This is a genomic window from Zavarzinia compransoris, from assembly GCF_003173055.1.
GTDB classification, from domain to species: domain Bacteria; phylum Pseudomonadota; class Alphaproteobacteria; order Zavarziniales; family Zavarziniaceae; genus Zavarzinia; species Zavarzinia compransoris.
On the sequence record NZ_QGLF01000002.1, the window covers coordinates 279,019 to 334,745 of the forward strand.

At 69.6% G+C, this 55,727-nt stretch carries 50 protein-coding genes (2 of these 50 only partly in view); 22 read left to right on the forward strand and 28 right to left on the reverse strand.

Features of this window, described 5'->3' with window-relative positions; all coding sequences use genetic code 11:
* Together DKG75_RS07135 and DKG75_RS07140 are read right to left on the reverse strand one after the other, a co-directional pair.
* On the reverse strand, positions 1-1,514 hold the 5' portion of the coding sequence (locus DKG75_RS07135; protein WP_109920403.1) for a potassium/proton antiporter. It extends 304 nt beyond the left edge of the window; only the first 1,514 of its 1,818 coding nucleotides appear in the window; it begins with the start codon at positions 1,512-1,514; the stop codon falls past the left edge of the window.
* A gap of 70 nt (positions 1,515-1,584) precedes the next feature.
* Positions 1,585-2,484, reverse strand: a complete 900-nt coding sequence (locus DKG75_RS07140; RefSeq protein ID WP_208112052.1) for a LysR family transcriptional regulator — start codon at positions 2,482-2,484, stop codon at positions 1,585-1,587.
* Positions 2,485-2,614: 130 nt separating this feature from the next.
* Between DKG75_RS07140 and DKG75_RS07145 the strand changes: the two genes are divergently transcribed.
* Positions 2,615-4,114: a CoA-acylating methylmalonate-semialdehyde dehydrogenase gene (locus DKG75_RS07145; protein ID WP_109920405.1), complete on the forward strand. Its 1,500-nt coding sequence runs from the start codon at positions 2,615-2,617 to the stop codon at positions 4,112-4,114.
* Between the two features lie 56 nt (positions 4,115-4,170).
* Here the strand turns inward: DKG75_RS07145 and DKG75_RS07150 are convergent, their stop codons facing one another.
* The 3 genes from DKG75_RS07150 to mutS all read right to left on the reverse strand — a co-directional run bounded on the left by DKG75_RS07150 (position 4,171) and on the right by mutS (position 9,254).
* Positions 4,171-5,415: an NAD(P)/FAD-dependent oxidoreductase gene (locus DKG75_RS07150; RefSeq protein WP_109920406.1), complete on the reverse strand. Its 1,245-nt coding sequence runs from the start codon at positions 5,413-5,415 to the stop codon at positions 4,171-4,173.
* 152 nt (positions 5,416-5,567) lie between these two features.
* Positions 5,568-6,458 carry a type 1 glutamine amidotransferase gene (locus DKG75_RS07155; RefSeq protein WP_243746519.1) on the reverse strand — a complete coding sequence of 297 codons (891 nt, stop codon included), beginning with the start codon at positions 6,456-6,458 and terminating at the stop codon, positions 5,568-5,570.
* Positions 6,459-6,545: 87 nt separating this feature from the next.
* Positions 6,546-9,254, reverse strand: coding sequence for a DNA mismatch repair protein MutS (gene mutS / locus DKG75_RS07160; RefSeq protein ID WP_109921053.1), 2,709 nt, complete (start codon positions 9,252-9,254; stop codon positions 6,546-6,548).
* A 115-nt stretch (positions 9,255-9,369) separates the two neighbouring features.
* On the opposite strand from mutS, the gene DKG75_RS07165 reads away from it, so the two are divergent.
* A complete protein-coding gene (locus DKG75_RS07165) occupies positions 9,370-9,834 on the forward strand; it encodes a carboxymuconolactone decarboxylase family protein (protein WP_109920407.1) in 465 nt (154 codons plus the stop codon).
* Positions 9,824-10,702: a sigma-70 family RNA polymerase sigma factor gene (locus DKG75_RS07170; protein WP_109920408.1), complete on the forward strand. Its 879-nt coding sequence runs from the start codon at positions 9,824-9,826 to the stop codon at positions 10,700-10,702. The genes DKG75_RS07165 and DKG75_RS07170 overlap by 11 nt, the downstream gene beginning before the upstream one ends.
* Here the strand turns inward: DKG75_RS07170 and DKG75_RS07175 are convergent.
* Positions 10,699-11,367, reverse strand: coding sequence for a GntR family transcriptional regulator (locus tag DKG75_RS07175; protein ID WP_109920409.1), 669 nt, complete (start codon positions 11,365-11,367; stop codon positions 10,699-10,701). The genes DKG75_RS07170 and DKG75_RS07175 overlap by 4 nt on opposite strands.
* A gap of 120 nt (positions 11,368-11,487) precedes the next feature.
* Here DKG75_RS07175 and DKG75_RS07180 point away from each other — a divergent pair, with 120 nt between their 5' ends.
* The 6 genes from DKG75_RS07180 to DKG75_RS07205 all read left to right on the forward strand — a co-directional run bounded on the left by DKG75_RS07180 (position 11,488) and on the right by DKG75_RS07205 (position 19,510).
* Positions 11,488-12,660 carry a benzoate/H(+) symporter BenE family transporter gene (locus tag DKG75_RS07180; RefSeq protein WP_109920410.1) on the forward strand — a complete coding sequence of 391 codons (1,173 nt, stop codon included), beginning with the start codon at positions 11,488-11,490 and terminating at the stop codon, positions 12,658-12,660.
* 133 nt (positions 12,661-12,793) lie between these two features.
* Positions 12,794-15,055: an NADP-dependent malic enzyme gene (locus DKG75_RS07185; RefSeq protein ID WP_109920411.1), complete on the forward strand. Its 2,262-nt coding sequence runs from the start codon at positions 12,794-12,796 to the stop codon at positions 15,053-15,055.
* A gap of 35 nt (positions 15,056-15,090) precedes the next feature.
* Positions 15,091-16,440, forward strand: coding sequence for an ATP-binding protein (locus DKG75_RS07190; RefSeq protein ID WP_425086484.1), 1,350 nt, complete (start codon positions 15,091-15,093; stop codon positions 16,438-16,440).
* A gap of 75 nt (positions 16,441-16,515) precedes the next feature.
* The gene (locus DKG75_RS07195) at positions 16,516-17,547 is read left to right on the forward strand and encodes a PstS family phosphate ABC transporter substrate-binding protein (protein ID WP_109920412.1); all 1,032 of its coding nucleotides are present in this window, start codon (positions 16,516-16,518) and stop codon (positions 17,545-17,547) included.
* Between the two features lie 492 nt (positions 17,548-18,039).
* Positions 18,040-18,549, forward strand: coding sequence for a hypothetical protein (locus tag DKG75_RS07200; protein ID WP_109920413.1), 510 nt, complete (start codon positions 18,040-18,042; stop codon positions 18,547-18,549).
* Between the two features lie 10 nt (positions 18,550-18,559).
* The gene (locus DKG75_RS07205) at positions 18,560-19,510 is read left to right on the forward strand and encodes a hypothetical protein (protein ID WP_133636923.1); all 951 of its coding nucleotides are present in this window, start codon (positions 18,560-18,562) and stop codon (positions 19,508-19,510) included.
* Between the two features lie 37 nt (positions 19,511-19,547).
* On the opposite strand, the gene htpG is transcribed toward DKG75_RS07205, so the two are convergent.
* The 7 genes from htpG to DKG75_RS23730 all read right to left on the reverse strand — a co-directional run bounded on the left by htpG (position 19,548) and on the right by DKG75_RS23730 (position 27,245).
* The gene (gene htpG, locus DKG75_RS07210) at positions 19,548-21,446 is read right to left on the reverse strand and encodes a molecular chaperone HtpG (protein ID WP_109920415.1); all 1,899 of its coding nucleotides are present in this window, start codon (positions 21,444-21,446) and stop codon (positions 19,548-19,550) included.
* 89 nt (positions 21,447-21,535) lie between these two features.
* Positions 21,536-22,708, reverse strand: coding sequence for a DUF4340 domain-containing protein (locus DKG75_RS07215; RefSeq protein ID WP_109920416.1), 1,173 nt, complete (start codon positions 22,706-22,708; stop codon positions 21,536-21,538).
* A 13-nt stretch (positions 22,709-22,721) separates the two neighbouring features.
* Positions 22,722-24,656: a Gldg family protein gene (locus DKG75_RS07220; RefSeq protein WP_109920417.1), complete on the reverse strand. Its 1,935-nt coding sequence runs from the start codon at positions 24,654-24,656 to the stop codon at positions 22,722-22,724.
* Position 24,657: 1 nt separating this feature from the next.
* A complete protein-coding gene (locus DKG75_RS07225; RefSeq protein ID WP_109920418.1) occupies positions 24,658-25,392 on the reverse strand; it encodes an ABC transporter permease subunit in 735 nt (244 codons plus the stop codon).
* Positions 25,389-26,360: an ABC transporter ATP-binding protein gene (locus DKG75_RS07230; protein WP_109920419.1), complete on the reverse strand. Its 972-nt coding sequence runs from the start codon at positions 26,358-26,360 to the stop codon at positions 25,389-25,391. The genes DKG75_RS07225 and DKG75_RS07230 overlap by 4 nt, the downstream gene beginning before the upstream one ends.
* Before the next feature lie 358 nt (positions 26,361-26,718).
* Positions 26,719-27,120: a hypothetical protein gene (locus DKG75_RS07235; protein WP_109920420.1), complete on the reverse strand. Its 402-nt coding sequence runs from the start codon at positions 27,118-27,120 to the stop codon at positions 26,719-26,721.
* Positions 27,117-27,245: a hypothetical protein gene (locus DKG75_RS23730; protein WP_280523243.1), complete on the reverse strand. Its 129-nt coding sequence runs from the start codon at positions 27,243-27,245 to the stop codon at positions 27,117-27,119. The genes DKG75_RS07235 and DKG75_RS23730 overlap by 4 nt, the downstream gene beginning before the upstream one ends.
* Positions 27,246-27,384: 139 nt before the next feature.
* Between DKG75_RS23730 and DKG75_RS07245 the strand changes: the two genes are divergently transcribed.
* The gene (locus DKG75_RS07245) at positions 27,385-28,554 is read left to right on the forward strand and encodes a DUF3616 domain-containing protein (protein WP_109920422.1); all 1,170 of its coding nucleotides are present in this window, start codon (positions 27,385-27,387) and stop codon (positions 28,552-28,554) included.
* On the opposite strand, the gene DKG75_RS07250 is transcribed toward DKG75_RS07245, so the two are convergent.
* The 3 genes from DKG75_RS07250 to DKG75_RS07260 all read right to left on the reverse strand — a co-directional run bounded on the left by DKG75_RS07250 (position 28,482) and on the right by DKG75_RS07260 (position 31,895).
* Positions 28,482-29,567 (reverse strand): strictosidine synthase family protein, encoded by a 1,086-nt coding sequence (locus DKG75_RS07250; RefSeq protein ID WP_109920423.1) that lies wholly within the window; start codon positions 29,565-29,567, stop codon positions 28,482-28,484. The genes DKG75_RS07245 and DKG75_RS07250 overlap by 73 nt on opposite strands.
* Before the next feature lie 82 nt (positions 29,568-29,649).
* Positions 29,650-31,461, reverse strand: coding sequence for an ABC transporter transmembrane domain-containing protein (locus DKG75_RS07255; RefSeq protein ID WP_109920424.1), 1,812 nt, complete (start codon positions 31,459-31,461; stop codon positions 29,650-29,652).
* Between the two features lie 110 nt (positions 31,462-31,571).
* Positions 31,572-31,895 carry a frataxin family protein gene (locus DKG75_RS07260; RefSeq protein ID WP_109920425.1) on the reverse strand — a complete coding sequence of 108 codons (324 nt, stop codon included), beginning with the start codon at positions 31,893-31,895 and terminating at the stop codon, positions 31,572-31,574.
* A gap of 196 nt (positions 31,896-32,091) precedes the next feature.
* On the opposite strand from DKG75_RS07260, the gene DKG75_RS07265 reads away from it, so the two are divergent.
* Positions 32,092-33,027: a histone deacetylase family protein gene (locus tag DKG75_RS07265; RefSeq protein WP_109920426.1), complete on the forward strand. Its 936-nt coding sequence runs from the start codon at positions 32,092-32,094 to the stop codon at positions 33,025-33,027.
* Between the two features lie 6 nt (positions 33,028-33,033).
* Here the strand turns inward: DKG75_RS07265 and DKG75_RS07270 are convergent, their stop codons facing one another.
* The 4 genes from DKG75_RS07270 to DKG75_RS07285 all read right to left on the reverse strand — a co-directional run bounded on the left by DKG75_RS07270 (position 33,034) and on the right by DKG75_RS07285 (position 34,651).
* On the reverse strand, positions 33,034-33,306 hold the full coding sequence (locus DKG75_RS07270; RefSeq protein ID WP_109920427.1) for a type II toxin-antitoxin system RelE/ParE family toxin: 273 nt from the start codon (positions 33,304-33,306) through the stop codon (positions 33,034-33,036).
* Entirely contained in the window at positions 33,303-33,593 is a 291-nt protein-coding gene (locus DKG75_RS07275; protein ID WP_109921055.1) for a hypothetical protein, read from the reverse strand. The genes DKG75_RS07270 and DKG75_RS07275 overlap by 4 nt, the downstream gene beginning before the upstream one ends.
* Before the next feature lie 83 nt (positions 33,594-33,676).
* Positions 33,677-34,189 (reverse strand): copper chaperone PCu(A)C, encoded by a 513-nt coding sequence (locus tag DKG75_RS07280; RefSeq protein WP_109920428.1) that lies wholly within the window; start codon positions 34,187-34,189, stop codon positions 33,677-33,679.
* 45 nt (positions 34,190-34,234) lie between these two features.
* The gene (locus DKG75_RS07285) at positions 34,235-34,651 is read right to left on the reverse strand and encodes a hypothetical protein (protein ID WP_109920429.1); all 417 of its coding nucleotides are present in this window, start codon (positions 34,649-34,651) and stop codon (positions 34,235-34,237) included.
* A gap of 180 nt (positions 34,652-34,831) precedes the next feature.
* Between DKG75_RS07285 and DKG75_RS07290 the strand changes: the two genes are divergently transcribed.
* From DKG75_RS07290 to dxs, 3 genes are read left to right on the forward strand one after another with little or no spacing between them, the layout of a single operon-like run.
* Positions 34,832-35,089, forward strand: coding sequence for an exodeoxyribonuclease VII small subunit (locus DKG75_RS07290; protein WP_109921056.1), 258 nt, complete (start codon positions 34,832-34,834; stop codon positions 35,087-35,089).
* Between the two features lie 6 nt (positions 35,090-35,095).
* Positions 35,096-36,013, forward strand: coding sequence for a polyprenyl synthetase family protein (locus tag DKG75_RS07295; RefSeq protein WP_109920430.1), 918 nt, complete (start codon positions 35,096-35,098; stop codon positions 36,011-36,013).
* Positions 36,014-36,031: 18 nt separating this feature from the next.
* Positions 36,032-37,966, forward strand: a complete 1,935-nt coding sequence (gene dxs / locus DKG75_RS07300; RefSeq protein ID WP_109920431.1) for a 1-deoxy-D-xylulose-5-phosphate synthase — start codon at positions 36,032-36,034, stop codon at positions 37,964-37,966.
* Positions 37,967-37,985: 19 nt separating this feature from the next.
* Here the strand turns inward: dxs and DKG75_RS07305 are convergent, their stop codons facing one another.
* A complete protein-coding gene (locus tag DKG75_RS07305) occupies positions 37,986-38,864 on the reverse strand; it encodes a hypothetical protein (protein ID WP_109920432.1) in 879 nt (292 codons plus the stop codon).
* A 132-nt stretch (positions 38,865-38,996) separates the two neighbouring features.
* Between DKG75_RS07305 and DKG75_RS07310 the strand changes: the two genes are divergently transcribed.
* Complete coding sequence (locus DKG75_RS07310; protein WP_166646460.1) at positions 38,997-40,067, forward strand: TAXI family TRAP transporter solute-binding subunit; 1,071 nt, start codon at positions 38,997-38,999, stop codon at positions 40,065-40,067.
* A gap of 6 nt (positions 40,068-40,073) precedes the next feature.
* Here DKG75_RS07310 and DKG75_RS07315 read toward each other — a convergent pair whose 3' ends face one another.
* The gene (locus DKG75_RS07315) at positions 40,074-40,724 is read right to left on the reverse strand and encodes a glutathione S-transferase family protein (protein WP_109920434.1); all 651 of its coding nucleotides are present in this window, start codon (positions 40,722-40,724) and stop codon (positions 40,074-40,076) included.
* Between the two features lie 158 nt (positions 40,725-40,882).
* Between DKG75_RS07315 and DKG75_RS07320 the strand changes: the two genes are divergently transcribed.
* The 7 genes from DKG75_RS07320 to DKG75_RS23735 all read left to right on the forward strand — a co-directional run bounded on the left by DKG75_RS07320 (position 40,883) and on the right by DKG75_RS23735 (position 48,153).
* Entirely contained in the window at positions 40,883-42,298 is a 1,416-nt protein-coding gene (locus DKG75_RS07320; RefSeq protein WP_109920435.1) for a leucyl aminopeptidase family protein, read from the forward strand.
* 1 nt (position 42,299) lies between these two features.
* Complete coding sequence (locus DKG75_RS07325) at positions 42,300-43,166, forward strand: C40 family peptidase (protein ID WP_109920436.1); 867 nt, start codon at positions 42,300-42,302, stop codon at positions 43,164-43,166.
* A gap of 38 nt (positions 43,167-43,204) precedes the next feature.
* Positions 43,205-44,194, forward strand: a complete 990-nt coding sequence (locus tag DKG75_RS07330) for a helix-turn-helix transcriptional regulator (RefSeq protein WP_109920437.1) — start codon at positions 43,205-43,207, stop codon at positions 44,192-44,194.
* A 95-nt stretch (positions 44,195-44,289) separates the two neighbouring features.
* The gene (locus DKG75_RS07335) at positions 44,290-46,563 is read left to right on the forward strand and encodes a TonB-dependent receptor (RefSeq protein WP_109920438.1); all 2,274 of its coding nucleotides are present in this window, start codon (positions 44,290-44,292) and stop codon (positions 46,561-46,563) included.
* Positions 46,469-47,413 (forward strand): alpha/beta hydrolase, encoded by a 945-nt coding sequence (locus DKG75_RS07340; protein ID WP_109920439.1) that lies wholly within the window; start codon positions 46,469-46,471, stop codon positions 47,411-47,413. Before DKG75_RS07335 ends, DKG75_RS07340 begins: the two co-directional genes overlap by 95 nt.
* Positions 47,410-47,658 carry a siderophore-interacting protein gene (locus tag DKG75_RS07345; RefSeq protein ID WP_109920440.1) on the forward strand — a complete coding sequence of 83 codons (249 nt, stop codon included), beginning with the start codon at positions 47,410-47,412 and terminating at the stop codon, positions 47,656-47,658. The genes DKG75_RS07340 and DKG75_RS07345 overlap by 4 nt, the downstream gene beginning before the upstream one ends.
* Positions 47,659-47,694: 36 nt before the next feature.
* Positions 47,695-48,153: a siderophore-interacting protein gene (locus DKG75_RS23735; protein WP_279573932.1), complete on the forward strand. Its 459-nt coding sequence runs from the start codon at positions 47,695-47,697 to the stop codon at positions 48,151-48,153.
* On the opposite strand, the gene DKG75_RS07355 is transcribed toward DKG75_RS23735, so the two are convergent.
* The 6 genes from DKG75_RS07355 to DKG75_RS07380 all read right to left on the reverse strand — a co-directional run.
* The gene (locus DKG75_RS07355) at positions 48,150-49,751 is read right to left on the reverse strand and encodes an ABC transporter ATP-binding protein (protein ID WP_109920442.1); all 1,602 of its coding nucleotides are present in this window, start codon (positions 49,749-49,751) and stop codon (positions 48,150-48,152) included. The two genes, DKG75_RS23735 and DKG75_RS07355, sit on opposite strands and share 4 nt — an antisense overlap.
* Entirely contained in the window at positions 49,748-50,782 is a 1,035-nt protein-coding gene (locus DKG75_RS07360) for an ABC transporter permease (protein ID WP_109920443.1), read from the reverse strand. The genes DKG75_RS07355 and DKG75_RS07360 overlap by 4 nt, the downstream gene beginning before the upstream one ends.
* A 4-nt stretch (positions 50,783-50,786) precedes the next feature.
* Positions 50,787-51,872: a microcin C ABC transporter permease YejB gene (locus DKG75_RS07365; RefSeq protein WP_109920444.1), complete on the reverse strand. Its 1,086-nt coding sequence runs from the start codon at positions 51,870-51,872 to the stop codon at positions 50,787-50,789.
* The gene (locus tag DKG75_RS07370) at positions 51,872-53,644 is read right to left on the reverse strand and encodes an extracellular solute-binding protein (protein WP_208112049.1); all 1,773 of its coding nucleotides are present in this window, start codon (positions 53,642-53,644) and stop codon (positions 51,872-51,874) included. Before DKG75_RS07370 ends, DKG75_RS07365 begins: the two co-directional genes overlap by 1 nt.
* Before the next feature lie 90 nt (positions 53,645-53,734).
* Positions 53,735-55,561, reverse strand: coding sequence for an extracellular solute-binding protein (locus DKG75_RS07375; RefSeq protein WP_109920446.1), 1,827 nt, complete (start codon positions 55,559-55,561; stop codon positions 53,735-53,737).
* Positions 55,562-55,586: 25 nt separating this feature from the next.
* A protein-coding gene (locus DKG75_RS07380) for a c-type cytochrome (RefSeq protein WP_109920447.1) crosses the window boundary here: on the reverse strand, positions 55,587-55,727 show its 3' end. The gene runs 405 nt beyond the window's last position; only the last 141 of its 546 coding nucleotides appear in the window; its start codon lies beyond the right edge, outside the window; it ends in the stop codon at positions 55,587-55,589.

Here is a 55,727-nt window from a genome sequence, read left to right on the forward strand (position 1 = left end):
TCGATCGCCTGATCGGCCTCGACCGGGAATTCGCCGGCGGCGGCGACCGCGCCCTCGTGCCGGCGCCGGCTGGCGAAGATGCGGTCGAGGGTCAGGATCTGTTCCGGGTCGGCGATGACCAGGACGTAATCCTTGGGCGCCAGCCGGTCCAGTGCCTCGGCCGTGACCACGGTGCCGGCGCGCAGCACGGTCAGCACCGTCGCCCCCTCGGGCAGGACGAGGCGGGCGAACGGCAGGTCGAGCACGCTGGAGCCCGGCAGCACCCGATAGCCGACGATGTCGCGCTGGGCGCCCAGGGGCACGTCGACGTCGCGCCGGTCGGCATGGGCCTTCGACGGCGGCAGGGCGAGGTTGAGGAAGCGGGCGGCGGGCGCCACCGTCCAGCCCTGAAGTGCCAGGGAGGTCAGGACGACGACGAAGGCGACGCCGAACAGCGCCTCCGCCCCCGGCATGTTCTCGATGATGGCGGGCAGGGCGAGATAGATCGGCACCGCCCCGCGCAGGCCCACCCAGGCGGCGAAGGCTCTCTCCCGCATCGAGAAGCGGAACGGCCAGAGGCAGAGGAAGACCGCCAGCGGCCGCGCCACCACCATCAGGACGCAGGCGACGCCGAGGGCGGGCAGCAGAACCGGCAGCAGCTTGGTCGGCGTCACCAGGAGGCCGAGGGTGAGCAGCATGGCGATCTGCGCCAGCCAGGCGATGCCGTCGTGGAAGCGGAGGATGAACTGGCTGGCCCGGTGCCGCTCGTTGCCGAGGACGAAGCCGGCGACATAGACGGCGAGGAAGCCCGAGGCTCCGATCAGCTGGGTCCCGGCGAAGACGGTCAGGGCCGACATGACGACCATCACCGGATAGAGGCCGGCGGCGACTTCCAGCCGGTTGACCAGGAACACCATGGCCCGCCCGCCGGCCCAGCCGATCAGCGCGCCGCCGCCGATCTCGAAGACGAAGGACAGCGCGCCGGAACCGAGCGAGACGCCGCTTCCCGCCACCATCTCGATCGCCAGCAGGGCGAGGAAGATCGCCATCGGGTCGTTCAGGCCCGATTCGACCTCGAGGGTGGAGGCGACGCGCCGGGCGATGTCGAGCTTCTGCAGGCGCAGCAGGAAGAAGACGGCGGCGGCATCGGTCGAGGCGACGATGGCGCCGATCAGCAGGGCGCCCGCCGGCGGCGTGCCGAACATGGCCCAGGCGGCCACGGCGACGATGCCGGCGGTGATCGCCACGCCCACGGTCGCCAGCACCAGGGACGGCAGGCCGGCGACGGCGATGGTGCTGCGCTGGGTGCGCAGGCCGCCGTCGAACAGGATGACGGCAAGCGAGACCGAGCAGACGAAATAGGCACCCGAGACATCGTTGTAGCGGATGCCGAGGCCGTCCTCGCCCGCCAGCATGCCGAGGCCGAGAAAGACGAGCAGGACCGGCGCCCCGAGACGGGAGGAGACGCGTCCGGCGACGATGGCGAAGACACCCATCAGGGCGCCGATGAGGATGATCTGATAGGTGAGACTCATGTCCGCACTCGGTAAGCGCCCCTACTGTAACGGACCGCAGGCATCCGATGCAGCGATTGGAGTCATCGGATTATGGCATGAAGAGGTCGCGCGCCTTGCGGGTCTCCTCGACCACGAAGCGGCTGACCGCGCGGATCCGCGGCAGGTCCTTGAGGTCGGAATGGGTCAGCAGGTACAGGGTGCGGACCAGGGCCACCACCCCGGGCAGCACCGGCACCAGGCCGGGCTCCGCCGCCGCCGCGAAATGGGGCAGGACGCAAAGCCCGAAGCCCGAGCGCGCGGCCTGCAACTGGGCGACCAGCCCCGCGCTGCGCAGGCCGGCCCGGATGCCGGGGTGGATCTCGGCCAGATAGTCGAGTTCGGGGGTATAGAGCAGGTCGTCGATATAGCCGATGAAACTGTGGTAGGGCAGGTCCTCCACCTGGGTCGGGGTGCCGCGCCGCGCCAGATAGGCGTCCGAGCCGTAAAGGCCCAGCCGGTAGTCCGTCAGCTTCGAGGCGACCAGCCGGCCGGAGCGGGGCGGCGACAGGCTGATGGCGAGATCGGCCTCGCGCTTGGACAGGCTGAAGACCCGGGGCATGGCCACCAGCTGGAGTTCCAGCCCCGGGTGCAGGCCGATCAGCCGGCCCAGGCGCCCGGCCAGGAACAGGGTGCCGAAACCGTCCGGCGCGCCGATCCGGACCGCGCCCGAGATCTGGGTATCGACCCCTGAAATCTGGTCGAGGGCGCCGAGCGCCGCCGTCTCCATCTGTTCCGCGGCCCCGACCAGGGTGACGCCCCGGTCCGTCAGGTCGTAGCCGGTCGGGCCGCGGTCGACGAGGCGGGCGCCCAGCGCCTCCTCGAGCACGCCGATGCGGCGGATCACGGTGGAGTGATCTACCCCCAGCCGTTTCGCCGCCAGCGAGACCCGGCCGGCGCGGGCGACGGCCAGGAGATAGCGCAGGTCGTCCCAATCCAGCCGTCCGGTCATCGACATGCCTGCATGAATGCGGCCTCCACCCCTCTGCGTTTCCGCACAATGATCCTGCGGCAACGCTTGTGGAAGTGGAAAGCGGCCTGTGCCAGTTTGCGCGGCGAAGAATTCACCTCGGGGAAACGCCATGGCGACGCATCTCACGCACCTCATCGACGGCCAGCACCTTCCGGGGCAGAGCGGTCGCTTCCAGGACGTCTACAACCCGACGCTCGGCGAAGTGATCCGCAAGGCCCCGCTGGCGACCAAGGAAGAAGTCGAGGCGGCGATCGCGTCGGCCGAAGCCGCCTTCCCGGCCTGGGCGGCGCAGAACCCGCAGAAGCGCGCCCGCGTCATGTTCAAGTTCAAGGAACTGGTCGAGCGCGAGATGGACAGCCTCGCCCGCCTGCTGTCCGAAGAACACGGCAAGGTGATCTCGGACGCCAAGGGCGACATCCAGCGCGGCCTTGAAGTGATCGAATTCGCCTGCGGCATCCCGCACCTCCTGAAGGGCGACTTCACCGAAGGCGCCGGCCCCGGCATCGACATGTATTCGATGCGCCAGCCGCTGGGCGTCGTTGCCGGCATCACGCCGTTCAACTTCCCGGCCATGATCCCGATGTGGATGTTCGGCGTCGCCATCGCCTGCGGCAATACCTTCGTCTGCAAGCCCTCGGAAAAGGACCCGTCGGTGCCGCTGCGCCTGGCCGAACTGTTCCTCGAGGCGGGCGGGCCCAAGGGCGTGCTGAACGTCGTGATCGGCGACAAGGTCGCGGTCGACACCATCCTGACCGACCCGCGGATCCAGGCCGTTTCCTTCGTCGGCTCGACCAATATCGCCTCCTACGTCTATGCGACGGGCACCGCCAACGGCAAGCGCGTGCAGGCCATGGGCGGCGCCAAGAACCACATGATCATCATGCCGGATGCCGACCTCGACCAGGTGGCGGACGCGCTGATCGGCGCCGGCTACGGCTCGGCCGGCGAGCGCTGCATGGCGATCTCGGTCGCGGTGCCGGTGGGCGAGGAAGTCGCCGACAAGCTGGTCGAAAAGCTGATCCCGCGGGTCGAAGCCCTGAAGGTCGGCCCCAGCTTCGACCCGACTTCGGACTACGGCCCGGTGGTTTCGGCCGAACATCTGGCCAAGGTGAAGGGCTATATCGACCTCGGCGTCCAGGAAGGCGCCAAGCTGCTGGTCGACGGCCGCGACTTCAAGCTCCAGGGCTATGAGCAGGGCTATTTCCTGGGCGGTTCGCTGTTCGACCATGTGACGCCGGACATGCGCTCCTACAAGGACGAGATCTTCGGCCCGGTGCTCCAGATCGTCCGCGCCAAGGATTTCGAAGAGGCGATCTCGCTGCCGACCAAGCACACCTACGGCAACGGCGTCGCCATCTATACCCGCGACGGCGATGCGGCGCGCGATTTCGCCAGCCGGGTCCAGGTCGGCATGGTCGGCATCAACGTGCCGATCCCGGTGCCGCTGGCCTATCACTCCTTCGGCGGCTGGAAGCGCTCGGCTTTCGGCGACACCAACCAGCACGGCACCGAGGGCGTGAAATTCTTCACCAAGGTCAAGACCGTGACCAGCCGCTGGCCGACGGGCATCCGCTCGGGCGCGGAATTCTCGATCCCGACGATGAAGTAAGCCGCAAAGCGGAGGAGACGGGGCGCCGGGGCCGGAAGGTCCGGCGCCCCTTTTTTTTAGAAGCGGGCGGGGCTATAGGGCGCCGGGTCGATGAAGGGCGTCTGGCCCGTCATCATTTCCGCCAGCAGGCGGCCGCTGACGGGGCCAAGGGTCAGGCCGTGGTGGTTGTGGCCGAAGGCGAACCACAGGCTCTTGTGGCGGGGGGCCTGGCCGATCACCGGCTTCATGTCGGGCATGCAGGGGCGCCGGCCCAGCCAGGGCTCGGCCTCGGTCCGTTCGCCCAGGGGGAACAGGGTCTTGGCCGCCGGTTCCGCCCGTTCCAGCTGGATGGGGCTGGGCGGCGCGTCGCGGTCGGCGAATTCGACCCCGGTGGTCAGGCGCAGGGCATGGGCCATGGGCGCCAGCAGGAAACCCTTGTCGACATCGAGCAGGGTGTGGTTCAGCACCGCATTGCCGGCCGGCCGGTAATGCCGGTGATACCCGCGCTTCACCGCCAGCGGGAAGCGATAGCCGAGGTCGCGGAAGACGTCGTCCGACCAGGGGCCGAGGGCGATCACCGCCTGGTCCGCCTCGCCGATGCCGTCCGCCGTCTTGAAGCGCCAGCCGCCGGGGGCGGCTTCCAGGCTGCGGGCGTCGCCGGTGGCGAGGCGGCCGCCGCGCGCGACGAAGAGCGCGGCGTATCCCTTGACGAGATCGCCCGGGTCGCGGATCGAGGCCGGGTCCAGCCAATGGATGCCGCCGACCGCGACATCGGCGAGATGGGGCTCGCGCGCCTTCAATTGTTCGGCGGACAGGACGTCGTAGCGGAGGCCATGGGGGGCATAGACGTCCGCCGCCTCGGCGATCGCCTTGCGGTGGCTCGCCTCCTTGCGGAAGACTTCGATCCAGCCGATCTCGTGGATCAGGTGGCCGAGGCCGGCCTCGGCGATCAGGGCCTTGTGCTCGCTCAGGCTGTTCTGGATCAGGGGCAGGAGTTCGGCCGAGATCCGCTTCAGGCGGGCGGGGGCCGAATTGTACCAGAAGCGGATCAGCCAGGGCGCCACCTTCGGCGCGAACAGCGGATCGTAGCGGGCGTCGATATTGTGGTTCAGGGCATAGCGGGCCAGCACGAGCAGGTCGCGCGGGAAGGAATAGGGCACGACGCTGGCGCGCTCGATCAGGCCGGCATTGCCGTAGGAGGTTTCCTCTCCCGGGCCGCGGCGGTCGAGCAGGGTGACGGAACGCCCCCGTGCCTGGAGATGCAGCGCGACCGAAACCCCGACGATACCGGCGCCGAGAACGACGACATCCGACCTGCTCATCAACCGGAAACCCCTGTCAGCCTGCACCCTTCGTCATCATAGCCGGCTTTTCCCGGCCGGCGGAAGGCGGGCTTCCGGCATGCGGGCAATCGATTTCCTGCATGGAAACAATGCTTCCCGGAATGGTTCCAGGGTTCAGGCCCGCGCCCCCCTCAAGGGTTTTTAAATAGGGCGGTTTCCGCTTTACCGGAAACCGCCCTGGCCGGGCGCACCAGATGCGCCAGCCAATTGCCGATCTCGCGGTTGCGGGCGGCGGGGTCGAGCACTTCGCCGTCGACGCCCAGGCGCCAGGCGAGCGCGGTGTCGCCCGGGGCGGCGTCCAGGGCGTCGTATTGGGCGATCACCGCCTGCAATTCCGCCGCGTCGTGAACGAAGCCGCCGGTCACCATGACCGGGCCATAGCGGCGCATGACCGCCGCGATCTCGCGGAATGTATATTCGGGGTGATATTGAACGCCCCAGAACACGCCGTTGCCGTGGCGGATCTCGGCCGCCTGGACATCGCTGACCGCATTGCCGGCGAGGACGGTCATGCCCGCCGGCATCGTCTCCACCTCGTCGAGATGGACGCAGATGGCGTCATAGGCGGCGGGGCGGCCGGCCAGCAGGGGGTGGTCGCGGCCGGCCGCGGTCGGCACGATGCGCCGGGCGATGCCGATCTCGCGGCCCTTGGGGTTGGCGCGCACGGTGCCGCCGGCGGCGACCGTCGCCACCTGCAAGCCCCAGCACGAGCCGAACATGGGCGTGCCGGCCTGGAATGCATCGCGGACCAGCGCCACCTGGGGCTCGATCGCCGGGCCGCCGTCATAGATGTTCAGGGCCGAGCCGGTGATGGCGACGCCGTCATAGGCGGCGAGATCGGCGACACCCGGCAGGTTGCTGCCCGGATCGGCGGGATAGCAGATGTCGACCGTGGCGTCCGGCGCCAGCCGGCGCAGCAGGTCGGCATAGGACAGGCCCGCCGCCGTCCCGCCGGAAGCGATCGCCCGTTCGCGCGCCGCCGCCACATTGCCCTCGACCACCAGAAGCCGCAGACCGCTCACCGCCATCTCCATCGCCCGTCTCGTCCGGTCAAAAATGGCGGCAAAGCGCGGGGCGGGCAATGCCGCCGGGCGGAGGTCTGGGTTGCGTCAGGTCAGCAGCGCCTTCAGGCGATAGAGCGCATCCAGCGCCTCGCGCGGGGACAGGTCGTCGGGGGCGAGGGCGCGCAGCGCTTCCGCCAGGGCCGCCGCCGCGGGATCGGCGGGCGGCGCCTTCGGGGCCGGGCGGGCGGCAAGGGCGGCGAACAGGGGCAGGTCGTCGGCCAGGGCCGCCATGTCGGCCCGGCCGCCGGCGCTGCCGGCCCGGCCGGATTCGAGGCGGTGCAGCACGTCCTCGGCCCGGGCGATCACGGCGCCGGGCAGGCCGGCCAGTTTCGCCACCTGGATGCCGTAGGAACGGTCGGCGGTGCCGCGCACCACTTCATGCAGGAAGACGACCTCGCCCTTCCATTCCCTCACCTTCACCGTATGGGCGGCAACCTCCGCCAGCCGTTCGGCCAGCACGGTCAATTCGTGGTAATGGGTGGCGAAGAGGGCGCGGGTCCTGTTCACGTCGTGCAGGTGCTCGATCGCGGCCCAGGCGATGGACAGGCCGTCATAGGTCGCGGTGCCGCGGCCCAGTTCGTCGAGAATGACGAGGCTGCGCGCCGTCGCCTGGTTCAGGATCGCCGCCGCCTCGACCATTTCGACCATGAAGGTGGAACGGCCGCGCGCCAGGTCGTCCGCCGCGCCCACCCGGCTGAACAGGCGGTCGATGGTGCCGATGGTGGCGCCGGCGGCGGGCACGAAGCTGCCGGCCTGGGCCATCACCGCGATCAGGGCGTTCTGGCGCAGGAAGGTGGACTTGCCGGCCATGTTCGGCCCGGTCAGCAGCCACAGCCGGCTGCCGGGGCCGAGATCGCAGTCGTTGGCGACGAAATCGCCCTCCCTGCCCAGGCCGAAGCCGGCCTCGACCACCGGGTGGCGGCCGCCCTCGATGTGGAAGGCGGCGCTGTCCTCGATGCGGGGGCGGGTATAGCGGCGCTTTTCCGCAAGCTCGGCAAGGCCGGCGGCGACGTCGATCTCGGCCAGGCCCAGGGCGGCCTCGGCGATGGTCGCGGCGGTGGCCAGGACCTCGGCGACGAGGCCGTCGAAAATCTCCACCTCCATGGCGGTGGCGCGGTCGCCGGCGCGGGCGATGCGGTCGGCCAGATCGCTGAGTTCGACCGTGGTGAAGCGCACGGCCCCGGCCAGGGTCTGGCGGTGGATGAAACGGTCCTCCGCCGCCAGCTTGTCGGCGTGCAGCGGCGTTACCTCGATGTGATAGCCGAGGACATTATTGTGCCGGACCTTCAGGGCGCCGATCCCGGTCTCGGCCCGCAGCCGGGCCTCCAGGGCGGCGACCAGCCGGCGCCCCTCGTCGCGCAGGCGGCGTTCCTCGTCGAGGGCGGGGGACCATTCGGGGGCGACGAAGCCGCCGTCGCGGGCCAGCGCCGGCGGCTCGGCCACGATCGCCCCGCTCAGGCGCGCGGCCAGATGGCCGTGCTCGCCCAGCCGCTCCAGGGCGCGGGCGAGGGCGGCCGGCGGCGGGCTGAGATCGGCGTGCAGGAAGCGGCTGCCGACCTCGGGCAGCAGGGCCAGGCCCTGGCCCACGGCGGCCAGGTCGCGCGGCCCGCCCCGGCCCAGCGCCAGCCGGGCCAGGGCCCGTTCGAGATCGGGCAGGCGGCGCAGCAGGGTCCGCAAGCCCTGGCGCAGGGTGCCCTGGCGCAGCAGGTGATCGACCGCATCGAGCCGGTCCTCGATCGCGCCGACCCCGGTCAGCGGCGAGGACAGCCATTGCCGCAGCAGGCGGGCGCCGGCGCCGGTCACGGTCTCGTCCATGACCGCGAGCAGGCTGCCGCCGCGGCCGCCGTCGGGGCCCTGGATCAGTTCCAGGCTGCGCCGGGTCGCCGCGTCGATCGCCATGGCCGACCCGGGGGCGACCCGGCGCGGCGGGCGCAGCCGGGCAACGCGGCCCTTCTGGGTCAGTTCGACATAGGCGAGCAGGGCGCCCAGCGCCGACAGTTCGGCCCGGGAGAAGGCGCCGAAACCGTCGAGCGTGCCGACGCCGAAAATCTCGCGCAGGCGGCGTTCGGCGGTGCCCGAATCGAAGCGCGCCGCCGGCAGGGGAGTGAGGCGGTCGTCATAGAGACCGTCGAGGGCGAGCAGGGCGGGATCCTGCAGGCGCCGGTCCGAGACCAGCAGTTCGCCCGGCGCGATGCGGGCCAGTTCGGCGCCCAATTGCTCGGGGTCGAGCGCCGCGACCTCGAACAGCCCGGTCGAGACGTCGGCGAAGGCGAGGGCCAGCTTGCCCTCCGCGCCCCCGAGCGCGGCGAGGAGATTGTTGGCGCGGGCGTCGAGCAGGGTTTCCTCGGTCAGGGTGCCGGGGGTGACGATGCGCACCACCTCGCGCCGGACCAGGGTCTTGCCGGCGCGTTTCTTCGCCTCGGCCGGGTCTTCCGCCTGTTCGCAGATCGCGACCTTGAAGCCCTTGCGGATCAGGCGCGAGAGATAGGCGTCGGCGGCATGGACCGGCACGCCGCACATGGCGATATCCTCGCCCTGGTGCTTGCCCCGCTTGGTCAGGGTGATGTCGAGGGCGGCGGCGGCGGTCTCCGCGTCCTCGAAGAACATCTCGTAGAAATCGCCCATGCGGTAGAACAGCAGGCAGCCGGGATGGGCCGCCTTGATGCTCAGGTATTGCGTCATCATCGGCGTCGCCCCGGCGAGATCCGGGGCGTCCGAGATTTCCGATTCGAGGGCTTGGGGATTGTCCGGCATGGCCGGCACTTTAGGGGCAGGGGCGGTGCATTGCAGCCCTCGATTTTCCGGGCGGGCATGTCACGCCGGGGCCCGCCGCCTCGTCTTGTCACCGACCCCCGAACAGGAGCCGACGATGACCACACCCCGTATCGCCAATCCCTATAAGTCCATGGCCGACGGCCTGAAGGCCATGATGGCGGTCGAGGCCAGCCTCAGGGCCGGCGGGCTCGACCACGGGCTCCTCGAACTGGTGAAGCTGCGCGCCTCGCAGATCAACGGCTGCGCCTTCTGCATCCATATGCATGCGACCGACGCCCGGGCCCGGGGCGAGACCGAGATGCGCCTCTACATGCTGAACGCCTGGCGGGAATCGAGCCTCTACAGCCCGCGCGAACGGGCCGCGCTGGCCTGGACCGAGGCGGTGACCCTGGTGGCCGGGACCGGCGCCCCGGATGCGGATTATAGTGCGCTTGCGGCCCAATTCACCGAGGCGGAACAGGTGCAGCTGACATTGGCCATCGGCGCGATCAACCTCTGGAACCGGTTGTCGGTCGCCTTCCGCGCCGCCCATCCGGCCGAGGCGGCCCATGCCGCCTGATGGGGGCGTCCTGCTGTTCGAGGCGGAGCGGCCCCGGCTGCTGCGCCTTGCCTACCGCATGCTCGGCGCCCATGCCGAGGCCGAGGATGTGGTGCAGGACGCCTGGCTGCGCTGGCGCGGGGTCGAGGCCGGCACGGTAGCCTCGCCCGCCGCCTTCCTGACCCGGACGGTGACCCGGCTCTGCCTCGACGTGATGAAATCGGCCCGGGTCCGGCGCGAGACCTATCCCGGCGTCTGGCTGCCGGAACCCGCCGTCGAGCCGGCGGAACCGGCGGCCGATGCGGACGACCTGACCCTGACCCTGATGCTGGCGCTGGAACGGCTGTCGCCCCTCGAACGGGCGGCCTTCCTGCTGCACGACGTCTTCGACGTCCCCCTCGACGAGGTCGCGGCCACCCTCGGGCGGGAACCGCCGGCGGTGCGCCAGCTCGCCTCCCGCGCCCGGCGCCATGTCCGCGAGGCGCGGCCCCGCTATGCCGTCTCGGCCGAGGAGGGCGCGAAGCTCGCCCAAGCCTTCCTGGCGGCGGCGGCGCAGGGCGATGTCGCGGGCCTGCGCGGCCTGCTCGCGGAAACCGTGGTGCTGCGCTCCGACGGCGGCGGCAAGGTCATCGCCTTCCTCAACCCGATTGCGGGGGCGGAGCGGGTCGCCCGCCTCTATGCCGGCCTGCGGCGGAAATACGGGGCGCAGGCGGCGGCCATCGTCCGCCCGGTGCGCATCGACGGGCTGCCCGGCTTCATCATCCGCGCGCAGGACGGCATCCTCCAGACCATCGCCTTCGAGATCGAGGACGGCCGCATCGCCGCCATCTACATCACCCGCAACCCGGACAAGCTGACCCGCGTGGCCGCGGCGCTGGCGGTCAACTAACGCCTTGCGAAGAAGGCTTCGATGTTGCGGGCGGCGGTTTCGACATGGGTGGCGGCGATGCGGGCGGCGGTATCCGGGTCGCGGTCGCGGGCGGCGGCCAGCAGGGCGGCGTGCTCGTCCCGGGCCATGTGGTCGCGGCCGAGCGCCGTGAAATGGAAGCGCAGGTAGCGGTCGGCGGCGGCCAGGTGCTGTTCGACCAGGGCCAGCAGGCGGTGCCGGCCGGCGCGGGCAGAGAGCGTCAGGTGGAAGCGGCGGTTCAGGTCGCCCAGGCGGGCGATGTCGTCCTCGCCGTCCATCTCCGCGAGCAGGGCTTCGGCGCGGGCGAGATCGTCGGCCGTCAGATGCGGGATGGAAAGGCGGAGCGCTGCCGGCTCCAGCGCCGCCCGGATGGCGTAATTGTCGGCCGCGTCCGCCGCCGAGATATCGGTGACCACCGCGCCCTTGTGGGGGGCGAAATCGACCAGGGCCTGGGCTTCCAGCTGGCGCAGGGCCTCGCGCACCGGCATGCGCGAAACCTCGAAGGCGGCGGCCAGTTCTTCCTGGCGCAGCGCCGCGCCGCCGGGCAGGCGGCCGCTCAGGATCGCCTCGCGCAGCACCGCCTCGACAAAGGCGGTGGCGGTGCGGAAGCGCGGGCGGTCGCGCGCGATCAGGGCGGCAAGATCCATGGCGGCAGGAAACCATGGGGCGGCCATGCGCTCAAGATGATTGTCGATTGGATCCAATCTTGTTAAGGCAGACGGGCTTGTTAAGGCAGACGGGATGGCCGGGCATGGCGGAGGTGGGTGATGGAACAGGCGCAACGACCCGAATGGATCCGGCCGGCGACGGCGGGGGTGATGGCGGCGGTGGTCGGCTTCGCCTCGTCCTTCGCCGTGGTGCTCGAGGGCCTGCGCGCCATGGGGGCGACGCCGGGGCAGGCGGCCTCGGGCCTGCTGGTCCTGTGCCTGGCCATGGGCGGGCTGGGCGTCGTGCTCAGCCTGCGCCTGAAGATGCCGGTCTCGATCGCCTGGTCGACGCCGGGGGCCGCCCTGCTGGCCGCGACCGCCGCGCCGGCGGGCGGTTTCGCCGCCGCCGTGGGCGCCTTTCTCGTCGCCGCCCTGCTGGTCGTGGTGGCCGGGCTGTGGCGGCCGTTCGGGCGGCTGGTGGCGGCGATCCCGGCGACGCTGGCCGGCGCCATGCTGGCGGGGGTGCTGCTCGGCCTTTGCCTTGCGCCCTTCAAGGCGGTCGGCCTGCTGCCGCTGCAGGCCCTGCCCGTCGTCCTTGCCTGGGCGGTGACGATGCGGCTGAACCGGCTGTGGGCGGTGCCGGTCGCGCTCGCGGTCACCGTCGCGGTCCTGGTCCTCGACGGCGGCGCCCTGGCGGCGCTGCCCGCCGGCCGCGACCTCGCCCCCCATCTCGAAGCGGTGATGCCGGTCTTCGACCCCCAGACCATGGTTGGGGTCGGCCTGCCGCTGTTTCTGGTCACCATGGCGTCGCAGAATGTGCCCGGCCTTGCCGTGCTTCAGACCAACGGCTACCGGCCGGCCCCGGGGCCGCTGTTCGTCGCCACCGGCGTCGTCTCGGCCCTGGCCGCCCCTTTCGGCGGCCATGCGGTCAATCTGGCCGCGATCACGGCGGCGCTCTGCGCCGGGCCGGACGCGGCGGCGGACCCGGGGCGGCGCTGGCTGGCGGCGGTGATCGGCGGCGCCGGCTATGTCGCCATCGGCGCCGTCGCCACCCTGGCGGCGGCCCTGGCGGCGGCGGCGCCCCCGGTGCTGATCCAGGCGGTGGCCGGGCTCGCCCTGATCGGCGCCTTCGGCAATGCGCTGAATGCGGCCCTGGCGGTGCCGGCGGAACGCGAGGCCGCCCTCGTCACCTTCCTGGTGACGGCGTCGGGCCTCTCCTTCGGCGGGATCGGCGCCGCCTTCTGGGGCCTGCTGGCGGGCGGCGCCCTATGGTGGGGGTTACGCCGTCATTGAGAAGAAATGAAAAGTTTTTATGGTCCTCTGGACAACAAATGAAAAGGGTAGGATAGTCCGCACCCTCCGGCATCTGGCCGGGAGCTTTTCTTGACGTGGGAGCCGGGCGCGGATGCGCCCGATTGGAAGAAAAATGAGCACCAAGCGCACCGTTGTCTCGGATCAGGAAGCCCTGCTGTTTCACGCGCAGGGCCGGCCGGGCAAGCTGGAGATCGTGGCGACCAAGCCGATGGCGACCCAGCGTGACCTCAGCCTTGCCTATTCCCCCGGTGTGGCCATTCCCGTCAAGGCGATCGCCGAGGATCCCTCGACCGCCTACGATTATACGACCAAGGGCAATCTGGTCGCCGTCATCTCGAACGGCACGGCGATTCTCGGCCTCGGCAACCTGGGCGCGCTCGCCTCGAAGCCGGTGATGGAGGGCAAGTCGGTCCTGTTCAAGCGTTTCGCCGACGTCGATTCGATCGACCTCGAAGTCGATACCGAGGACGTGGACGCCTTCATCAATGCCGTGCGCTACCTCGGGCCCAGCTTCGGCGGCATCAATCTCGAAGACATCAAGGCGCCCGAATGCTTCGTGATCGAAAGCCGGCTGCGCGAGCTCATGGACATTCCGGTGTTCCACGACGACCAGCACGGCACCGCGATCATCGCCGCCGCCGGCCTGATCAACGCCCTCGACCTCACCGGCAAGTCGATCAAGGATATCCGGGTGGTGGTGAACGGCGCCGGCGCGGCGTCCATCGCCTGCATCGAGCTGATCAAGGCGCTGGGCCTGCCGCATGAGAACGCCATGCTGTGCGATTCGAAGGGCGTCATCTACAAGGGCCGCACCGAGGGCATGAACCAGTGGAAGTCGGCCCATGCCGTCGCCACCGACCGCCGCACCCTGGAAGAGGCGATGCATGGGGCCGACGTCTTCCTCGGCCTGTCGGTCAAGGGCGCGGTGACCCGGGCCATGGTCGCCAATATGGCGGCGCAGCCGATCATCTTCGCCATGGCCAACCCGGACCCGGAAATCACCCCGGAAGAGGTCGAGGCGGTCCGCGCCGATGCGATCGTCGCCACCGGCCGCTCGGACTATCCGAACCAGGTGAACAATGTCCTCGGCTTTCCCTATATCTTCCGCGGCGCGCTCGACGTCCGCGCCCGCACCATCAACGACGAGATGAAGCTGGCGGCCGCCCGCGCCCTGGCCGACCTCGCCCGCGAGGACGTGCCGGACGAGGTGGCGGCGGCCTATGCCGGCAGCCGGCCGCAGTACGGCCCGAAGTACATCATCCCGGTGCCTTTCGACCCGCGCCTGATCGGCCATGTCTCGCCCGCCGTCGCCAAGGCGGCGATGGACACGGGCGTGGCGCGCCGGCCGATCATCGACATGCAGGCCTACCGCCACGAGCTGAACGCCCGCCTCGATCCCTCGGTCTCGCTGTTCCAGCGCGTCTTCGACGAAGTGCGGGTGCTGCCGAAGCGCGTCGTCTTCGCCGAGGGCGAGGAGGAAAAGACCATCCGCGCCGCCCTCGCCTTCCGCAATTCGGGCTATGGCACGGCGGTGCTGGTCGGCCGCGAGGACCGCATCCGCAAGACGATCGAGGACATGGGGCTGGATGCCGAGACCGACCTCGAAATCCATAATGCGCGGAACTCGACCCACAACACGCGCTACAGCGACTTCCTCTATGGCCGGCAGCAGCGCCGCGGCCTGCTCTACCGCGACTGCCAGCGCCTGGTGAACAACGACCGCAACATCTTCGCCGCCTGCATGGTGGCGAACGGCGATGCGGACGCCATGGTCACCGGCCTTACCCGCTCCTATGCCTCCTCGCTCGAGGATGTCCGCCGGGTCATCGATCCGGTGCCCGGGCGCCGGGTCTTCGGCCTGTCGGTCGTGCTGTCCAAGGGCCGCACCATCTATATGGCCGATACCGCGGTCGAGGAGCAGCCGACGCCGGAAGCCCTGGCCGACATCGCCCGCCAGTCGGCAGACGTGGTGCGCCGCCTGGGGCACGAGCCGCGGGTCGCCTTCCTGTCCTATTCGAATTTCGGCAACCGGCCGCGGACCTCGTCCAGCATCGTGCGCGATGCGGTCGCCCTCCTCGACGCGCAGGAGACCGATTTCGAATATGACGGCGAAATGATGGTCGATGTCGCCCTCAACCGCCAGCTCATGAGCCTCTATCCCTTCTCGCGCCTGACCGAGCCGGCGAATGTGCTGATCATGCCCTCGCTCTCGACCTCGATCACGGCGGCGAAGCTGATGAAGGAACTGGGCGGTGCCACGGTGATCGGGCCGCTGCTGGTCGGCATGGCGAAGCCGGTCCAGATCGTGCCCCTGGGCACCGCGGTTTCCGACCTCGTCAACCTGGCGGCGCTGACCGCCTATATGGCGCGCTGACCGCGCGATCCCCGGGGCCGGCGATGATGAGGCTGTTGCGTACTCCCCTTGTCGTCGCCACGGCCAAGATGGCGCTGCCGGGCCTCGCCATCCTGGCCCTGCTGGCGGTCTCGCGCCATCTCAGCCTCCAGGGGGCGGTCGCGGGCGCGGTCGCCCTGGTTCCGGCCATCATGCTGGTCGCCCTGCTGATGCGGCGCGACCGGGCGCTCCACGATGCCAGCCTGACCTCGACCCTGGTCGAGGATACGGTCGCGGCCGAGCGGGTGGAGGAACTGGAACAGGCCCTGGCCGCCCTCGGCGGCCGCCAGCGCGAAAGCGACCGGAGCCACCGCGCCGTCCTCGACCTCCTGCCCGATCCTCTGATTCTGATCGACCGCGACCTCGGGGTCCGGCTGGCCAACCGGGCCGCCCGGGCGATCTTCGGCGACGAGCCGGTCGGCCGGCCGCTGCCCGCCATGGTGCGCCACCCCGAGATCCTGGAAGCGGTCGACGAAGTTCTCTCCGGCGACGAGGCGAGCGTCGAGATCGAAATGTCCCTGCCGGTGCCGGTCGCCCGCGAACTCACCTGCCGGATCGCCAGCCTGGAGCGGCCGTCCAGCGACGGCATCGTCGCCGCCCTGGTGTTCCGCGACCTCACCCAGTCGAAGCGGGTGGAGCGGATGCGCGCCGATTTCGTCGCCAACGCCAGCCACGAGATCCGCACGCCGCTGGCGGCGCTCGGCGGCTATATCGAAACCCTGCTGGGCCCGGCGCGGGACGATGCGGCGGCGCGCGAGCGCTTCCTCAGGACCATGGCCGAACAGGTGGCGCGCATGACCCGGCTGGTCGGCGACCTGCTGTCGCTGTCGAGGGTGGAATTGACCGAGCACACGCCGCCGGCGGACCCGGTCGGCCTCGGCCGGCTGATCGCCCGGGTGGTGAAGGCCCTGGACTTCCGCGCCCAGGACAAGAAGGCGGCGGTCGAAGTGATCCTGCCCGACGACCTGCCCCAGGTGGTGGGCGACGAGGGCGAGCTGGAACAGGTCTTCACCAACCTGATCGACAATGCGATCAAATACGGCCGCATCGGCGGCACGGTGCGGGTGCAGGCCCATGTCATCGCCCATGTCCCGGCGCGGGCGGGCTGGCCCGGCAAGGCCCAGCCGGTCGCCATCGCCGTGACCGACGAGGGGCCGGGCATCCCGCGCGAACACCTGCCGCGCCTGACCGAACGCTTCTACCGCGTCGATGCGGCGCGCAGCCGCGATCTCGGCGGCACCGGGCTCGGCCTCGCCATCGTCAAGCATATCGTCAACCGCCACCAGGGGGCGCTGACCATCGATTCGATCGTCGGCCAGGGCACGACGTTCACCGTCTATCTGCCGGCGGCATCGTCACGGAATTGAAACTCAAGCGTCACGAAGTGGTCGCGGAGGCGGCGTAAGGTCCCGGCCGGAATTCAAACCCGGGGACCCCCTGCAATGACCGTGAAATCCGCTCTCCTCGGCTTCGCCGCCGCGGCCCTGATGGCCACCGGCCTGGCCGGCGCCGCCGAAGCCCGCGACCAGATCCGCATCGTCGGCTCGTCGACCGTCTTCCCGTTCACCACCGCTGTTGCCGAGACCTTCGGCAAGGCCGGCACCTTCAAGGCGCCGATCGTCGAATCGACCGGCACCGGCGGCGGCCTGAAGCTGTTCTGCGCCGGCGTCGGCGCGAACTATGCCGATATCGCCAATGCCTCGCGTCGGATCAAGCGCTCGGAAATCGACGCCTGCCAGAGCAACGGCATCCAGGACATCATCGAGCTGACCGTCGGCTATGACGGCATCGTGCTCGCCAACTCGAAGAAGGCCCCGACCTTCGCCCTGACCATCGAGCAGATCTGGAAGGCCCTGTCGGCCAAGGTCGTCGTCAACGGCGCCGTCGTCGACAATCCCTACAAGTCCTGGAGCGACATCGATCCGAAGCTCCCGGCCGAGAAGATCGAAGTCCTGGGCCCGCCCCCGACCTCGGGCACCCGCGACGCCTTCAACGAACTGGTCATGGACCACGGCTGCGCCAAGATCGCCGAGAACAAGGGCCTGATCGCCGGCAAGGATTGCCAGAAGATCCGTGAAGACGGCGCCTTCGTCGAAGCCGGCGAGAACGACAACCTGATCGTTCAGAAGCTGGTCGCCAACCCGAACGCTCTCGGCATCTTCGGTTATTCCTACCTCGAGGAAAACACCGACAAGATCCAGGGCGCCACGGTGAACGGCAATGCCCCGACCTATGAGAACGTCCAGTCGGGCAAGTATCCGGTGTCGCGCGAACTGTACATCTACGTGAAGAAGTATCAGATCGGCGAAATCCCGGGCATCGTCGAATTCCTGAACGAGTACTTCTCGGACCGTTCGATCGCCGCCAGCGGCTACCTCGAGAACAAGGGCCTGATCCTGCTCTCGCCGGAACGCCTGGCCCAGCAGCGCGAGATCGTCAAGAACCTGACCCCGATCGACACCTCGGCGTTCTAAGCCGAACTCGATGGCAGTATGACGGACGGCGGCCTTCGGGCCGCCGTCAGCGTCTTGAGAACCCCGCCGGATTTCCGGCGGGGTTTTGTTTTGCCGGCAACGACGGGAATACGGGTATTGCTGCCGGACATAAGATTGTTCCCGGCTAGGTAATTCCCTTGATAAGAAAACCTACAGTGATAAAATAACTTAAGAGTGCATTCCTAAGATCGCCGATCGGAGCGGGAAATGCCGGGCGTTGCTGCGGACTGGTACAAGGCGGCTGTTGCGGCGACGCCGGGTTTCGAAACCACGGGCGATCCCTACCTGGGCGTGGCCGGGGATTTCGACGGGATGGGCATCTCCTGCGGTGCCCTGCAATGGAACTTAGAACATCTTCAGGCGAAGTGGAAACCGGTTCGCCGTCCGAAGATGCGTAAAATCAAAGCGATAGAGCATGTTCGGAATGACCGTCATTCCGAACATGTTCTAGGTTCCGGCAGTCTCCGGCCCATGGTGGTCGCCGTCGGCAAGGCCAAGGTCCAGGGCGCCATGCCCGACTTCGGCGCGCAGCTGTGGCAGGCCTGCACCGGCACTGTAAAGGCGGGCTTCACGATCGTGCGGGGCTGGCAGAAGGGGATCAAGCTCCAGGCCAAGCCCAGGGCGGAACTGCGGGCCCTGCTCGATCTCCCGGCGATGAGGGCCGAACAGGACAAGCGCTTCCAGGTGATCGCCAGCCGCGCCCTGGCCCAGGCCGAGCAATGGCACAAGGATGGCGGCGCCACGCCGGTGAGCAAGCGCCTGTTCTGCTGGTTCTTCGACCTGCTGACCCAGAACGGCGGGCTCGAATGGCGCAACAAGGCAAGCGCGGACCAGCTCGAACTGCTCTGCCTGTCCTATCTGCGCAGCGGCCTGTCGGATCCCAAGCGGCGCCATGTCGTGCTGAACCGCAAGGGTACGATCGCCATGGGCACCGGCTGGGTCAACGGCGGCCACTGGAATCTGACGGTTCTCAACGACTGAGGAACTCGACATGGCGGACGATCGAGCGGGGGAGCAAGGGGACAAGACGCTCAGGGGACAAGGGGCGCCCCTGGTGCTGTGGCAGGACTACAAGAAGAACCTGCTCGTCCTCCTCGACCGGCTGAAACCGCCCGATGCGGCCGACACGCCGGAGCAGGCGAAGATCAGGGCGCTGCTGGAGGCGGAAAGCTCGGCAGGCAGCTGGGTCAAGCTCAACGAGGCGGAATTGAGGCTGACCGCGCTGCTGCCGCCGGAAGACGTCAACGCCGAATTCATCCGCCGCGGCGCCGAGGCGCAGGCCCTGATCCCGCCGCTGCCGGCCGTCGTGCCCCTGCAGGCGGCCTTCGCCCCGGCCGCGGCGGCGGAGCGGCGGGCCCTGCTGCTGCGGCTGGTCCAGGACCTGCACCTGCATTACGAGCGCCGCCGCCTGGACCGGGCGACCCGGAAGGCGGCCGCCAATCACCTGAACAATTCGGGGATGGCGGTCATCATCGTCATTTTCTTCGGCATCGGCGTGCTGCTTTGCTGGAACGACGCCGAGCGCGTGGCCAGGTTCCACCCCTTCTTCGTCGTCTTCGCCGGGATCATCGGGGCTTATTTCTCGCGGCTGATCGATTTTCAGTCGCGCCTGCGCACTTTGGACTACTACACCATCCAGCTCGATTTCGCGCCCTCGCGCCTCGTCTCGCGGGCGACCACCGGGGCGATCGGCGCCCTCGTGCTCTATTGGCTGATCGGCAGCGGCCTGCTGGGCGGCGGCATCTTCCCCGAGGCGACGATGGCGAACCTGTGGAAATTCGTCGCGCTGGACAGCGGGCAGACGGTCGGGCTGCCCACGGTCGATTTCTTCAAGCTGATGATCTGGTCGGTCCTGGCCGGTTTCTCCGAGCGCCTGGTGCCGACGCAGTTGAGCGCCCTCGAGGTCCGCGCAGCCGGAAAACCCAAGGAAAACGGGCGATAGAGCCCCCGCCCGGCAGGGCAGGGGCCCGAGCGCGCGGTCACGCCACCGCGCGCACCATGACCTCGGACAGGCGCCGGGCGAAGGCGGCGGGGTCGGACGGGGCTTCGCCTTCGACGATGCGGGCCTGATCGAGCAGGAGATGGGCGGCATCGTCCAGCGCATCGACCGCGCCGTCGCCCTCGGCCCGGGCGGCCAGCGCCTTGACCAGCGGATGGCGCGGGTTGATCTCGAGGATGCGGGCCTCGTCCGGGGCGGCATCCCGGCCGCGGGCGGCGCGCATCAGGCGGGCGAGATGCATGTCCATGTCGCCGGCAGCGGCGACGAGGCAGACCGGGCTGTCGGTCAGGCGCTTGGAGACGCGGACATCCTTCACCGCTTCGCCCAGGGCCAGCTTGGCCGCGGCGATCAGGCTGGCGATGGCGCCTTCCGGCGCATCCTCGCCCTTGCGCTCGTCCTCGGCCGCCGGGATCTGGCTGAGGTCGATGTCGCCCCGGGTCACGGACTGGAAGGGCTTGCCCTCCCAGTCGAGGCCGGTGCCGGTCCAGAAATCGTCGATCGGGTCGGACAGCAGCAGCACTTCGATGTCCCGGGCCTTGAAGGCTTCGAGCTGCGGCGAGCGGGCGACGGTGGCGGCATCGCCGGTGATGAAATAGAGCGCGGTCTGGTTCGGGCGCATGCGGGCGGCGTATTCCGCCAGGGTGACGGTCTCGTCGCCCGACTTGGTGGTCTTGAAGCGGGCGAGCTTCAGGATCTGTTCCCGGCGCTCGAAATCCTCGTACAGCCCTTCCTTCAGGACCGGGCCGAAGGCATCCCAGAAGGTCTTGAAGCCGTCGTCGCCGGCGCGCTTCTCCAGTTCCGACAGGATCTTCTTCACCAGGCCCGAGCGGATCTTCGCGGTCAGCGGGCTTTCCTGCAGCATCTCGCGCGAGATGTTGAGGGGCAGGTCGGCGGAATCGACGATGCCCTTCACGAAGCGCAGATAGCCGGGCAGCAGCGCCTCGCAGCTGTCGGTGATGAAGACCCGGCGGACATAGAGTTTCAGCCGGCTTTCGCGCTTGGGATCGAACAGGTCGAAGGGGCGGGTGCCGGGAATGAACAGAAGCCCGGTATATTCGATCGTGCCCTCGGCCTTCCAATGGATGGTGGCCCAGGGCTCGTCCGCCGCATGGCCGGCGTGGCGGTAGAATTCCGCATATTGCTCGGCCGTGATTTCCGATTTCGGCCGGGTCCAGAGGGCGGAGGCGCTGTTCAGCGTCTCGTCTTCCTTCTGCTCCCCATCCGTCTGCGCCTCGTCGGCCTCCGCCTTCAGGATCACGGGCAGGGCGATATGGTCGGAATAGGTCTTCACGATCCGCTTCAGGCGCCAGGCGTCGAGGAATTCATCCTCGCCCTCGCGCAGCCGCAGGGTGACCGTGGTGCCGCGCCCGGCCCGCGTCGCCGGCTTCAGGCGGTAGGTGCCGGCGCCGTCCGATTCCCACGACCAGGCTTCGTCGCTGCCGGCCCGGCGCGACACCACCTCGACCGCTTCGGCGACCATGAAGACGGAATAGAAGCCGACGCCGAAACGGCCGATCAGGCTGACGTCGCTGGCGGCGTCGCCCGACAGTTGCTCGACGAAGGCGGAGGTGCCGGAACGGGCGATGGTGCCGAGATTGGCGATCAGCTCGTCCTTCGACATGCCGATGCCGTTGTCGGCGATGGTCAGGGTGCGGGCGTCCTTGGCGAGCGAGATTTCGACCCGGAAATTGGGGTCGTCGGCGGTCAAGGCCGGCTCGGTCAGGGCGGCGTAGCGCAGCTTGTCGCAGGCGTCGGAAGCGTTGGAAATCAGTTCGCGGAGGAAGATTTCCTTCTCCGAATAGACCGAATGCACCATCAGGTGCAGGAGGCGCGCCACCTCCGCTTCGAAGCCGCGGGTTTCGATGCTTTCAGCCGTCATTTGCTCTGTGCCTCGGTTCAATGCCGTGATCCGCGTTCGATATAGGAAAGCCCCCCCGCCCTTCAAGGGCGAAGGGGCCCCCTCTCGCCCTATTGCGCGGGCGGCTGGGGCATCTCCGGCAGGGCCGGGAGCGCGGGCACCGGTGTCGCGCCCGGCGGGGTGGAGGCCGCGGGGGCGGGCTTCGGCTCCGACAGGTCCTTGGCCTCGGGCGTCAGGTCGATCACCCGGGTGCCGTCGATCCGGTAGCGCCAGCCCGCGGTGCGGGCGGTGATGGCGCCCGCCTCGGCCTTCACCGTCTCGGCATCCTTCAGCAGGGGCTGGCCGTCCGGGCCGGCGGGGGCGCCGGCGTCCTTGGCCGCGGCACCCGCTTCGGGATCGAAGCGGGCGGCGATGGTGGCCCAGCCCTGGCCGTCGATCGAGGTCAGGTCCAGGGTCAGGACCAGGCCGTCGAAGGTTTCATAGACCACGGTGGCCAGCGGCTTGCCCGGGTCTTCCGCCGCCTTGCGGACATCGTCCAGGGTCAGATAGGTGGCGGCGACGGCGAGCGCCCCGATGCGCCCGCTCTTCGGGCTGGCGGCGGCCGGGTCGATGCCTTCGACGGTGAAGCTGTCGCTCGCCTTCGGGCGCGTGATGCGGACGGTCTGGCCGTCCCGGGTGACGGTGGCGCGCCGGAAGCGGTCGGGGGCGATGACCAGCAATTCGCGGTCCAGCCAGACGGCGGCCTGGCGTTCCAGGCGGAGGTCCGCCTCCGCCTCCCACGAGGAGGCCTCGCCCACCAGGCGGACGAATTGGCGCGGCACCTTGGTGGCGCCCATCACCTCGCTCGGCCGGCCCACGATGAGATCGGCGCGGATGACCCCGGCCCCGTCCTTCACGGTCAGGCGCAACCCGCGGGTGCCGGGGGCGATATCCTCGACGTCGAGAAAGCGGTAGCGCTCGGGCTTCGCCGTCTTCGGCTCGATCGCCTTCATGTCGGCCAGGGCGACGAGGAGGCGCTGGACCCGGCCGAAATCGACCGGATAGCCGCCCCGCTCGGGCAATATCCAGCGCTCGCCCGCGTCGCGCTGCAGGGTGAAGCTGCCCTCGGCGCCGGTCAGGGTGATGGTGGCGACATCGTTCAGGCGGGCCTTCAGGTCGGGCAGCAGGGGCCGGCCCGAGAGGTCGGCGGCGGTGGTGCGAACCCGTTCGACGACCAGCCACGCCCCGGCGAGGCCGAGAACGATGGTGAGGCCGAGCAGGATGGCCAGGGTGGAGCGGCGCATGGGGATCAGGCTCCTAGTTCACGCCCCGCCGCAGCCGGCGGCGGCGCAGCCGGACGAGCGAGAGCAGGAAGGCGGCGGCGGCGACGGCCAGCGGCACCAGGCCGATGTTGATGAAGCGCAGCCGGGCCTGGAGATTGTTGATATCGACCTCGAGGTTGCGCTGGACGTCGCGCAATTCGCGCCGCGTCGCCGCCACCTCGGCCCTGGCGTCGGCCAGTGCCTTTTCCGTCTCGACCGAGACGATGGCGCCGTTAGCACCGGTCGGGCGGGATTGGCGCAGTTCCGCGATGCGGGCCTCGGTCGCTTCCAGCTTCGCCCTCAGTTCCTGGCTGCGGGCCATGAACTTCTGTTCCGCCGCCCGCTTCAGGTCGTTGATGACGGCGAAGGGCCGGCTGGCCGGGGCGCGGCCGCGGATGGCGATGAGGTCGCCGGAACCGGACAGGTTCTCGACCGCATTGACGATGAAATTGCCGTTGTCGGCCAGCGGCACCACGGTGCGGCTTGCGCCCTGGCCGTTTTCCTGGACCCACAGGCGGTCGTCGATCACGTCCGCATCGGCGATCAGCACGACATTGATCGGCGCTGCCGATTGTTTCAGGGGTGCCCGCTCGGCGGCGCCGAAGGCCGGCGTCGCCCCGGCGGCGGTCGGGTTCGGGGCCTGGGTGCCCTCGGTCTTGGGCGCGCCCTCGGGGAAGGCGGAGGCGGCGGTGCCGGTGATCCGGGCCGCCAGCACGAAGCTCTTGTCCTCCGGCTTGAACAGGCGGGCGAGGTCTTCCGGATTGCCGGTGGTGCGCACCGTCATCGGATCGAAGACGCCGGCCCGGACCGAGGTGGTGACCAGCGGCTCCACGTTCGTGGCGGCGCCCTCCAGCTTCTGGATGTGGCCGGGGGTCGCGAACAGGACTTCCGACAGGCTGGCGGTGACGATATCGGTCGCATTCATCCGCTCGCGCCCGGCGCGCAGCCAGACGAGGTAGTCGAGCGGGCGGCGGCTGCCGGGCACGGTGACCTTGGTCGCCATCTCGGCATCGCCGATCACCTGCTGGGGATCGATCTTCACCCCCCAGCCGGCCAGCAGCGGATCGAGGCTGGACGCCATCTGCGGCGGGCCGCCCTGGGGCGGGCCCTGGGCCGCGACCTCGGCATTCGGATCGACCAGGACCACCGCCTTGCCGCCGGCCATCATGAACTGGTCGACGGCATAGAGCTGCTGCGGCGTCAGCTTGGGCGGATGGGCGATCAGCAGCATGTCGATATGGGCGCCGATCTCGACGAAATCGGGCGACATCATGCGGACGTCGTAGAGATCGGCCAATTGGCTGTAGACCGCGAAGGGATGGGACTGGCCGCGCAGCGCCGCCATCGGCCCGCCGAAGCCGACGTCGAGCGGCAGGGCGGAAATGACGGCGAGCACCGGCTTCTTTTCCGCGGTCAGGGCGACCACCATCTTGGCGAGGTCGTATTCGAGGAAATTCTCCCGGTCGGGCGTGATCACGGGCATCACTTCCCGCCCGCCGATCGGCCCGGTGCCGACCAGGCCGAAGTAGAAGGCTTCGCCGGACGGCGTGTCGTTGCCGTTGATGCCGGCGGCGACCGCCTCGTCCTCGGCGGTCGTATAGGGGATGGGATCGATGATCTCGATCCGGATATTGCCGTGGCCGGCGCGGCGGAAACTGTCCAGAAGCTCGGTCACCCGGGTGGCGAAAGTCTTGATCGCCGGGAACTGGTTGGACAGCGCCGCCGAGTGATAGAGGCGTAGCGTGACCGGCTCGTCCAGCTTGTCGAGGATGGCTTCGGTGCCTGCCGACAGGGTGTAGAGCCGGTTCTCGGTCAGGTCCAGGCGCCAGCCCGGGAAGCCGACCTGGGCGATCAGGTTCACGGCGAGGAACAGGGCGGCGATCAGCGCCAGGGCGGCGCCGCCGGCGAAACGGACGTTGCGGGACGCCATCTCAGGACGCCTTCTTCATGTCGATGACGACGGCATTGGCGCCGAGGGCGGCGATGATCAGCGTGGCGAAGAAGACGATGTCCTTCGCCTCGATCACGCCGGCGACGATGCCGTTGAAATGGGTGAGGAACGAGAAGGAGGCGATCGTGTCGATGATCGCCTGGGGCGCCCAGCCGCTGAAGGCGTCGAGCACCATGGGCGCGCCCGAGGCGGTGAACAGGAACAGGACGACGACCGTCAGCACGAAGGCGACCACCTGGTTCCGCGTCGCCGCCGACAGGCACGAGCCGACCGCGAGATAGGCCCCGGCCATCAGGAACGAGCCGATGTAACCGGCAAGGATCACGCCGTTGTCGGGCCGGCCCAGGTAGTTGACGGTGAACCACATGGGCGCGGTCAGGGCCAGCGCGATGCCGGTGAAGGCCCAGGCGGCCAGGAACTTGCCGATGATGGCGGCGGCCAGCGGCACCGGCAGGGTGAGCAGGAGTTCGATCGTGCCGCTTTTCCGCTCCTCCGCCCAGAGGCGCATGGCGATGGCGGGGATCAGGAACAGGTAAAGCCAGGGGTGGAACGAGAAGAACGGCACCAGGTCGGCCTCGCCCCGGTCGAAGAAATTGCCGACATAGAAGGTGAAGATGCCGGTCAGGAACAGGAAGACGATGATGAAGACATAGGCGAGCGGGGTGGCGAAGTAACCCGCCAATTCGCGCCGCGCGATGGTCATGGTGGCGCTCATGCCCGGGTCTCCGGCTGCTGGGGGGCGCTGCGCCGCGCGTCGCTGCTGGTCAGCGCGCGGAAGACGTCGTCGAGACGCCCATGGTCGACGGTCAGGGTTTCGATGGCGATGCCGGTCTGGCGCAGGCGCGCCGCCACCCCTTCGAGGATCGGGGCATGGTCGCGCGGCAGCACCAGGAAATCCCGGCCCGCCCGCCCGCCTTCGGGCAGCACCACGCGGGCGACGCCGGCCACGTCGGCCAGGCGCGCGGCAAGGTCGGGCACCGCATTGGCAAGGCCGATGCGCACCGCATTGTGTTCCGGCGCGCGGGCGACCAGGTCCTGGGGCGTGCCGTCGGCGACGACGCGGCCGCGGTCGATGATCACGGCCCGGCTGCACACCGCCTCGACCTCTTCGAGGATATGGGTCGAGACGACGATCGCCTTGTCCGGCGCCATGCGCCGGATCAGGTTCCGCACCTCGTGCTTCTGGTTGGGGTCCAGGCCGTCGGTCGGCTCGTCCAGGATCAGGCAGGGCGGGTCGTGCAGGATGGCGCCGGCCAGGCCGACGCGTCGCTTGAAGCCCTTGGACAGGGTCTCGATCGGCTGGTCCAGCACGCCGTCGAGCTGGATCTCGTCGACCACCTGGGCGAGGCGGCGGTGCAGGTCGGCGCCCCGCAGCTTGCGCACCCGGCCGAGGAATTCGAGGAAGCCCCGGGGCGTCATGTCGCCATAGGCCGGCGCCCCTTCGGGCAGGTAGCCCAGCGCCTCTTTCGCGGCCAGCGGCCGGCGTTCGACGTCATGGCCGGCGATCGAGACGCGGCCGCGCGTCGGGGTCAGGAAGCCCGCGGCCATCTTCATCGTCGTCGACTTGCCCGCGCCGTTCGGGCCGAGGAAGCCGAGGACCTCGCCCCGGCCCACGGCAAAGCCGACACCGTCGACCGCCGTGAAGGGCCCGAAGCGTTTCACCAGATCCACGATTTCGATCATGGGTGCTGCCGCTGTCATCTCGATCCGATCTTCCGTCCTGCCTCCCGCCCCGGGCCCGAGTCCCGAAGGGTGCGACAAGCTAGGGGCCAAGGCGCGGGGGATCAAGCGGGAACGCTTGTGCACTGCCGCGAAAACCGCGGCTTTTCAGGTATTTCGGGGGAAATCGGGGGGTGGTCCGGTGGGCCGGAAGCGGGGGCCCCGGACAGGGGCGGGCCCGACCGAACGGCAGGAAGGGGGCTGGGGGCTAGGGGGTCTTCCTGACATCCGGTCGGGCCCTGGTGTTGAGGACCAACGCTGGTGAAGATGCCGCCCCATTCTGTCCGCCGAAGGGCCGAATTTGGGCGAAACGGTGGCGGCCTCACCAATGTTCGGGCAGGCCGGCGCAGACCCGGTCGACGGCCCCGGCCGCCGGCCCGCCGGCTGCGGCCCCGGTCGCCGCCGCCAGTCCGGCCAGGGCCGGGTTGTCGAGGAAGAGCGCCTCGCCCATGGCCAGGGTGGCGTCGACCTGTGCGCCGGTCAGGGTCCAGCTGGTCGGGATGCCCTGCATCTTGCGGCGGCAGTCGCGGTCCGCGATGGCATCCAGTTCGACCGACAGGAAGACCGATTCCGCGGCGACGGTGGCCAGCCGCTGTTCTGCGGTCGCAAAAACCCTGGCGCCCTGGGCATCGTGCCGGGCCTCGGCGTCGAGGTCGGAGGGCTGGAACGAGCGGGCGTTGACCATGACGAAGACGATTCGCTGCACCGCGCCCTCGCCGTTCACGGTCTCGAAGAGATGGGGCCGACCGGCAGCACAAGGATCGCCGGCAGCTTGTCGGCCACCTCGTTGTAGACACTGTTGATGTACAGCAGCCCGTTCCGGGGCGACCGGATCGTTACAATCGGCATCGTCTTATCCCTTCGCGCGGCCCGATATCGATCCACCTTGAAGGGAGTTGTGGCCATGAAATTCCTCAATAGTTCAATTGAAATTGAGAAGGCTCCCTAAAGTTGTCATGCTCGAAGGCGGGGAAAAGAGGAGGGGGACATGGGTATTCGTCGTGGTGCCTGGGGCGGCGCCGTGCTGGTTGCCGCCGTCCTGTCGGGGCCGGTGCCGGCGGCGGCCGACGATGCCTTTCCGGTCAAGGGCGCATCGGTCGGCGAGGTCAAGCCGAAGGGCGAGATCAAGGGGGCGAAAGACCTGAGCGGCATCGCCTGTGCCGAGGCCGCGGGTTTCCCGCGCCGCTGCCTGATCGTCGACGACGATTCCCAATTCGCCCAATTCGCCTTGCTGCATGAGGACCGGCTGGACCTCGGCAAGCGGATCCGCCTGACCGAGCGGAAATTCGGCGACCGCTACCTCGAATTCGACGGCGAGGCGGTGGCCTTCGCCGGCGATGCCTTCTATGTCCTCGGCTCCCACGGTCGGCCGCGGGACAAGAAGGGCGAGACGCCGGAGGGCGAGGCCCGCGCCGCGATCGAGGCGGTCAGCGTCATCCAGCGGATCGCGCTGCGCGGGACGGCGTTCGAGGGCAAGGGCGAGGCCGCGGCAGCCGATGTCCCATTGACGCCCGCGACCGGACTGCGGCCGCTGCTGAGCGCGGACAAGGAGATCGCACCCTTCGTCGACGGGCGCCTCGATGCCAACGGCCTGACCATCGAGGGACTGGCGGTCCAAGACGGCGCGCTTTACGCCGGGCTGCGGGCCCCCGTGCTCGGCGAGCGGAAACGCGCGGTCGTCTTCGAGACCACCCTGGCGGCGGTGTTCGACGGGGCGGCGGACAAGCCCGTCTCCCACAGGCTCGACCTCGGCGGGCGCGGCATCCGCGATATCGTCGCTTACAAGGGGGCGTTCCTGATCCTCGCCGGCCCCTCGGCCGATCCCCCGGACAGCCAGGCGATCGGGGCCGACGATTATTTATCAAGTCTATGCCTGGAGGCCGGCGGGCGAGCCCGTCCTCCTGGGGCCGGTCGCCGGCTTCACCTTCAAGAAGGACGGCGACACCAAATGGGCCAAGCCCGAGGCCCTGCTGCCCTTCGCGGACGGCGGCCAGGGCTTGCGCCTTCTGGTACTGTTCGACGGCGCCAAGGCCGCCGACGCGGCGCGGCTCGTCACGGTGAAGAGCCCGCCGGCGCCGTGACCGGTCACTTCACCCGGCAGTCGAGGAGCTTCTCGTCGAAGACCGCGCCGACCAGGAACCGCCCCGGTCCCGCATAGGCGGCGACCGAGGCGGCGGAGATCAGCTGCCCCGGGTCGGTCATCACGGTTTCGACGGCGAGGCCGCCCGGCCCCGGGCTCAGGCGCACCACTTCGGACGGGGCGGGTTTCGCCGCATCGCCGGCATGGGCGACGAAGTCGAGCAGGCGGGGATGGCCGGCGATCCACAGGCTGCCGTCCGGCGCCATGTCGATATTGTCGACGCCGTTGTCGACCGGGGTCGAGGCGCGCAGGGTCAGGCGGCCGCTGTCCGGGTTGCGGTCATAGGTGCGGACGGCAAAGCCCGTGGTCTCGGCCACATAGAACTGCCGGCCGTCCGGCGACAGGCCCAGGCCGTTGGCGAAGCGGATGCCGTCGGCCACCCGGGTGAAGCCCTTGCCGTCGTAATAGACGACGGTGGCGCGCGGCAATTGCAGGTAATTCTCCAGCAAGATGCCGAGGCCGGTGGTCGAGCCGTGGTCGTTGCTGGCGTAGAACTGGTTGGGCCCGACCGCGAGGACATCGTTCGGCGAATTCATCTCCGCCCCGATCACGCCGCCGCGCGGGGTCAGCCTGCCGTCCTCGGCGATGCCGAAGATCTCGACCCGGCTGATGCCGATCTCGTTCAGGCCGCCCTGGATGTGGTTGACGACGAAGAGGCTGCGCTCGCCCGTGGCCGGATCGGTCCACAGGCTGATGCCGTGGGGGTGGAAGGTCTCGGGCTGGGCCGGGGTGATGTCGACGGGCGCGAGACTGGGCGCGGCAAGGTCGATCATGGCGATCCGGCCGCGCACCGGCCGGCCGGCCATGGCGGCGCGGCGGTCGTCGATCGAGACGAAGGCGCGGTTGCGGCCGAGGTCGACCACGATGTCCTCGGCGCCGACGACGCCGGTCACGGCCGCGCAGGCGACATTGCCCGCCGCCTCGACGCTGCGGAATTGATTGGCGCTGTACATGGCGGCACCGACGGCACCGGCGCAGGCAACGAACACGACGGCGCCGGTGATCACCAGGCGCTTACCCCAATGGGCCATGCTTCCTCTCCTCGGCCGGTGGTCCGGCTTATATTGTCTTTTCTCTAAGGCCGCACGGCGCCCAGCGCAATGGCGCCGTGGTTCAGGCTTCGCGCCGGCGCTCCTCGGCATCGCCGAACTGGAGGGTGGCGAGCCGGGCATAGAGGCCGCCCTGGGCGACGAGGTCGTCGTGGCGGCCGGATTCGACGATCCGCCCGTCGTCCAGCACCAGGATGCGGTCGGCGTCGATCACGGTCGACAGGCGGTGGGCGATGACCAGGGTGGTGCGCCCCTGCATCAGCCGGTCCAGGGCGGCCTGGACCTGGACTTCCGATTCGGCGTCGAGGGCGCTGGTCGCCTCGTCCAGCAGCAGGATGCGGGGATCGCGCAGCATGGCGCGGGCGATCGCCAGGCGCTGCTTCTGCCCGCCCGAGAGGCGCACCCCGCGCTCGCCCAGGGGCGAGGCGAAGCCATCGGGCAATTGCTCGATGAAACCCCGGGCCGAGGCGCCCTCGGCCGCGGCCAGGACCTCGGCCGCGGCGGCGTCGGGCCGGCCGTAGCGGATGTTGGCGGCGGCGTCGGTCGCGAAGATCGTGGTTTCCTGCGGCACCAGGGCGAAAAGGCCGCGCAGGTCGACGGGATCGAGGTCGCGGATGTCGATGCCGTCGACCGTGATGCGCCCGGCCGCCGGATCGTGGAAGCGCAGCAGCAATTGGAACACGGTGGTCTTGCCGGCGCCGGACGGCCCGACCAGGGCGACCGTCTCGCCCGGGGCGACGGTGAAGCTGAGGTCGCGGAGCGCCGGCAGGTCCGGGCGCGAGGGATAGTGGAAGGTCACCTTCTCGAAGGCGATGGTGCCGGCGACCCGGGCCGGCAGGGCTTTGGGCACGGCGGGGGCGTGGATCGCCGGGGCGACCGCCAGGATTTCGAGCAGGCGTTCGGCGGCGCCGGCGGCGCGCTGCAGATCGCCCCAGACTTCCGACAGCGCGCCGAGCGCCCCGGCGGCGACGATCGCATAGAAGACGAAGGCCGCCAATTCGCCCCCGGACATGGCGCCGGCGGCGACATCCTTGGCGCCGATCCACAGGATGAGATCGATGGCGCCGAAGATCAGGGTGATGACCAGCGCCGTCAGCCACGCCCGGGTGCGGATGCGCTGGCGCGCCGTGCCGAAGGCCGCTTCGATGGCGGTGCCGTAGCGGGCGGCCTCGCCCGCCTCCTGGCCGAAGGCCTGGACGGTGTGGACGGCGTTCAGCGTCTCGTTGGCGATGGCGGCGGATTCCGCCAGCCGGTCCTGGCTGGCGCGCGACAGGCCGCGCACGCGCCGCCCGAACACCAGGATCGGCAGCAGCACGATGGGCACGACCAGGAGGAGGAGAAGCGAGAGCTTCACCGAGGTGATGACGAGCAGCACCGTCCCGCCCAGGAACATCAAGAGGTTGCGCAGGGCGACCGAGGCGGAGGAGCCGACCACGGTCTCGATCACCAGCGTGTCGGCATTGAGGCGCGACAGGATCTCGCCGGTGCGGGTGGTCTCGAAGAAGGTGGCGTCCAGGCGGACGACATGGCCGTAGATCGTGCGCCGCAGGTCGGCGATCACCCGCTCCCCCAGCCAGGAGACGAGGTAGAAGCGCCCGAAGGTGGCAAAGGCGAGCACGACGACGACGCCGAGCAGGGCGATGAAATAGATGTCGATCGCGGCACTGCCGCCCCCGCCCTCGGCAAAGCCGTGGTCGATCAGGCTGCGCAGGGCCTGGCCGATGGTCAGCGTCGCGCCGGCGGCGACCACCAGGGCGACCAGCGCCAGCGCCGCCCGGCCACGGTAGGGCCGGACGAAAGGCCAGAGCTGGCGCAGCTTGGGAAAAGGATTGCCCCGCCGGCCGCTGGCGCCATCGTCCGTTGCCCTGCTGCTCATTGCCGCCCCGATCCCTGTTCTCTTGTCACTGCCGGCTTGAAGCCGCCTCTGTTACGCCGAATGGCCGCCGGGGGAAAGCGCCGGCCGGCGCCGCGACCCGGCGTCGCAGGTCAGCCCGCGATGCCGATGCCGATCTGGCCGAGATCGGCGCGCAGCCGGTCGGCCAGGGCTTCGCCGCCCCGGGTGGAGAACCAGCCGCCCCGCCCCTCGTCGAAGGCATAGTGATGCGCGCCCGAGACCGGCGAGGACAGCCAGACCTGCTTCAGCGGCAGGTGGCGGTTCAGGATGAAGACCTTGCCGTCCTCGGTTTCCGCCTGGAGCACGCCGTCCGCGAGGTCCAACTCGTCGAAGGCGCCGGTCGCCTCCAGGACATCCAGCCAATGCCCGAGGCAGGCTTCCAGCTGCCGGCGATAATCCTTGTCGTCGAGGGCCATGTCCCGCTCCGTCTACCCTATCGCTTGTTACGATGCCGGCCGGGCGGGAACAAGGAAAACACGCCCGCCGCCGCGGCGGCGGCGGTTTAACCCATAAGTCGTGCTTGTCGGCCGGGTAATTTACGCGCGAAAGTGGGGGCATTAAGCGCCGGCTTTGCAATGCCGGCCGGAAAAACTGCCTGGAAGCGCCCGTCTCATGTCCACGATTCTGTTTTCGCACCCGTCCTGCCTCGCCCATGACACCGGCTGGGGCCACCCCGAAAGCGCCGACCGGCTGCGGGCGGTGATGCGGGCGCTCGAGGCCGAGGATTTCCACTATCTCGAACGGGCGGAGGCGCCGCCGGCCACGCGCGAGCAGCTGATCCGCGTCCATGATCCCGACTATGTCGACTGGGTGCTGTCCAAGGTGCCGGCGGTCGGCCACAACAATGTCCATATCGACGGCGACACCGTGATGTCCCCCGGCTCGGGCGAGGCGGCGCTGCATGCGGCCGGCGCGGTGGTCGCGGCGGTCGATACGGTTTTGACCGGCGGGGCCTATTCCGCCTTCTGCGCCGTCCGCCCGCCCGGCCATCACGCCGAGCCCGGCCATGCCATGGGCTTCTGCTTCTTCAACAATGTCGCGGTCGGCGCCCTGCATGCCCGCGCGGCCCACGGCCTGCAACGGGTCGCGGTGGTCGATTTCGACGTCCACCACGGCAACGGCACCCAAAGCGCCTTCGAGGGCGACCCCGATCTCTTCTATGCCTCGACCCATCAGGCACCGCTCTATCCCGGCACCGGGGCGGCGGGCGAGACCGGCTGCAACGACAATATCCTGAACGTGCCCCTGCCGCCGGGGGCGGACGGCCCGGCCTTCCGCAAGGTCTTCACCGAGACGATCTTCCCCGCGCTGGTCGCCTTCAAGCCGGAACTGATCCTGGTTTCCGCCGGCTTCGACGGCCATGCCCTGGACCCGCTCGCCAACATGCGGCTGACCGAGCAGGATTTCCGCTGGGTGACCCAGGAACTGGCGACCATCGCCCGCAAGCAGTGCCGCGCCGGCCTGGTCTCGACCCTCGAGGGCGGCTACGACCTCTATGCCCTGTCGTCCTCGGTCGCCGCCCATGTCGCGACCCTGATGATCAACTGAGCCCGTTCAGGGCCAGCGCCGGGCCACATGGAGCACGCGCAGGATCTGTACCGCATCGTCCGTCACGGCATAGACGAGGACATAATTGTGATGCGCGACCAATTCGCGCGTGCCGGGCAGGCGGCCCTTGCGGCCCTGGTGGGGGTTGAACACCAGTTGCGACGCCCGGTCGGCGAGTTGGCGATCAAGGGCAAGGGCCGCCATCGGATTGTCCCGGGCGATGAAGGCCCGGATGTCCTGCCGGTCCGTTCTCGCCTGGCGCGACCATCGCAGTTTCAAATGGTGCGCCTGCCCAATTTGCGTTCCAGGTCCGCACGCCAGGCGGCGGCTTCCGCCTCGACCTCCTCATGCGAGAACAGGTCGCCGGCCCGGGCCTGGTCCAGGCCGATCTGGACCTGGGCGCGGAACCAGGCGTCGTAATCGGCGGCTTCGTGCTGGCGGCGGACGAAGTCGCGCATCAGGTCGCGCAGGACCTGGGCGCTGTCGCTGTCGGTCGCGTCGGCCGCGGCCGTGAATTCATTCTTCAGGTCTTCGTCGACCTCGAAGGTGAAGGTGACGTCGCTCATGCCTGCCTCGCGGTCATTCAAGCTCCGGCGTAGCTTAGCACGAAATCCCGGGCCCGGTCCTGGGATCGAGCCCGGGGCCGGGCTCAGTGGCCCTGGTGCGCGCCGTGGTCGCCGCCGGTCTTGCCCATGGCTTCGACGGCGAATTGCACGGCGACGGTGCCCGCCTTCTCGAAGGTCAGGGTGCCGTCGAATTTCTCGCCTTCGGTCAGCGGCCGTTTCAGGCCGATGAACATGATGTGATAGCTGCCGGGCTTCAGCTCGACCGTGGCGCCGGCCGGGATCTCGACGCCATTGTCGAGCCGGTGCATGGAGGCGGTGCCGTCCGCCGCCATGGCCATTTCATGGATCTCCACCTTGTCGGCGATGGCGCTGGCGACCGAAAGCAGGCGGTCCGCCTCGGCGCCGCCGTTGGTAACCTTCAGGTAGCCGCCGGCGACCTTGGCCCCGGCCGGGGTGGCGCGCGACCACGGGTGGCCGATGTCGAGGCTGGCGATCTTGAAGCCATGGGCCTCGGTCAGGGCCGGGGCGAGGGTGAGGCCGGCGCCGGCCAGCAGGGCGGCGGCAAGCAGGGCGGAACGAAGAAGCGAGCGGGTCATGATGGATGATCCTGGGTCAGATGAATACCGAAGGGGAGGGAGGTTTCATCCGGCCAGGGGCGGCCCGCGCGGCAATGCGGCGCCGTAAGGGACGGTCGGGACGGCCGCGTCCCGGGCCGGCACCGGGGGGCCGGCCAGGGGGGACGGCCGGTCCCGCAGGCCGGGAACCACCACCCGCTCGGGCAGGGGGCCGGCGCCCATGGGGCAGCCGGGCAGGCAGCAGCCGGCGCGGTCGTGGCCGGGGGCGGCCGGGGCCTTGCGGTCAGCGGCGCCGGCACCCGGCTCGATCGAGCACAGCGGCCCGATCAAGGCGGCAAGCCGGCCCAGCGCCCCGGTTTCGGCGCGCAGCCCGGCCCCGCCCGCCGCCAGCAGCGGCTGGAGCAGGAGTGCGAAGACGACCGCGAGGGCGGCGATCCGCCCGCCGCCCGCCGTTCGCATGCCGTTTTTACCGTTGCCGATCATGCCGCCCTTTCCGTCGCGGGTCCCTTGCTAGCACGGTGGCGGCGCCTGCGAAAGGCGGCGGCCGGGCGCAGGCGACGGTCGGCTGCGGCCGTGTTACGGCTTGTCACCGGCAGCCAAGGCGGTTACCACAGGGCACGCGGTCACCGCCGCCTATCGCCTTCGATGCTGCCGAGGCCCGACATGCCTGCCGATCCCACCCCCTTGCCGGACGATATCGCCGCCCTCAGCTTCGAGGCGGCGCTGCGCGAGCTGGAGGCCATCGTGCGCCAGCTGGAGGACGGGCGGGTCGATCTCGAAGCCTCGATCGAGACCTATGGCCGCGGCGCCCTGCTGAAACGCCATTGCGAGGCCAAGCTGGCCCAGGCCAAGGCCAGGGTGGAAGCCATCGTCGCCGGCCCCGAGGGCGAGATCGCGACCCGGGCCTTCGACGCCAACTGACCGACCATGACCGACGTTGCCCTGAAGCCCGCCCTGTCCCTGACGTCCGCCCTGGCCGCCGCCGCCGCCGACATCGAAAAAGCCCTGGACCGCCTGCTGCCCCCCGCCATCGGGCCCGAGGCGCGGCTGATGGAGGCGATGCGCTATGCCAGCCTTTCGGGCGGCAAGCGCCTGCGCCCCTTCCTGGTGCTGGAGGCGGCGGGAATTTTCGACGTCCAGCGCGCCTGCGCCATCCGCGCCGCGACCGCGGTCGAATGCGTCCATTGCTACAGCCTCGTCCATGACGACCTGCCGGCCATGGACGACGACGACCTGCGCCGCGGCAAGCCGACGGTGCACAAGGCTTTCGACGAGGCGACCGCGGTCCTTGCCGGCGATGCCCTGCTCACCTTCGCCTTCGAATTGCTGGCGGCGCCCGAAACCCATGACGACCCGCGGGTGCGGCTCGAACTCGTCGCCCTTCTCGCCCAGGCCTCGGGGCCGCACGGCATGGTCGGCGGGCAGATGGCCGATCTCGCCGCCGAATCGGCCGAGGCCGATTTCGACCTCGGCGCCATCACCCGCATGCAGAAGATGAAGACCGGCGCCCTGATCCAGGCCGCGGCCGAGGCCGGCGCCATCCTCGGCAAGGCCAGCCAGGAGGCGCGGGCGGCGCTGCGCGCCTATGCCCACGACCTCGGCCTCGCTTTCCAGATCGCCGACGACCTGCTCGACGTCGAGGGCCGCATCGAGGATACGGGCAAGGCGGTGGCCAAGGATGCCGCCCGCGGCAAGGCGACCTTCGTCTCGATCCTCGGCGTCGAGCGGGCCCGCGCCCAGGCGGAACGGCTGGTCGACCAGGCGATCGCCCATCTCGCCCTGTTCGGTTCCCGCGCCGACCGGCTTTCCGCCCTTGCGCGCTACGTGATCGAACGCAAGTCTTGACGAACGGCCTTTGAGGACATGACCACGGTGACCATCAGCCCGCCGCTGACCCCCCTCCTGGACCAGGTTGCCGGGCCTGAAGACCTGCGCCGGCTGGACGAGGACCAGTTGCCGCAACTGGCGGCGGAACTCCGGGCCGAGACCATCGATGCGGTGTCCATCACCGGCGGCCACCTGGGCGCCGGGCTCGGCGTGGTCGAACTGACGGTCGCACTTCATTATGTCTTCGACACGCCGGCCGACCGGCTGATCTGGGACGTCGGCCATCAGGCCTATCCCCACAAGATCCTGACCAGGCGGCGCGACCGCATCCGCACCCTGCGCCAGGGCGGCGGCCTGTCCGGCTTCACCAAGCGGTCGGAAAGCGACTACGACCCTTTCGGCGCCGCCCATTCCTCGACCTCGATCTCGGCCGGCCTCGGCATGGCGGTGGCGCGCGACCTGCAAGGCCGCGACAACCATGTGATCGCGGTGATCGGCGACGGCGCCATGTCCGCCGGCATGGCCTATGAGGCGATGAACAATGCCGGTTCCATGGACAGCCGGCTGATCGTCGTCCTCAACGACAACGACATGTCGATCGCGCCCCCGGTCGGCGCCATGAGCGCCTATCTCGCCCGGCTGATGTCGTCGCGCTCCTATGTCAATTTCCGCCATCTGGCGAAGCAGATGATGCAGCGCTTCCCCAAGAGCTTCGAGCGCACGGCGAAGCGCGCCGAGGAATATGCCCGCGGCATGGCGTCGGGCGGCGGCACCCTGTTCGAGGAACTGGGCTTCTATTACGTCGGCCCGATCGACGGCCATAATTTCGAGCATCTGCTGCCGGTGCTGCGCAATGCCCGCGATGCCGGCAACGGCCCGATCCTGGTCCATGTCATCACCCAGAAGGGCAAGGGCTATCCCCCGGCCGAGGCGGCGGCGGACAAATACCACGGCGTCGTGCGTTTCGACGTCGCCACCGGCGCCCAGGTGAAGGCCAAGCCGAACGCCCCGCAATATACGAGGGTCTTCTCGGATACGCTGATCCGGCTGGCGGAAAAGGACGACAGGATCGTCGCCATCACCGGCGCCATGCCGTCCGGCACCGGGCTCGACCGTTTCGGCGAACGCTTTCCCAAGCGCTGCTTCGATGTCGGCATCGCCGAGCAGCATGCGGTGACCTTCGCCGCCGGCATGGCGACCGAGGGGCTGAAGCCGGTCTGCGCTCTCTATTCGACCTTCCTGCAACGCGGCTACGACCAGGTGGTGCACGATGTCGCCATCCAGCGCTTGCCGGTGCGCTTCGCGATCGACCGGGCCGGCCTCGTCGGCGCCGATGGCGCCACCCATGCCGGGTCCTTCGACCTCGCCTATCTCGGCTGCCTGCCGGATTTCGTCCTCATGGCGCCCTCGGACGAGGCGGAACTGGCGCGCATGATCGCGACCGCCGCCGCCATCGACGACCGCCCCTCGGCCTTCCGCTTCCCGCGCGGCGAAGGGGTCGGGGTCGAGATCCCGGCCGAGCCCGAGGTGCTGGCGATCGGCAAGGGCCGCATCGTCCGCGAAGGCTCGAGGGTTGCCATCCTCTCCCTCGGCACCCGCCTCGGGGAAAGCCTGAAGGCGGCGGATGAACTGGCCGCCCGCGGCGTCGCCGCCACCGTGGCCGACGCCCGTTTCGCCAAGCCCCTGGACGAGGACCTGATCCGCCGCCTCGCCCGCGAGCACGAGGTGCTGATCACCATCGAGGAAGGCTCGGTCGGCGGTTTCAGCGCCTTCGTGCTGCATTTCCTGGCGCGCAGCGGCTTGCTGGACCGGGGCCTGAAGGTCCGCCCCATGGTCCTGCCCGATGTCTTCATCGACCAGGATGCGCCCCAGGCCCAATACGACCAGGCCGGGCTGAACGCCCGCCATATCGTCGCCGAAGTGCTGTCGGCCCTGGGCGATCAGGCGGCGGCGACCGCACTTCGCGCCTGATCGGTCGATTTCCCATCCGTCAGTTTCCGCTCAGGCGGGCGTCCGGGGCCCAGCCGGCATTGCCGCCGGCCTGGGCGATCAGGGCCCAGCCGGCCTGCTGGTCGAGAATCAGCACGCGCTGGCGCCCGCCCGGCAGGTGGGCGATGACCGGGCATCGGTCGAGGCCGCAGCGGCGCAGCGCCAGACCCTCGCCCCCGAGGTCGACCACCCGGGTCGGTGCGGCGGCGCCGCCCGGTTCCCGTACCGGCCGCTCGGGACGGCGGTAGCGGCCGTCGTCCAGCGCGACGAGGCCGGCGCCGGCCGGCGTCTCGACCGTGCCGTCGAGGGGGAACAGCACCTCGCCGAAGCGGGCGACGCCGTGGGCCGTGATCTCGGGCGTCGGGCAGGGGCCGAGGTCGGGCAGGGCGATGCGGGCGCTCCAGCCGGCGTCGGGCAGGTTGGGGTGGCGCTTGCGGATGTCGGCGCGGTCGGCATCGACCGGCACGGTGGCGATCACCCGGCCGCAGGCGGCGATCAGGACATGGCTCATGCGCAGGCCCATGGCGACGTCGCCGGCCCAGCCCGACAGGGTCAGCATCTGGCCGTCCGAGCGGCTGTCCTCGATCCGGCCGACGCTGGCGCCGCTGGCCGGCTGCCACAGCCAGGCCGGATAGGCGAAATCGCCGGCGATACTGTCGACCACGACGGCAGGGCCGCCGTAGCGGGGCAGGGGCGGCGCCTTGCCGGCGGCGATCAGTTCGAGGCCGGTGACCGGCTTGCCCTGGTCGACGGCCGGGGCGGCGGGACCGCGCAGGGCCAGCACGCCGAAGGCGGCGGCGACACCGATGAGGGCGGCAAGGCTGAAACGGAACAGGCCGGCGCGAAGGCGCGGGCCGGACGAGGCAGGACGGGACGGCATGGTGGCGTGGCGGCAACACTCGGGCAAAGCAGGCGGGCAGACTAGCATGCTTCGCCGGTCGATGCTTGCACCCCAGGGGGAATGGGAGGACGATTAACGATCTTCCGTCCTGGCCTGACCCGGACCCCTGCCATGGACCCCTGTGCCTGTCCCCTTGCCCCCGCTGCCGCGACCGACCTCGATCGCCGGGCGTTGCTGCGCCGAATCGGGGGGCTGGGCGTACTGGCGGCGGTCGGCGCGGCGCGGCCGGCGCGGGCGCAGGAAGCCCGCTATCTCCGCATCGCCACCGGCAGCGCCGCCGGCACCTATTTCCCGGTCGGCGAGACCATCGCCCGCCTGCTGTCCCACCCGCCCGGCCTGCCGGCCTGCGACCCCGGCACGCCCTGCGGCGTGAACGGCCTCGTCGCCACGGCGGAGACGAGCGAGGGCTCGGTCGCCAATGTCGGCGCGGTGGCCGGGCGGGCGGTCGAAACCGCACTCGCCCAGGCGGATGTCGTCGCCTGGGCTTACGGCGCCAGCGGCCTGTTCGCGGGCAAGGAGCCGCAGGCCAATCTCCGCGTCATCGCCAGCCTCTATGGCGAAAGCATGCATGTCGTGGTCAAGGCCGGCAGCGGCATCGCGAAATTGCGCGACCTGATCGGCAAGCGCGTCTCGCTCGACCGGCCGGGCTCGGGCACCAGGGGCGATGCCCTGATGATCCTCGAACTGGCCGGCATCAAGCCGAAGCAGATCCTGGTCCAGGATCTCGGCCCCTCCCGCGCGGCGGAGGCGCTGGCCAGCGGCGAGATCGACGCCATGTTCTTCTTCAGCGGGGCACCTTCGGCCAATATCGGCGATATCGCCGGGGCCGGCATCGCCCTGCTGCCGATCGACGGCGACCTGCGCGAGAAATTGCTGGCCAAGGGGCGCTATTTCATGGCCGGCACCATTCCCGAAGGCGCCTATCCGGGCGTGCCCGCGACCGAGACGGTGAATGTGGGTGCGCAATGGATCTGCGCCCTCGAGGCCGAGGACGCCCTGATCTACGACATTACCAAGGCTCTGTTCGACCCGGTCAACCGCGCCGCCCTCGACGCCGGCCACCCCCGCGCCGCCGACATCACCCTGGCGACCGCGGTCCAGGGCCTTGCCGTGCCCCTGCACCCGGGCGCCGTCCGCTTCTACCGCGAGCAGGGCATCACCCTGCCCGCGGGCGCGACCTGACCCGGCTCAGAGGCCGGTCGCCACCTGGTGCCGGGCACCGGCGACCCAGGCCTGATAGGCCGGGTGGTGGCTGGCGGCGGCGACGTAATCCGCCGCTTCCCGCACCAGATGGGGGCCATAGGTGACGAAGCGGCTGACCACCGGGCCGAACATGGCATCGGCGATCGACCAGGCGCCGAACAGATAGGGGCCGTCGGCGCCATAGTCGCGGCGGACATGGCTCCAGATCCCCTCGATGCGGGAAATATCGCTGCGGCAGGCATCGCTGATCGGGTGGCCGTGATGCCGGGCCAGCACATCCATCGGGCATTCCTGGCGCAGCGTGGCAAAGCCCGCGTGCATCTCCGCCGAGACCGCCCGGCACACCGCCCGCGCCACCGGGTCGGCCGGCAGCAGGGGGGCTGCCACGGCATTTTCCGCCGCCCATTCGCAGATGGCCAGGGATTCCGGGATCACCACCTCGCCCAGCTTCAGGGCCGGGACCTTGCCGCTCGGTGAATGGCGGAGGATGGTCGCCTTGGTCGCCTCGGTGCGCAGCTTGACGTGCACCTCCTCGAAATCGATGCCCCCGGCGGTCAGGGCCAGCCACGGCCGCATCGACCAGGAGGAATAATTCTTGTCTCCGATCACCAGGATCGGGCGTTCATGCACGGCCATGGGCAAGGCTCCGCAGGCTGGGTTAAGCTCGGCCCCAGGGCGAATTGCCGATTCATCGACGCGGCAATTCGCTCTAGTGTCCTTCAATAGGGTGGTTTCCCCGCTCCAGGCAACCCGAGCCCCAATCGTTCCGCAAGCGCTTCCGCACGAAAGCTGCCATGTCCGAAAACAGTCCCGCGACCCTGTCCCTGCCCTTGCCCCTGGTGGCCAGCCGGGAGGCCGCCGTGCCGATCCATTGCGTGGCCCGGGGCGGGCTCGACGCGCTGGACGGGCGCGTGCCGGCGGCGGCGCTGCGCTTCGCCCGTGCCGCCGGCTTCGAGGGCAAGCCCGGCGCCTCCCTGCTGGTGCCGGGGCCCGAGGGCAACCTCGGCCTGGTGCTGTTCGGCGTCGGCCCGGCGGAGGAGAGCGACGCTTACGCCTTCGCCGCCCTGTCGGCGGCGCTGCCGGCCGGAACCTATGAGATCGCCACCCCCCTCGGCCCGGCGGAGGCGACGGCGGCCTCGCTCGGCTGGGTCATGGGGCGATACGCCTTCCGGCGCTACCGGGACGAGGCACCGAAGCCCGCCCCCCTGCTGGTGCCGCCCGCCGGCACCGATCTCGACGGCGTCCGCCGCGCGGCCGAGGCGACCTATCTGGTGCGCGACCTCGTGAATACGCCCGCCTCCGACCTCGGGCCCGAGGATCTGGCGGTGGCGGCGCTGCGGGTCGCGGCGGTCCATGATGCCCGGGTCAACCTCATCGTCGGCGACGACCTGCTCGACGCCGGCTATCCCATGGTCCATGCGGTGGGCCGGGCCAGCGACCGGGCGCCGCGCCTGATCGACCTCAACTGGGGCGCATCGGACCTGCCGCGCATCACCATCGTCGGCAAGGGGGTCTGTTTCGATACCGGCGGCCTGAACCTGAAGACCGGCAATTTCATGGCCTTGATGAAGAAGGACATGGGCGGCGCGGCCCATGCCCTGGGCCTTGCCCATATGATCATGGATGCCGGCCTGCCGGTGCGCCTGCGCGTGCTGATCCCGGCGGTCGAGAATGCGGTCGCGGGCAATGCCATGCGGCCCGGCGACGTCCTGACCTCGCGGAAGGGGCTGACGGTCGAGATCGGCGACACGGACGCCGAGGGCCGCCTGATCCTGGCCGATGCCCTGGCCGAGGCGGACGAGGACAAGCCCGACCTGCTGATCGATTTCGCCACCCTGACCGGGGCGGCGCGGGTGGCGCTGGGCCCCGATCTGCCCGCCATGTTCACCCCCGACGACGAACTGGCGGCGGCCATCGCCGAGCACGGCTTCGAGCAGCGCGACCCGGTGTGGCGCCTGCCGCTGTGGGCGCCCTACGACAAATGGCTGGAGTCCCGGGTCGCGGACCTCAACAATGTCTCGGACGGGGGCATGGCCGGGGCGATCACCGCCGCCCTGTTCCTCAAGCGTTTCGTGACCGAGACGCCGGCCTGGGTCCATTTCGATCTCTATGCCTGGACGCTGAAACCGGCGCCCGGCCGCCCGGCCGGGGCCGAGGCGTTCACCCTGCGCGCCCTGTTCGCCCTGATCGCCGAACGTTACGGGGCCTGACATGGGTTTCGACCGCCGCCTGACCCCGGCCCGGCCGGACCTTGCCGCCCGTTTCCTCGAAGGCGAGGTCGCGGCCGAGCGCTTCGTCGAGGGCGAGGCGTTTCACGTCATCGTCCCCCATGCCCCGCTGCGCCCCCGGCCCGAGGCGGCGGCCAGCCTCGACAGCGAAATCCTCTACGGCGAGGCTTTCACCGTCTACGAAGACCGCAAGGACGGCTGGCTGTGGGGCCAGCTGGCGACCGACGGCTATGTCGGCTATGTCCCGCGCGCCGCCCTTTCGCGGGGGGCGGCGCCGGTCGCCACCCATGGGGTGGCGGTGCCGCGCAGCCATCTCTATCCCGTGCCCGACCTGAAGCGCCCGCCGGTCATCGCCCTCTCCATGGGGGCGCGCCTTCAGGTCACGGGCGCCTCGGCCGACGGCCGGTGGCTGGCGCTTTCGTGCGGGCGGCATATTTTCGCCGCCCATGCCGCGCCGCTCGATGCCATCGTGCCCGATATCGTCGCGACGGCGGAGCGCTTTCTCGGCACGCCCTATCTCTGGGGTGGGCGCACGGCGGCCGGGATCGACTGTTCCGGCCTCGTGCAGCTGGCGCTGGCCCGGGCCGGCATCGCGGCCCCGCGCGACAGCGACCTTCAGGCCCGCTTCGGCACGGGCGTCGAGGTCGCGCGCCGGGGCGACATCCTGTGTTACCCCGGCCATGTCGCCCTCGACCGGGGCGACGGCACGGTGGTCCATGCGACGGCGGCCGTCATGGCCGTGACGATCGAGCCGCGGGCCGATCTCGACGCCCGGGTCCGGGCCGAGCGCGGCCTTGCCCCCGACCAGTCGGCGACCACCGCGATCCGCCGGCCGACAGGAAAATCCTAGCGCCCGGCGGGCGGACCTGCGCTTAGACTGGGCCGGCCATGAATGTCCGCCCGCGCATCGCCGACCAGCAATTCTCCGTCTCCGACCTGATCCGGGCGGCGGCGGAGCTGGCGACGCGGGTCGAGCCGGCGATCCCCCGCGACCTGCCGCTCGAAACCGCCGTCTTCACCGGCCGCATCCTGGCGGAGGACGTGCAGCCGGGCCTGCTGGCCACGGCCCATGACATCACCTACCTCGGCGACGGCTGCATGGGGCTGGCGGTCGACCGGTCGCTGGTGTTCGGCCTGCTGCTGGCGGGCGAGACCGATCGCCTGGAGATCGAGGGCCAAGGCCCGGTGACCCAGGCGCCGGGGGAGGCGCTGCTGCTCGGCTTTCCCGGGCCGACGCAATCGTCCCGGGCCTGGCGGGCGGGGCAGCGCAGCCATCTGTCGGGCTTCGTGCTGACCCCGGTCTTCTTCGAGCGTTTCGCCGACATGCTGGGCAACGACGGCCTCGCCGGGTTGCGCGAACAACTCGATGCCGGGGGCTGCCGGCGCCTGGCCGGGCGCTCGGCCCGGCTGGCCGACCTGGCCCGGCGAACCCTGGACCATCCTTACGGCGGCCCTCTCGGCCTGATGTTCCTGGAAAGCAATACGCTTGCCCTGGTGATCGAAGTGGCGGGGCAATGGGGCGAGGACCGCCGCCTGCTCGCCCGCCTCGGCCGGCGGCCCTATGAACAGGCGATGGCGGCGCGCGACATTCTCGATGCCGAACTGGCCGCCCCGCCCAAGACCCTGGACCTCGCCCGGCGGGTGGGCAGCAATGTGACCAGCCTGCAAAGCCATTTCCGCGCCGTCTTCGGCACCACGATCTTCGGCTATGTCCGGACCCGGCGCCTGCAGATGGCGCATCTGATGCTGGTCGAACACGGGCTCGGGGTCGCGGAGACCGGCTATCGCGTCGGCTTCGCCAGCCCGGCCGCCTTCACCGCCGCCTATCGCCGCCATTTCGGCCAGCCGCCGGGGCGCGCCGCCGCGCTTTCGCGATAGTCTTTCTGCCCCGCGCGACAGTCGCCGGCCTGTTCGCCGGTGCCGCGACCCGCTATCAATCGTTTTTGATAGTCATTCTCATTTTGGTCGCGCGCATGAACCGTTCCGCTTTACGGCCGCTGGCGGCCGGCACCGCCCTCGGGCTCGTCCTCGGGTCCTGGGCGTTTGCCGAGGAGAATGGCGCGGCACCGGCCGAGGTTCTCGACACCGTGACGGTGAGCGCCACCAAGCGCGACCAGGACGAGGGGGCGATGCCGGTCGCCGCCACCATCCTGCAGGCGGACCAGATCCCGCTCTCCACCCTCGATCCCGGCGCCGAGATTGCCCGCCAGTCGCCGACCAGCAATTTCGTCGACCTGTCGCGGGCGGGCGAGGCCTATATGACCATGCGGGGCGTCGCCACCCTGGGCTCGCCCCTCAACACGCTGGACAATACGGTCGGCTTTTCCGTCGACGGTGTGCCGACCAGCCTGTCGGGCCTCGCCCCCCTGCTGATGGATGTCGAGCGGGTGGAAGTGCTGCGCGGGCCCCAGGGCACGGCTTTCGGGCGGAATGCGCTGGCCGGCGGGATCAATGTCGTCACCATGCCGGCGGACGGCTATGGCGAGGCGCGGCTGGACGCGGAAACCGGCAGCGACGGCTATAGCCTGGTGCAGGCCCTGGCCGGCGGCTGGCTGGTGCCCGAGCGCCTGGCCGGGCGCGCCGTCGTCCGCTACCAGGAATTCGACGGCGATATTCCGAACATCATCACGGGCAAGACCGAGGGCGGGGCGGACATCGCCGCCGCCCGCGCCAGCCTGCGCTTCACCCCCGGGGAAGCCTGGACCATCGACCTCACCGGCGGCTATGGCCGCGACGAGCGGGACAATCCGGCCTACCTGCTGGTGGGCGCGCCGGGTTTCCCGGTCAGTGCCTCGGACACGCCGTCGCTCGGCCGCCGCACCATCGGCCATGGCACGCTGACGGTGGCGCGCCGTTTCGAGAATTTCACCCTGACCTCGGTCACCGGCTACCAGGATATCGATATCCTGAACGCCGGCGATTTCAGCGACACCCTGCTTTACGGCGCCTATCTCGGCCTGCCCGGCTTTCTCGATTTCATCCCGGCCGCGCTGTTCACCAACCCGGACCAGGACAAGATCCGCACCGCCGAGGCGGAGGGCATCTTCACCCAGGAAATCCGGGCGAATGCGGCCAAGGATGCCCCGGTGCAATGGGTGGCGGGGCTGAACTATTTCCGTTCCGCCTATGAAATCCACCGGGACATGAAGACGCTGCTGTTCGCGGTCCTGAACGGCAAGGTCGACAACCGGATCGACAGCGAGACCCTGGCCGGCTTCGCCGATCTCTCGGTTCCCCTGTTCGAGACCTGGGTGCTTTCGGGCGGCATCCGCATCGCCCGCGACGAACAGGCGTTCGAGGGCCGCTATCGCAGCAACGGCTATCCGGGCACGGTCGCCGCCTTCGATCAGAGGGACGAGGCGGCGGATACCTATGTCACCGGCCGGGTTGCGCTATCCCGCCACTGGGCGGATACGGTGATGACCTATGCCTCGATCGCCTGGGGTTATGCTTCCGGCGGGTTCGAGCGCCTCACCCCCTATGCCGCGCAAGGGGTGGCCAATACCCCGTTCCGCCCGGCGCGGGCGATGACGGTCGAGGCCGGGATCAAGGCCGGGCTGCTGCCGGGCCTCCGCCTCGACGCCAGCCTCTTTCACAACGACGTGACCGACGGCCAGCTCGCCTCCTTCGACCCGGATACGGTGCAGATCTTCTTCGCCAACCAGGACTATCGCAGCTACGGCTTCGAGGCGAGCCTGGTGGCGGAGCCGGTCGAGGGGCTGGTGCTGCGCGCCGGCGCCGGCTTCACCGAAACCCGCCAGGGCGCGGCCACGGCGGAATCGGCGGCGGCCGGCGCCGCCCGGGGCAACAAGGTGCCCATGGTGCCGACCTGGACGGTCAGCCTCGGCCTCGACTACCGCCTGCCGGCGGCGGGGCTGGGCCTGCCCGGTGCCTTCCTGGTCTCGGCCGACTACCAATATGTCGGCTCGCGCCAGACCGATGCCGCCAACAGCCGGAAGCTCGATCCCTATGCCATGGTCAATGCCCGCCTGGGCTGGGCCGGGGAACACCTGGGGTTCTATGCCTTCGGCCGCAACCTGCTCGATTCCCGGCCGATCTCCTTCGCGGCCCCGTTCCGCGAGGGGGTGACCGGGGCCTATGTCGGCCGGGGCCGGGTGCTCGGCCTCGGCATGAGCGTGGCGTGGCAGGGCGATGCTGCTGCGCTATCTGCACGAGGTCGGCCGCACGGTGACGCGAAGGGTCCAGCACCGGGCGATCGGCCGGCGCGTGGCCCGGCTCGCGGGTGATGCGCTGGAGCCGCTGGGCCCCGGCCTGCCGTTCGGCGAGGTCCAGCGTTTCGCCATCGAGGGGCCGGGCGGGCGTCACACCATCTATGTCGTGCTGCCGCCGGTGCCGGTGCCGGCGGGGGGCTATCCTTGTCTCTATCTGCTCGACGGCGATGCCTGGATCGGCACGGCGCTCGATGCGCTGCGCGCCCAGGCGCGCTTTCCCGGGCACAGCGGCGTCGGGCCGGTCGCCGTGGTCGCCATCGGCTATCCGGGGCCGGAGCCGGTGGATCTCGGCCGGCGCGCCCGCGATTTCCTGCCGCCCCATGTCTCCGCCCGGCTGCGCGATCGCTTCATGCAGGGGGCGCCCTGGCACCAGCCGGGCGGGGCGGCGAATTTCCTCGATTTCCTGACCGGGCCGCTCTCCGCCGCCCTGGCCCGGCGCTATCCCCTCGACATGGCGCGCCGGGCCCTGTGTGGCCATTCCTTCGGCGGCTATTTCGCCCTCTACGCCCTGCTGGAGCGGCCGGGCGCGTTCCGGTCCCATGCCGCGATCAGCCCGTCGCTGTGGTGGGATGGTGAAAGTCTCATCCGTTCGGCGCCGGAGCGCATCGCCGGCCTGCCGGCCGCTCTCGCTGGCGAGGTCTTGATCGCGGTCGCGGAATTCGAGATGGCGGGGCAGGACGATATCAACCGCATGCTGATCGGCCATGCCCGCCGGTTCGACGAAGTGCTGGCGGCATCGGGGCCGAAGGGGCTGCGCCGCCGCTGTCTTGTATTGGCCGGGGAAAACCACCAGTCGGCGCTGACGGCGGTCTTCTCCGAAATGCTGCGCTTCCTGTCCGGCCCGGCCGAGGAGACGGAAACATGAGCGGTCTCAGAACCCTGACCGTGGTCGGGGCGGAACACCTGACGCCCCATATGCGCCGCATCACCCTGAAGGGCGATATCGGCGCCCTGCTCAGCCCCGACGACATGCATTGCCGCCTGTTCGTGCCGGTGCCCGGCGGCGGTACGGCGGCGCGGAAATATACCATCCGGCGTTTCGACGCCGCAGCCGGCCTGATCGATGTCGATGTCGCGCTGCATGGCGACGGCGGGCCCGGCGCCGCCTAGGGCGCGGGCGCGCAGCCGGGCGACCGGATCGATGTCATCGGTCCCGGCGGCGGCGGTTTCACGCCCGCGGCCTTCTGCCTCTTTCTCGGGGACGATGCGGCCCTGCCGGCGATCGGCCGCTGCCTCGAAGCCCTGCCGGCGGTCAGCCGGGCGCTCGCCCTGATCGAGGTCGACGGCCCGGAAGACGAACAGGGTTTCGCGACCACGGCCGCGGTCGAGATCCGCTGGCTGTACCGCCGGGGCGCCGCCCCCGGCACCACCGGACTGCTGTTCGACGCCCTGCGCGCGGTCGAATTCCCGCCCGGCGAGGCGGATATCCAGGTCTGGGCCGGCCTCGAATACGAGGCGTTCCGCCGGATCCGCCATTACCTCCGCGAGACGCGGGGGGTGCCGAAAGGCCGGCAACTGGTGGTGTCCTACTGGCGCCGGGGGGCGGAGCAGAAAAGCCTGGCCGCCGCCGCCGTCAACCTGGGCCGGCGGCTGTTCGGCGGTTAGGCATTCAGCATGGCGGCGTCGATCAAGGCCTTGGTATAGGCTTCGCGCGGGGCGGCGATGACCGCTTCCACCGGGCCGGTCTCGACGATGCGGCCGGCCTTCATCACGATCAGGCGGTGGCTCATGGCGCGCACGACCTTGAGGTCATGGGAGATGAACAGATAGGCGAGGCCGCGTTTCGCCTGGATCGCGCGCAGCAGGTCGATCACCTGGGCCTGGATCGAGCGGTCGAGGGCCGAGGTCGGCTCGTCCAGCACCACGAGATCGGGATCGAGGGCCAGCGCCCGGGCGATTGCCACCCGCTGGCGCTGGCCGCCGGAAAATTCATGGGGGAAACGGTCGATCATCTCAGGGTCGAGGCCGACTTCGGCCAGCACCGCCTGGACCCGGGCGCGCCGCGCCGCCGCATCGGCTTCGAGGCCATGGGCGGCCAGCCCTTCGCCCACCACGTCGCCGATGGTCATGCGCGGGCTGAGGGAACCATAGGGGTCCTGGAACACGATCTGGAACGCCCGTCGTCTTGCCCGCAGCGCCCGCCCGGACAGGCGGCGCAGGTCCTGCCCGAGAAAGACGATCCGCCCGGTCGAGGGCACGAGGCGGAGCAGGGCGAAGCCCAGCGTCGACTTGCCCGAACCGCTTTCGCCGACGATCGCCAGGGTCTCGCCCCGGCGAACGGTGAGGGCGGCGCGATCGACCGCGACCAATTCGCTGCGCGTCGCGCCGAACACGGTCCGGCTGAGGGTGAAGGCGACGCGGATGTCGGCGGCGTTCAGCACGTCCGGCGCCTCGGGCGCCACCGGCGCCGGGCGGCCCTTGGGCTCGGCCGCGATCAGGTGCCTTGTATAGTCGTGGGCGGGGGCGGTGAAGATCGCCTCGGTCGGGCCGCCCTCGACCAGGGCGCCCTGGTGCATGACCAGAACCCGGTCGGCATGGCGGCGGACGACATTCAGATTATGGGTGATCAGCAAAAGGCCCAGGCCCCGGCTTTCGACCAGATGGTGCAGCAGGTCCAGGATCTTCGCTTCCACCGTCACGTCGAGGGCGGTGGTCGGCTCGTCGGCGATCAGCAGGCGGGGCTCGGCGGCCAGCGCCATGGCGATCATCACCCGCTGGCGCTGGCCGCCGGACAATTGATGCGGGAAGGCGTCCAGCCGCCCGGCCAGCGCCTCCAGGCCGACTTCGCGCAGGAGATCGCCGATCCGGCGGCGCCGAGCGGTGGCATCGAGCGGGCTGCGCAGGGCCAGCACCTCGCCGATCTGGCGGCCGATGCTGTGCAGGGGGTTCAGGGCCGTCATCGGCTCCTGGAAGATCATCGCCGCCTTCGGCCCGCGCGCGGCGCGCAGCACGGCCTCGGGCGCGCCCACCATCTCGGTCCCGTCGAGGCGGATGGAACCGGCGGGATTGCTGCCGAGGCCGGGGGGCAGCAATTGCAGGATCGACAGGGCGGTGACCGATTTGCCGGAACCGCTTTCGCCCACCAGGGCGACGATCTCGCCCGGGTTCACGTCGAGCGAGACGCCGGCCACCACGTCGCGCGTGCCCTTCTCGTTGCGGAAGCGCACGCAAAGGTCGCGGATGGCGAGGAGCGGCGCGCTCATGGCCCGCGCCTCGGGTCGAAGGCATCCCGCGTCGCCTCGCCGATGAAGACGAGCAGGCTGAGAATCAGGGCGACGGTGGCGAAGGCGGACAGGGGGATCCAGGGCGCCTGCACGGCAAGGTCCTTGGCCTGGGACAGCAGCTTGCCCAGCGACGGCGCCGATTGCTGCAAGCCGAAGCGCAGATAATCGAGCGAGGTCAAGGTCGAGATCGAGCCGTTCATCACGAAGGGCATCATGGTGATGGTGGCGACCAGCGTGTTCGGCAGGACATGGCGCAGCATGATGCGGAGATCGGTGAGGCCCAGCGCCCGGGCCGCCCGCACGTAATCGAAATTCCGCGCCCGCAGCGCCTCGGCCCGGACGAGGCCGACCAGTTCCATCCAGGAGAACAGCAGCATCAGGCCCAGCAGCCAGAAGAAGGTCGGCTCGATCACGGCCGACAGGATGATCAGCAGGTAGAGGACCGGCATGCCCGACCAGATTTCGATGAAGCGCTGCATCAGAAGATCGGTCAAGCCGCCCAGATACCCTTGCGCGAGGCCGGCCAGCACGCCGACCACGCTGGCGCAGACGGTCAGCGCCAGGCCGAACAGGATCGAGATGCGGAAGCCGTAAATCAGGGTGGCAACGATGTCCCGCCCGTCATTGTCCGTGCCCAGCCAGTTGGCGGCGGAGGGCGGGGCGGGATAGGGCGCGGCCTCGCGCACCACCGTGTCCCAGGCATAGGGGATCAGGGGCCAGACCACCGTGGCGCCCTTCTCGGCGAACAGGTCGCGCAGATAGGTGCTGGTGTAATCCGCCGGCGTGTCGAAATCGCCGCCGAGGTCGGTCTCGGCGTAATCGGTCAGGACCGGGTAGTAGGACTTGCCCTCCATGCCGATATAGAGCGGGCGGTCGTTGGCGATGAATTCGGCAAAGAGGCTGAGGCCGAACAGGACGAGGAACAGCCACAGCGACCAGAAGCCACGCCGGTTGGCCCGGAAGCGGGCCAGGCGCCGCCGCGTGACCGGGCTGAGGCTGAAACCGGCCATGGGCCTAGCCCCGCCGCTCGAAATCGATCCGCGGATCGACCAGCGTATAGGTGAGGTCCGAGACGATCGAAGTCAGCAGGCCGATCAGGGAGAAGAGATAGAGCGTGCCGAAGATGATCGGATAATCCCGCTTCTCCGCCGCCTGGAAGCCGAGCAGGCCGAGGCCGTCGAGAGAGAAGATGACTTCGATCAGCAGGCTGGAGGTGAAGAGAATGCCGATGAAGGCGGCGGGGAAGCCGGCGATGATGATCAGCATGGCATTGCGGAAGACGTGACCGTAGAGGATACGCCCCTCGCTCAGGCCCTTGGCGCGGGCGGTGGTCACATATTGCTTGCCGATCTCGTCGATGAAGGAATTCTTGGTCAGCAGGGTCAGGGTGGCGAAACCGCCGAGAACCATCGAGATCACGGGCAGCGCCATGTGCCAGGCATAATCGCCGATCTTGCCGGCCAGGGAGAGGCTGTCGAACCCCTCCGACACCAGGCCGCGGAGCGGAAAGACCGACCAGAAGCTGCCGCCGGCGAAAAGCACGATGAGAAGGACGGCGATCAGGAACGACGGGATGGCATAGCCGAGGACGATGGCGCCGCTGGTCCAGATGTCGAAACGGCTGCCGTCCCGCACCGCCTTGGCGATGCCGAGGGGGATGGAGATCAGGTAGATCAGCAGCGTGGTCCACAGCCCGAGCGAGATCGAGACCGGTAGCTTGTCCAGGATCAGGTCGAGAACCGGGCGGCCCTGGAAGAAACTGGTGCCGAGGTCGAAGCGCAGGAAATCCCCGACCATCTTGAAGAAGCGCTCGTGCAGCGGCTTGTCGTAACCGAACTGGACCTCCAGCTTCTTGATGAAGTCGGGGTTGAGGCCGCGGGCGCCGCGGTAGCGATCGCCGCTGCCGCCGCCGGTCAGGGTTTCCGCGCCGCCGGACGACAGGCGCCCCTGGGTCGCAGCGTCGGAGGTGCTGGTGTAACGGGCGATGACCTGTTCGACCGGGCCGCCCGGGGCCAGCTGGATGACCAGGAAATTGATCAGGACGATGCCGAACAGGGTCGGCACGATCAGCAGCAGGCGGCGCAGCAGATAGGTGGCCATCAGGGCGCCCTTCCGGCGTCGATGGCGGCGGCGCGGCCGGGGTCGAGCCACCAGGTATCGACATGGCCGATGTCGTGCAGGGGGGCCTTGGCCGGGCGGCCGAAACGGTCCCACCAGGCGATGGTGCGCCCGCCCTTGAACCATTGCGGGATGAGGTATTCGTTCCACATCACCACCCGGTCCAGGGCATGGGCGGCATTCACATAGTCGCGGCGGTTGTCGGCCGAGACCATGCGCTCGATCAGGTCATCGACCACCGGGTTGCGGATGCCGGCCAGGTTCAGGCTGCCGACCGCATCCGCCGCCGCCGAGGCCCAGAGGCCGCGCAATTCGGTGGTCGGCGTCGGGCTGAGCGCGAAGCGGGCGCTGATCACGTCGAAATCGAAATCCTGCACCCGGGTCTGGTAGGAGGTGATGTCGATCTCGCGGTAGCGGGCGGTGAACCCCAGCCGTTCCAGATTCTGGATGAAGGGCTGCATGATGCGGGCGAAGGCCGGCTCGAAGTTCAGGAATTCGATCTCGAAGGGCTCGCCCCTGGCGTTCACCAGCTTGCGATCGCGCACGGTCCAGCCCGCCTCGGCCAGGAGATCGCGGGCCAGCAGCAGGCGGTCGCGGATATTGCCCGAACCATCGGTCCGCGCCGGCATATAGGGCCCGCCGAAGACCGTGTCCGGGATCTGGCCGCGATACATTTCCAGAATGGCCAGTTCGGCCGGGCTCGGCCAATCGTGGGCGGCCAGGGGCGAATTCTCGAAGATGGAGGCCATGCGCGCATAGGCGCCGAAGAACAGCGCCTTGTTCGACCATTCGAAATCGAAGGCGAGGCCGATGGCGCGGCGCACCCGGACATCGGCGAATTTCTCGCGCCGCAGATTCATGAAATAGGCCTGGATGCCGCTGGGCCTTTCGTCGGCCACCGTGTCGCGCCGGATCAGGCCCTTGTCGAAGGCGGGGCCGGCATAGCCGGTCGCCCAGATGCGGGCGGTGAATTCCTCGCGGAAATCATAGGCGCCGGCCTTGAAGGCTTCGAAATCGACGTCGCGGTCGCGGTAGTAATCGACCCGGATACGATCGAAATTGAACCGCCCCCGGTTCACCGGCAGGTCCGCGCCCCAATAGTCGGCGCGGCGCTCGTAGGTGATGGCGCGGCCGGCCTCGACCGCGGCCACCCGATAGGGACCGGAGCCGAGCGGCGCATCGAGCCCCGGCTGGTCGAAGGTGCGGCCCTGCCACCATGCGGCCGACAGCACGGGCATGGTGGCGATGCCGATCGGCAGGGTCTGGGACGTCGCCGCCTTGAAGCGGACGACCACGGTCAGGGCATCCGGCGCCTCGATCGCGGCGATATCGGCCAGGCGCTGGGCCCAGACCGGGTCGCCGTCCCGTTCCAGCGTCCTTGCCGTGAACACCACGTCGGCGGCGGTCACCGGGCTGCCGTCGGCGAAACGCGCCTCGGGCCGCAGGCGGAAGGTGACGGTCATGAAATCGGGGGCGACGTCGATCGAATCCGCCAGCAGCCCGTAGAAGGAATCAGGCTCGTCCGCGCTCTGGGCCAGCAGCGTGTCCTGGGTCAGGCCGGTCAGGGTGACGGGCAGGCCGCGGACGATGAAGGGATTGAGCGAATCGAAAGTGCCGAGGGACGACAGGCGAAGCACGCCCCCCTTGGGCGCATCCGGGTTCACATAGTCGAAATGGCTGAAGCCGGCGGGGTATTTCAGGTCGCCGAAGGGGGAAAACCCGTGCTGCGGCGCCGCCGCCAATGGGCTTGCCACGGCGAACGCAGCCGCCGCGGCGAGGAGCAATCTGGAAAAGGGGTGCCACATCACGGCGGATGATAGCAAGCCGTGCCGCGCTTTAAAGCGCTATCCCTTTATTTTGGCGGCTTTTTCCGGGTCGAACCACCAGGTATCCGAAAAACCGGAGGCATATTTCGGCAAGGTCGCCGGGCGGCCGAAGCGATCCCAGACGGCCATGCGGGTAACGCCCGAATACCATTGCGGCACGACGTAGAATTGCCAGCTCAGGACCCGGTCCAGGGCGCGGCAGGCGGTGACCAGGGCATCGCGGCTTTCGGCGAAGATCACCTTGTCGATCAGAGCGTCCACCACCTTGTCCTTGATGCCGATCAGGTTGCGGCTGCCCTTGGCATCGGCGGCGGCGCTGCCGAAGAATTCGCGCTGCTCGTTGCCGGGGGAGAGGGACTGGGGATAGGTCGCGACCACCGCGTCGAAATCGAAATCGGCCAGAAGCGTGGTGTATTGCGCCGCATCGACATTGCGCAGCGTCGCCGCGATGCCGAGAAGCTGAAGATTCTTGATGAAGGGCTCGATGATCCGGTTGAAGGTCACGTCGTCCATCAGGAAGTCGACGGTCAATTGCAGGCCGTCCGGGCCGACCAGCTTCCTGTCCACCACCTTGTAGCCGGCGGCGGCCAGCAGGTCGCGGGCCTGGCGCAGCAGGGCGCGGTCCTGGCCCGAGGCGTCGGACACCGGCGGCCGGTAGACGGTGGTGAAGACTTCGGGCGGCAATGCCGCGCGGAACGGTTCCAGCAGGGCGAGTTCGGCCCCTTCCGGCAGGCCGGTGGCGGCCATTTCGGAATTGCTGAAGTAACTGTCGGCGCGGCTGTAGGCGCCGAAGAACAGGGCCTTGTTCGACCATTCGAAATCGAAGGCGAGGCCCAGCGCCTGGCGCACCCGGCGGTCCTGGAATTTCGCCCGGCGCGTGTTCAGCACGAAGCCCTGCATGCCGGCGGGCGTGTGGTCCGGCAGTTCCAGCTTCACCACCCGGCCGTCCCTGACGGCGGGGAAGTCGTAGCCGGTGGCCCAGATGCGCGCCACCCGCTCGTGGCGGACATCGACGGCGCCGCCCTTGAAGGCTTCGAACAGGGTGGTCTCGTCGCGGAAATATTCGAAGCGCAGGCGGTCGAAATTATTCCGCCCGCGGCAGATGTTCAGGTCGGCGGCCCAATAGTCCGGCACCCGTTCCAGGGTCAGGCTGCGCCCGGGATCGACCGCGCCGATGCGATAGGCGCCGCTGCCCAGCGGCACGTCCAGGCTGGGCCGGCCGAAGTCGCGGGTCTGCCAGTAATGGCGCGGCAGGACGGGCAGCTGGCCGGTGATCAGGGGCAGCTCGCGGTTGCCGGTCTTATCGAAGGTGAAGCGCAGGGCGCGCTCGCCGGTCTTTTCCGCCTTGGCGATATTGGCGTAATAGGCGCCGTAGAAGGGGTGGCCCTTCTCGCGCAGGATCTCCATCGAGAAGATCGCATCCTCGGGCGTGACCGGGGCGCCGTCGTGAAACCGCGCCTCGGGGCGCAGCACATAGTCGACGAAGCCGTGATCGGGCCCGACCAGGATCGATGCTGCCAGCAGGCCGTATTCCGAGAAAGGCTCGTCGTCGGCGTGCAGGGTCAGCGTGTCGTAGATCGCCCCCGCACCCGCCGCCGGATCGCCGATATAGATGAAGGGGTTCAGCGAATCGAAGGTGCCGAACACGCCCTGGCGCAATTCGCCGCCCTTGGGCGCCGCGGCATCGACATAGTCGAAGCGGGGAAAGCCGGCGGGATATTTCAGGTCGCCGTGCATGGCAAGGCCATGGACCGGCGCGCCTTGGGCCCTGGCCCCGAAAACGGGAATGGCCCCCGCGAGGGGGGCCAGGCCCAGGGCGGCCAGCAGGTGGCGACGCGAGATCATGCCGACCTGCCGGACCGTTGCCGGATCAGGGCAGGGGAGCCGGCGAATCCGCCTGCGCCCGCAGATAGGCGATCAGGTCGGCGCGATCCTGCGGCTTCTTCAGGCCGGCGAAGCCCATCTTGGTGCCCGGGGCATAGGCCTTCGGGTTGCGGATGAACTCGTAGAG

What these genes read in the sequence shown, in the direction of transcription:
- DKG75_RS07365 (WP_109920444.1), bottom strand. Translation starts at nt 51,872, where the DNA reads ATGGCCACCTATCTGCTGCGCCGCCTGCTGCTGATCGTGCCGACCCTG.
- DKG75_RS07225 (WP_109920418.1), bottom strand. Translation starts at nt 25,392, where the DNA reads ATGAGCGCCACCATGACCATCGCGCGGCGCGAATTGGCGGGTTACTTC.
- DKG75_RS07195 (WP_109920412.1), top strand. Translation starts at nt 16,516, where the DNA reads ATGACCGTGAAATCCGCTCTCCTCGGCTTCGCCGCCGCGGCCCTGATG.
- DKG75_RS07305 (WP_109920432.1), bottom strand. Translation starts at nt 38,864, where the DNA reads ATGCCGTCCCGTCCTGCCTCGTCCGGCCCGCGCCTTCGCGCCGGCCTG.
- DKG75_RS07175 (WP_109920409.1), bottom strand. Translation starts at nt 11,367, where the DNA reads ATGGATCTTGCCGCCCTGATCGCGCGCGACCGCCCGCGCTTCCGCACC.
- htpG (WP_109920415.1), bottom strand. Translation starts at nt 21,446, where the DNA reads ATGACGGCTGAAAGCATCGAAACCCGCGGCTTCGAAGCGGAGGTGGCG.
- DKG75_RS07360 (WP_109920443.1), bottom strand. Translation starts at nt 50,782, where the DNA reads ATGGCCGGTTTCAGCCTCAGCCCGGTCACGCGGCGGCGCCTGGCCCGC.
- DKG75_RS07315 (WP_109920434.1), bottom strand. Translation starts at nt 40,724, where the DNA reads ATGGCCGTGCATGAACGCCCGATCCTGGTGATCGGAGACAAGAATTAT.
- DKG75_RS07230 (WP_109920419.1), bottom strand. Translation starts at nt 26,360, where the DNA reads ATGATCGAAATCGTGGATCTGGTGAAACGCTTCGGGCCCTTCACGGCG.
- DKG75_RS07250 (WP_109920423.1), bottom strand. Translation starts at nt 29,567, where the DNA reads ATGGCCCATTGGGGTAAGCGCCTGGTGATCACCGGCGCCGTCGTGTTC.
- DKG75_RS07280 (WP_109920428.1), bottom strand. Translation starts at nt 34,189, where the DNA reads ATGACCCGCTCGCTTCTTCGTTCCGCCCTGCTTGCCGCCGCCCTGCTG.
- DKG75_RS07140 (WP_208112052.1), bottom strand. Translation starts at nt 2,484, where the DNA reads ATGACCGGACGGCTGGATTGGGACGACCTGCGCTATCTCCTGGCCGTC.
- DKG75_RS07260 (WP_109920425.1), bottom strand. Translation starts at nt 31,895, where the DNA reads ATGGCCCTCGACGACAAGGATTATCGCCGGCAGCTGGAAGCCTGCCTC.
- DKG75_RS07310 (WP_166646460.1), top strand. Translation starts at nt 38,997, where the DNA reads ATGGACCCCTGTGCCTGTCCCCTTGCCCCCGCTGCCGCGACCGACCTC.
- DKG75_RS07320 (WP_109920435.1), top strand. Translation starts at nt 40,883, where the DNA reads ATGTCCGAAAACAGTCCCGCGACCCTGTCCCTGCCCTTGCCCCTGGTG.
- DKG75_RS07345 (WP_109920440.1), top strand. Translation starts at nt 47,410, where the DNA reads ATGAGCGGTCTCAGAACCCTGACCGTGGTCGGGGCGGAACACCTGACG.
- DKG75_RS07325 (WP_109920436.1), top strand. Translation starts at nt 42,300, where the DNA reads ATGGGTTTCGACCGCCGCCTGACCCCGGCCCGGCCGGACCTTGCCGCC.
- DKG75_RS07245 (WP_109920422.1), top strand. Translation starts at nt 27,385, where the DNA reads ATGGGTATTCGTCGTGGTGCCTGGGGCGGCGCCGTGCTGGTTGCCGCC.
- DKG75_RS07355 (WP_109920442.1), bottom strand. Translation starts at nt 49,751, where the DNA reads ATGAGCGCGCCGCTCCTCGCCATCCGCGACCTTTGCGTGCGCTTCCGC.
- DKG75_RS07170 (WP_109920408.1), top strand. Translation starts at nt 9,824, where the DNA reads ATGCCGCCTGATGGGGGCGTCCTGCTGTTCGAGGCGGAGCGGCCCCGG.
- DKG75_RS07200 (WP_109920413.1), top strand. Translation starts at nt 18,040, where the DNA reads ATGGTGGTCGCCGTCGGCAAGGCCAAGGTCCAGGGCGCCATGCCCGAC.
- DKG75_RS07255 (WP_109920424.1), bottom strand. Translation starts at nt 31,461, where the DNA reads ATGAGCAGCAGGGCAACGGACGATGGCGCCAGCGGCCGGCGGGGCAAT.
- DKG75_RS07295 (WP_109920430.1), top strand. Translation starts at nt 35,096, where the DNA reads ATGACCGACGTTGCCCTGAAGCCCGCCCTGTCCCTGACGTCCGCCCTG.
- DKG75_RS07185 (WP_109920411.1), top strand. Translation starts at nt 12,794, where the DNA reads ATGAGCACCAAGCGCACCGTTGTCTCGGATCAGGAAGCCCTGCTGTTT.
- DKG75_RS07335 (WP_109920438.1), top strand. Translation starts at nt 44,290, where the DNA reads ATGAACCGTTCCGCTTTACGGCCGCTGGCGGCCGGCACCGCCCTCGGG.
- DKG75_RS07290 (WP_109921056.1), top strand. Translation starts at nt 34,832, where the DNA reads ATGCCTGCCGATCCCACCCCCTTGCCGGACGATATCGCCGCCCTCAGC.
- DKG75_RS07375 (WP_109920446.1), bottom strand. Translation starts at nt 55,561, where the DNA reads ATGATCTCGCGTCGCCACCTGCTGGCCGCCCTGGGCCTGGCCCCCCTC.
- DKG75_RS07275 (WP_109921055.1), bottom strand. Translation starts at nt 33,593, where the DNA reads ATGAGCGACGTCACCTTCACCTTCGAGGTCGACGAAGACCTGAAGAAT.
- DKG75_RS07215 (WP_109920416.1), bottom strand. Translation starts at nt 22,708, where the DNA reads ATGCGCCGCTCCACCCTGGCCATCCTGCTCGGCCTCACCATCGTTCTC.
- DKG75_RS07150 (WP_109920406.1), bottom strand. Translation starts at nt 5,415, where the DNA reads ATGAGCAGGTCGGATGTCGTCGTTCTCGGCGCCGGTATCGTCGGGGTT.
- DKG75_RS07330 (WP_109920437.1), top strand. Translation starts at nt 43,205, where the DNA reads ATGAATGTCCGCCCGCGCATCGCCGACCAGCAATTCTCCGTCTCCGAC.
- DKG75_RS07220 (WP_109920417.1), bottom strand. Translation starts at nt 24,656, where the DNA reads ATGGCGTCCCGCAACGTCCGTTTCGCCGGCGGCGCCGCCCTGGCGCTG.
- DKG75_RS07265 (WP_109920426.1), top strand. Translation starts at nt 32,092, where the DNA reads ATGTCCACGATTCTGTTTTCGCACCCGTCCTGCCTCGCCCATGACACC.
- DKG75_RS07340 (WP_109920439.1), top strand. Translation starts at nt 46,469, where the DNA reads ATGCTGCTGCGCTATCTGCACGAGGTCGGCCGCACGGTGACGCGAAGG.
- DKG75_RS07285 (WP_109920429.1), bottom strand. Translation starts at nt 34,651, where the DNA reads ATGATCGGCAACGGTAAAAACGGCATGCGAACGGCGGGCGGCGGGCGG.
- DKG75_RS23730 (WP_280523243.1), bottom strand. Translation starts at nt 27,245, where the DNA reads ATGCCGATTGTAACGATCCGGTCGCCCCGGAACGGGCTGCTGTACATC.
- DKG75_RS07180 (WP_109920410.1), top strand. Translation starts at nt 11,488, where the DNA reads ATGGAACAGGCGCAACGACCCGAATGGATCCGGCCGGCGACGGCGGGG.
- DKG75_RS07165 (WP_109920407.1), top strand. Translation starts at nt 9,370, where the DNA reads ATGACCACACCCCGTATCGCCAATCCCTATAAGTCCATGGCCGACGGC.
- DKG75_RS07205 (WP_133636923.1), top strand. Translation starts at nt 18,560, where the DNA reads ATGGCGGACGATCGAGCGGGGGAGCAAGGGGACAAGACGCTCAGGGGA.
- DKG75_RS07145 (WP_109920405.1), top strand. Translation starts at nt 2,615, where the DNA reads ATGGCGACGCATCTCACGCACCTCATCGACGGCCAGCACCTTCCGGGG.
- mutS (WP_109921053.1), bottom strand. Translation starts at nt 9,254, where the DNA reads ATGCCGGACAATCCCCAAGCCCTCGAATCGGAAATCTCGGACGCCCCG.
- dxs (WP_109920431.1), top strand. Translation starts at nt 36,032, where the DNA reads ATGACCACGGTGACCATCAGCCCGCCGCTGACCCCCCTCCTGGACCAG.